The organism is Frankia sp. CgMI4, assembly GCF_001756285.1.
In the GTDB taxonomy this organism is placed as follows: domain Bacteria; phylum Actinomycetota; class Actinomycetes; order Frankiales; family Frankiaceae; genus Frankia; species Frankia casuarinae.
In genome coordinates this window covers 1-57671 of sequence record NZ_MAQZ01000003.1, presented here as the reverse complement: position 1 = coordinate 57671, position 57671 = coordinate 1, and the positions used below count along the sequence as shown (strand labels likewise).

The window sequence follows — 57671 nt, the reverse complement described above, 5'->3', positions numbered from 1 at the left end:
GAATCGGGATCACAGCTACCTCCGACGGGATCGGCTGACGTGGCGTGTCACGCCGGCCGGCGGCGAGGCGTAGCCGGCCGCGTGCGTAGCCGATGGCCGTGGACCCGGTGCCGACCAGCACGGCCCCGGCTCGCGGCCAGGTGCCCAGGCTGTGGCGGTCACGAGCCAGTGCTCGGGGCAGCGTCCGCCTCAGGTACTGCCGTTCGGTGGCGAGCGCCGCGTCCGCCCCGGCCCGGTCGGCTACCGCGGCCTTGGACAGGCCTTCGGCATGGCAGCGTGCCAGGAAGTACCGCAGGGAGGCCCGGTCGCCGGTTACCTGGTGCCAGACCCGTGCCCGTGGCTCGTAGCGGACGACAGCGTCCGGGAGGATCGCCTGAAGGCGGATACCGAACTCGGTTTCCTCGCAGCCCAGCGGTGTGGTGCCGACCCGCCCAAGCCCCTCGGTGAACCCGCCGACGCGATCGAACACGGCCCGCCGGAACGACATCCCCGCTCCGATCGGGTTACGGACCGCAGCCGTGTCGGTCGGCAGCCCGACGTAGCTGCATCCGACCACCCAGTCGAACTCGGGGGGGAACCAGCGGGGTCGGCGGTGCGGCCACACCGGCATGGCGGCACCGCCGACCCCGGCGACCCGGGGGTCGGTGTAGTGGGCGGCCAACTGGGCCAGCCAGTCCGGCTCGGCGTGGGCGTCGTCGTCCAGGAAGGCGACCACGTCGCCGGTGGCGGCCCCGACGCCGCAGTTGCGGGCACCGGACAGGCCACGGCGGCCGGTGTTGGGGATCACGGTGGCACCGGGGTACGCAGCCTCGGCCCACCGGCGCAACCGGTCATTGTGGTCGATGACGAGGATCAGCTGGTCGGCCTTCCTGGTCTGTTCGGCGATGCTGGTCACCGCGCGCTGCAGATCGTGCCGGCGCCGTTCGGTATAGGCACAGATGACCACCGAGAGCCGCGGGCCGGCCGGGGGGGTCATCACGCGTATTCCGTCGCGCCGGTTGTCCTGCGCCGGCCATGGGGAAGGTCGCCCGGACGTCGCTGGCTGACGATGGTCGATACCGGTTGACCGGGACTGCTGAGCAGCATGCCGTCCCACCTGGCGCGGTTTCGTGACCGGGCGGTAAGGTTTTCCGACCATTCGACGAGGATGGTCCGCAGGACGCGCATACCATCCMGGCCCGCATTCAGGTTGCTCGCGCCGTGAAGGCGCTTGTGCTCAAAGCTGCCGACCTCGGTGACCCGCAGGCAGGCCTTGGTCGCACGGAGGGTGATCAAGGTTTCGATCTCGAAGCCGTCGCCATGCCGCCGAATGCCGTCGGTTTCTCCCGGCATCAGCCCGAGCATCGGCAGACAATCTCGCCGGAATGCGTTGTAGCCGTAGCACAGGTCGGTGAACCGGCGGTGGAAGAGCAGGTTGACCAGATGACAGAAGAAGAGATTTCCAAGAGTACGCAGCAGGGTAATGTCGTTGCTGCCGCCACGGTGGGCGAATCGGGTTCCCTTGACGAAGTCGGCGCCCTGGACGAGGGCCGCGACGAAGGAGGGTATCTCGGCCGGGTCGGCCGAGCCGTCGGCGTCGAGCGTGACCACGATGYCCCCCGATGYCACGGCAAAGCCGCAGGCCATGGCGTTGCCCTTGCCGTATCGGGYCTGGCGGACGACGACCACGTCGGGGCGTAGCTCGCGGGCCAGTCGGACGGTGTCATCGGTGGAGTTCCCGTCCACCAGGATTATTTCGGCGTCCACCGGAAGTCGGCCGAATACTTCCCGCAGATTCCGCGCCTCGTTGAGCGCCGGAATCACCACACTTACCGATGGCGAATCACCCGAACCAGACAAGGACGCCCCCCTGGACAGACCTGGATAGTCGGTGGACCACGGTGGAATTTCGTCCTGCCGAGCTTCCGACCACGCGCTCGTCACGCGCCGTGACTCTAGATAATGGATGTTGATAGCTCTGGAAACCCGGGATGCTGGCGTGTCGCCGACGGGGGTCGGGATATTTCCTCATCGCCGGCGGCGGATGGCACGCAACCGGCGGCTCAACCGTTTCCCCGGCCGGTCGGGGCATGGCCAGCGGATGCGTTCACCGGGACACGGTCGCGGCAGCGATACACGTTCAGACGAGGTGTCCAGACGGGGTTCTGGACGCGCGACCACTGAGGTGCGTACGTTCGCCACGACCGKCGGGTCGCTGGGGCTGCTCACCGACTGGCTCACCTTCGCTGGCTACGGAAGAAGGATCGTTCCAGGTCCAATCCAGCAGCAACTATGAACACCCACTGCCATCCGATGGAGCGGAGAACAACCAATATGGCCAAGGCCGGGGACACCGCACGACGAAGGCCCGAGGTGTCTGACTCGACCGGGGGGCGGGACGAGGACCCCGCGGTGCTCTCGTCGGTGGCGGCCACGCCCCGGGACACGACCGTCCCGGCTATTCCGCGACAACGGCAACCAGAGCCGCCGGCAGYCGGGCCGCCGGAGTGGAAGGTCAGGCTGACCGCCAGAATCTTCATCATCGATGCCACGGCAATCACGGTCGCGCTTACCTGTTCCTATCTCCTCCGGTTCGGCATGAATGCGAACCCAACCGTCCACGGGGCGTCATATCTTTCCGTCGCGATAGGTATCGGACTGGGCTGGATCGCCATGCTCGGCGCCGCCGACACCTATCAGACGAAATATCTGGGCATCGGAACCGAGGAATACCGGCGGATCAGCGTCGCGACATTCCGACTGTGGGGCACGACGGCGATCCTCTCCTACGTCCTGCGCGCAGAAGTCGCTCGCGGGTTCTGTCTGGTGGTCCTGCCGCTGGGGCTACTGCTGCTGATTACCGGTCGGATGCTCGCCCGCCGACGGCTGGTGGCGGCTCGGCAGGCCGGCCGTGCCCGCCACCGGGTCGTCGTCGTCGGCGACCGTAGCACGGTGGCCGAACTCGTCAGCGAGCTCCGATATGAACCCGCAGCCGGATTCGAGATCGTCGGCGCATGTCTACCCCGGCAGGACGACTACTCGGCCGATTATTCTCCCTTTCCCGTCCTCGGCGCCCTGCCGGCGCTGCGGTCCACCGTCGCCCGCGCCATGGCCGACACGGTGGTGGTCGCCTCGTCCGTGGCGGTCAACATCGAAGCCGCCAAGCGGATCGCCTGGGACCTCGAGGGGACCGGTGTCGATCTTGTCATCGCGTCGAGCATGGCCGGAATCGCCGGGCCGCGGGTATCCCTGCGGCCGATCGCCGGTCTCCCCCTGCTACACGTGGAGAGCCCGGTCTATACCGGTTGGCGAAAGGTGGCCAAAGACATCTTCGACCGGGTCCTTGCCGCCGTGGCCCTCGTTACCCTGTCCCCGCTGCTGCTTCTCGTCGCGTTGACCATCCAGGTTGACAGCACCGGACCGGCATGGTTTCGCCAGACCCGGGTGGGTAAGGACGGCCGCGAGTTCCAGATCCTCAAGTTCCGGACGATGTACGTGGATGCCGAACGGCGCCGGGCAGCGCTGGAGGAGCGCAACGAGGCCGACGGACCACTTTTCAAAATTCGCGACGACCCCCGCGTCACTCGGGTCGGACGAACGCTACGGCACCTGTCGATCGACGAGCTGCCGCAACTCGTCAACCTCCTCCGCGGCGAGATGTCGCTGGTGGGGCCGCGGCCGCCGCTGCCGGCAGAGGTCGCTCAATATCACGACTCCGTCCACCGTCGATTCAAGGTCAAGCCCGGCCTGACCGGACTGTGGCAGGTGAATGGGCGTTCAGAACTGCCCTGGCGGGACGGGGTGCGACTCGACCTCTACTACGTAGAGAATTGGTCGATCATGCTCGACCTCGCCATCATCGCCCGGACTGTTAGCGCCGTGCTGCGGCGGTCCGGCGCATTCTAGGCTGGCGGAAGGGGCGGATAGCCGGCCCGCCAGTCGGCCCGCCGGGTCCATACGACGCGCCAGCCGCCGCTCCCGGTGCCGGCCGGCCGGCCGATTACCGTGGCGAGGGCCGCCCGCAGCGCCACCCCGAGGACCARCATCGCCAGACACACCGTCCGGCGCCACCCGGTCCAATGGGTCCGCGCCAATGTCACCTTGCCCGTCATCACCAGCACGTGCTTGTCCGCCCATCCGGCGGAGGACGCACCGCCATGGTGAACCACGACCGCGGCGGGTGTGATCACGGGATCCAGGCCGGCCCGGCGGGCCCGGATCGACAGGTCGACGTCCTCGCCGTACATGAAGAAACGGGAGTCGAAGCCACCKAGCTGCTCGAACAGCGCGCGTGGGATGAGCAGCAGGCAGCCCGTCACCACCCCCACGGTCCGAACCGTGTCGCGAGGCCACGGTCCCATCGATTCGGGATCGAACAGGGCCGAACGCCGGAAGGCGGTGGACAGTCCGAGGCCGAAGCACACATGGCTCCAGACGGTCGGAACAGCCCAGCACGACCTGGGGTCGACGGTGTGGTCTGGACCGAGGGTGCGACCGCCGTAGATGCCGTGCCTAGGGTTGGCCCGCGCAAAGTCCAGCAGGTTCGCGACCGCGCCGGGGAGCACCACCGTGTCGGGGTTGAGGAGGAGCAGGTACTCCCCCTTCGCCTGGGAAGCCGCGAGGTTGACCGCCCGACCGAAGCCGAGGTTCGTCCTCTGCTCGATCAGKTTCACGCTGGGAAACCGATCACGGATGATCGAGACGGAGTCGTCCGTGGAGGCGTTATCCAGGACGATCATCTCGGTCGCGAGGCCGTCGGACGTGGCCGCACAGGACTCCAGGCATGCCGCCGTCATCGCGCCGGTGTTGTACGAGACGATCAGGATCGAGACGTCGACGCCCATTTCCCTCTCCAGACCCAGGTAATCTGTGACCCAGGTAATCTGTGTCGGCAGTGGTGGTCCGGCCATCGGCCGTAACGCGAATCGTGCCGGCTGGCCCCGGCCGCCAGTTCCTGYCTCACCCTAGACGACGGGTTGTCGTTCGGTTGGTTATCCGACCGCAGGCCGGCGGGCGTTTCTGGCGTATTCCGGATCCTCGCAACGTGGGCCAGTATTCCCACCCGGTCTCCTGGTCTGCTCCTCGGGGTCAGCAGCTTCGCTGCCAGATCAGCGCCTTGGCGAGGGCGCCCCACTCGTAGGCGATCGCATAAGGCCATTCCCGGAGGCGACGCGGACCGACCACAGTGACCCGCAGATCACCGTGGAAGCAGCGGCTGATGCGGATGCGGGCGCGGGTGTCCTGCGCGCGGCCGGTGACGAAGAGGATCCTGGTCCAGCCATGTCGGGCGGCGAGCTCAGCGGCTGCCCGCGCCTCGCCCCGCGTAGTCACCGGGTGCGGAGAAAAGCAGATCACCTCCGCCTTCGGTGCCTCGTGGGCCGAGCACCCCCGCGTCCCTGGGGTGGACATCACGAGGACGGGAGCGTAACCGGTACGGGCCAACTCGATCGCCTTGCCGGTTCTGTCCCCCGGACCCGCCAACATGACGATGGCGTCCGCCTGGACGGGCACGTCGGCGGCGGKGAATACGAACAGCCGAAGGGTAAGCGCGGTGAAACCTGCCAGGAACACCGCGAACAGCATCACGATGAGCCGGCGTCGCCCCGCTCGTCCCCGCCGGTGGCGCGCAGCCCGGCCCGCCCCCGGCGGGGGACCGGATGACCCCCGCTCACCGGCCGGCGGTGACGACGCAGCGGAAACCACACCGTCATTCAAACATGCCTGTGTCCGACCACGACCGAGGAAACCGTCGGTGCCCGAGGACCCCGGCCGGTCCCGAACGCCCATCTGTCGGTATTTCTCCTGACCACGGATTCTCCGTTTTCCGGGCTGGGCTAGAGCTCTCTCAACAAAGTCGCGAACCGGCGGGCCTGAGCTTCCGTGTTCAGGCGATGCTCGACGTCCAGGCGGGCGGCCGCACCGAGCGCGGCCGCCCGGTCCGGGTCGAGCACCAGATGCACGACCGCTTCAGCGAGCGCATCGGTGTCGTAGGGCGGAACGAGAATCCCGGTACGGCCGTGATCGACGTAGTCCCGGATGCCGGGGGTATCGGTCACCACGACGGGACGACCACTGGCCATCGCCTCCAGCACGACGGTTACGCCGCTCACGTGAAGATTGGGCCGGAGGCAGACGACCACCATCGACGCGGCCCTGTACAGATCGCTCACCTCGGGAAGAGTAAGACGGTTCCGACGCCGGCCGAGCCACGGTGGCACGGCCACGTTTCGGGCTGTCACCAGCTCGAGTCTCAGCTCCGCCAGCCTCAGCTCCGCCAGCCTGCTCCACCCCTGGGACAGGCCGCGGATCAACGTTTCGAAGTCGCGGTGCCGATCATTTCCGACACTCACCACGAGCCCTTTCTTCGGAGGGTTGACAGAGGTCCGGAAAAATGTGGAGTCGACCCCGAACAGGACGTGCGAGAAACGTCCTTCAGGAATGCCCAGCTGCGTTCGGAGCGGCGGAATCTGGGCGGTGGAAAGCGTAAATATCCGGCTGGACCTTCGCAGGGCACAACGGGCGATCTTCAGCGAGCCGGGCCGTCGACCGGCGACATCGGCCAGCCAGATCACRCCGGTCACGACGGGGGGATGGTTTCGCGTTCCCGCCATCAGCGCCGCCGGGACCCCGACCCGCTCGTCCCAGCACAAGACGACGTCCGAGCCACCGACCGTTCGGCGGGAGGCCGCGGTCTCCACCCACTCATAGCCGCCRAAAATACGCGGACCACGAACGAAGAACGCGTCCCGGGATACCCGCAAGCTAACCGGAGAGACTTTCACTGAATAGCGCGCCAACCGATCGAACCCATACGGAAGAGCGTCCGGAACCTCGCCGCGACCGTGACGCTCGCGCCACTTGTTCGCGTCAAGGCCGCCGCTGTAGTGAAGCGCAAGATTACATTCGACCATTAGTCCACCTAAGTTCTGGTAGTTCACGAGAGTTCTCATCGCCAGCGCCGGGCGTCACCACGGGAAGTGTCGTCGGGTCCCCACGCACGCGCCCGGTCCGGTCACGATGGTCTACCGTGTGTGCCGCCCGCCTACCTGAATACGACTGCGTCGCGCGGGCCGGCGCCGGCCTGGGGTGATCAGACCGTGGATTTTGTCATGCAACAGTCAGATCGCGCCGACCGGGTGAGCGGAAAAACCCCCGCCACCCCGGCGCACTATAAGCATGCGCGCGCAAGCGTCGTCATTCCGGCCTATAACGAGGCGGCCGTGATCGGCCGCTGCCTTGACCGGCTCGCCGACGGCGCCGCCCCCGAGGACCTGGAGATCGTCGTGGTCGCCAACGGCTGCTCCGACGAGACCGCCCGTCGGGTCCGCGACCGAGGTGTCCGCTGCGTGGAGACCGCGAAGGCCGGCAAGGCGGCCGCGCTGAACCTTGGCGACGCCGAGGTCACCACCTTCCCGCGATTCTATGTGGACGCCGACCTGGAGGTGTCCGGCGCCGACCTGCTACAGGTGGCCGACGTGCTGCGGACCGGCCCGGCACTGGCCGCATCACCGCACCTGACAATCCGTCTTGCCGGCACGAGCCGTGTAGTACGCGACTACTACCGCATCTGGCTGCGGCTGCCCTATGTGCGCAACGGCCGAATCGGTGGGGTCATCGGAGTGAGCGAGCAGGGCCGGGCCTGTTTCGATCGTTTCCCGGACGCAATCGCGGATGACTTCTTCCTCTATCACCGGTTCGCACCGGATGAGCGATCCACGGTCGACGGCACCTGTTTCGTCGTACATCCGGCCCGGACCGCACGCGACCTCGTTCGACAAAAGAGCCGGGTTTTCGCCGGCAACGCCCAACTGCGCGCCCTCGGGCTGGCGCCCGCGGGCGGTTCCACGAAGGATGGTCGTGGCATCGTCGGCGGGTCCGTGGACTGGCTCAGGGTGGTCCGCGCCGAGCCCCGCCTGCTCGGCGCGGCGCCGGCGTACCTCGCGGTCTCCACCGTGGCGAAGGTGCTCGCCCGCCGGAAGGTGCGTCGCGGGGACCTCGGCACGTGGGAGCGTGACGGCAGCAGCCGCGGAGGCAGCCCGGCACCGTCAACGTCGACGTCGTGTCCCTGACCTTACTTCGGGTCCGGCCACACATCGGGTCCGGCCACACAGGTCATCGGGTCTGGCCACACAGGACCACCGGCCGGCCGTTGTCCGCCCAGACATTCCCGGCACTGAAGAAAGTGCTCCTACCGGCATCGTCGTTGCCCAGCCGGCAGACATTCCAGCGGAAGCCGCGGCCGAAACGGTTGTCCGTCACGCGGAGATTCTTGGCGGCGACCACGAGCGTCGTTCCGCCGGCGTTCAACCAATTGTGGTCGACGACCACGTCACGGTTGCCTCCGTTCGCCCACTCCAGAAAGACGACGGCTGTCTGGGTCTTGTCGTACGGGGAGAGGTCGATGTTGTTGCACACCACACTCAGTTTCCGGACGCCGCGGACCTGGATGCCGTCGGTGTGGGCCCCTTTCGGCGGCCTTCGGTCGTGGACGTAGTTATGGCGGATGATGACGCCGGAAACCGGTTCGAGCGTGGACGAGATGTGGAAGCCGTCGTCGCCACCGGAAAGATTGYTGTACTGGATGACGTGACMGGTGCCACCGCTGATCGCAATCCCACTTGTCGCCACGTGATCGATCAGCACGTGGCTTCCGCGCACGCGGATGCCATCGTGGACGATCGAGTTTCTTATCGTCACGTTGTCGGCGTAGATGTCGATGAGTCCGGAGAACTCCTTGTTCTCCAGTACCTGTCCGGGAGTGGCCAGTTTCCCGGCGGGCATCGGCTGGAACCGGGATCCGGGCGCGGGGCCGGTGTTCGAGGCGTCCGGCTTGCGGTCGCATCCTCGGGCCGCGGCCTGGTCGTCCCCTGGTAGGCCGCGGGTCGCGGCAGCGCCATCCGGTGAAACCCCGGCCGGGACAGTGGCGGGGGCCGGTGCGCCCGCCGTCCGCGCGGGCCCGCCTCTCGAGCGAAGGGCGACCAGCAGCCCACCGCCCGCCACCAGCACCGCAAGCATCGCCACGGATCCAATCAGGACATACCGGCGTCGATTGGTCAACTCAGCGCGAGCCATCGAATCCTTCCAGGGATATCCCACTGAGCCGGAGGCCGCGCCATACCGGCTCTTTTCGCGGGTCCGCAGACCCGAGCGAGGACCGCCAGCCGGTCTACGCCTGCACCGCCAGAAGACGGGATTCGGCCGGCGCGGCCGGGCCAAGGACGAAGTCCAGGAAGGCGACGTGCCGAGCGGACCAGCTGTTGTCCGCGACGAAATCCAGCCGGTCAGCCTCCGTGACGGCCGGCCAGATCAGGACCTCGTTCATCGCCGCCACCGGATCGTCCCCCGGGCGCAGCAGCCGGACCCGCCGCCCGATGCCCCGAACCGGGGCGAGGTCCGTGGCGAGGACGGGACGCCCGGCCGCCAGATATTCGTAGATCTTGATGGGGTCCATGGCCTCGGTCAACGGAGTGCTCCGGTGGGTGAGCAGGCACACGTCGGCCGCGGCGATCAGACCGGTCACGGCCGGCCGGGGCAGATGCCCAGGCAACCGCACCGACCGCAGCAACCGCAGCGACCGGACGGAGGCCTCGTCCGGGATGGGGCCGGCCAGAATCACGGTGCCRGCCGACGCCAGGCGGCGAATCATGTCCAGATCGAGGCGAGTGTCGACGGTGCCCGCATACACGCACCACGGCCGCGGGAGGCGCCGGAGCCAGTCCGGCGGGGACGGCGGGCGCAGCCACTCGGCCGGATCGACACCGTTGTGCACGACCAGCCCGGCACCGGTGGGATGGAGGCGTTCCAGCAGCGGCCTGGACACCGCGATGACCGGCAGCCGCCGGCGCCGGATCTCCTCGTAGGCATGCCGGAAGGCCGGATGCCACCGCCGTAGYGGTGGGTAGGTCGCCCAGTCGTCCCGGGCGTAGTACATGACCGAGCCGGCCCAGGACATGTCGGCAAAGCCCGCCAGCGGCGGATACATGGTGATCACGACGGGTCGTTTACAGCCGGCTCGGGCCGCGGCCCGGCCGAGCCTCCTGTCATACCGCCGATAGGCCGCCCGCAGCGACGGCAGCGTCACCGGGTCCTTGCGGCGCCACCGCTGCGGCGACACCAGATGCCCCTCAACGCCACCGGACGGTGGCAGGACGGTGCTCCGGCCGCCCCGCAGCACCGTACCGAGATGGCTCCGGAACGGCTCGGCCACCACCACGCGCCGGACCCGGGGCGATCGCAGCAGGGTTAGCAGGAGACGATCGGGAGGACGCATGTACGCCCTGATCGCCATGTCCTGGAGCGTCTCGATCGGCAGGGCCAGCACCACGTCCCGCTGATCCGCCGTGGGGGCGTCTTTCATAAGAGTGAACTCCTTCACCGTTGAGCCATCGGGTTCACCCGTGAGCCGTCGGGCCCAGCGCGCCGTCTCTGCGCGACGACGCCGAAGCAGGCTGCCCCGAGCCGGCGCTCGCGCGCCGGACGCACTGCAGTAGGTCCGCCAACGCGGGTGGACGTTGCCTCCACGTGATCACGACGTAGGTCGCGGCACCAGCCAGCACGCTCGCCAACAGGCACACCGGGCGGGCGAGCCGGAACCCGTGGGTGAGCCACTGGACGGCGGCCATCACGGCGACGGTCCCCGCGGTCGCCACGACGTGCGGCCAGACCGCGGTGACCAGCTCGCGCGGCTTCGCGTCCACCAGGCTGAAGGGAATCGCGAAGCCGGGCGGCAGCAGGAGGACGATCACGATGGCGTACGCCGCCGCGACCCCGTTGATTCCCCACGGCAGGCCGGCGAAGTAGCTGCCGAGCATCAGCAGGCCGGAGAAGATTCCCCAGCGCAGCAGCAGGTCGGTTCTTCCCTTCACGTTGTAGAGGACTCCGACGCTGAAACTCACCGACTGGATGCCGCCGATCGGGGCGAGCAGCCAGATGAGCGGCACCAGCCGTTCCCAGCGCGCGCCGAGCACGACCAGGACGACGTCGCGCGCGACGACAGTGAGTCCAGCCATGACCGGAAAACAGACCAGAGCGGCGACCGCGCATGACCGGAAATAGACCCGGCGGATCGCGGAGTGATCGTTCTGGAGCCGGGAAAGACCGGCGAACATGACTTCCTGAAACGCCGTGGAAACAGTGCTCACCGGATACATGAGCACCCGCTGCGCCAGGCCATAGTAGCCCAACTGCTGGGCTCCGAGGAAATGCCCGACAATCACCTTGTCGCCGTGCAGCAGAAAGAAGTTGAAGACGCTGAACCCGCTCAGGTTRGCGCTGAAACGCAGCACGGACCTGACCTCGGCGGGGCTGAACGAGGCCCTGGGACGCCACGGCGACTGCAGCCACGCGACGAGGGTGGTGACCCCGAATCCGACCAGATAGCCGATGACCAGTGACCACACCTGGTAGCCCAGCAGAGCGAGCACGATCGAGCAGGCCGCGTTGGCCGCCGTCCCGRTGATGTTCGCCGCGGCGACGGCACCGAACTTCATCTCCCGGCGGAGCAGCCACTGTTGCAGGTCACCGAGGCTGGCGAGCAGCAGGCCGAGGCCCAGGACCTGGAGCACGGGCGTCAGCGCCGAGTCGCCGTACAGGCTGGCCAGGCCGGGCGCCAGCAACGCCAGCAGGCCCGAGATGACCAGACCAAGCCCGATATTGAGGAAAAAGACGCTGCTGAGCAGCCGCTCGCTGATCTTGTCTCGTTGGACGACCGCCATGCCGGTCCCGAAACCCCGCAGAATTTCGAGGAACATCACGATGACCAGCGCCATCGTCATGAGACCGAACGCCCGCGGTTCGAGCAGGTGCGCCAGGACGACCTGGACCAGCAGGCGGGTGACCTGCACGACAACCTGGTTCACCGACATCCACCGGGCGCCGCTGGCCATCGAACCGCGCGGCGCCCGACGGGGCGGCGACGGTTCCGCCACGGTCTCCCTCGCCCCCGACGGGGCGGCCGACCGGGTCACGGCCGGCTGGGTCACGGCCGGCTGGGTCACGGCCGGCTGGGTCACCGCTGCCCCCCGGGGGCCAGGACCGCCGGTGCGGCGGTCATCCGCCAGAGTGCTCCGGCGCAGCCGATGAGCAGGAACAGCAGGCCGGCGAGCAACGCGAAGCTCAGGGCGTCGAAGGTGAGGAAACTGGCGACCCCGGCGAGGATCGAGGCCGTCAACGCCTGGCCGAGCTCCCGGTCACGCTGTTCCCGGGCCCACCGCCGCGCCCCACGGGCCACCGAGAGACCGACGGCGACCCAGACCAGCAGCACGGTTGTCCCGACGACTCCGGTCTCCAGCACCGAGCCGAGTAGCTGATTGTCAAGGTAGAAGTACTGGTGGGGGGTGAACGTGCCCAGCCCACGGCCGAGGAGCGGCCTTTGCGTGAACAACTTCCAGACCGGGGCATAGTCCTCGGTGCGGCCGGTCACGCTGGGGTCCGCGTCGGCCCGCAGGAACAGCGAGACGGTCGCCTCGATCAGACCGGGAAACACCGTGTGCAGGACGAGGACGGACCCGGCCAGCGCCAGCAGGCCGTTGAGGCGGYGGCGAACCGGCCAGATCGCCGTCAGGGTCAGGATCGCCACGGCGAGGCTCACGGCGGTGCTTCGCGAGACGCTCATCGGCAGGACGGCCCCGATGACGGCGACCTGGGCCCAGGCACCGACCCGCGCCCACCCGCGGGCGGCAATGGCGTAGTGCAGGGCCAACGGCAACACCACGGCCAGGACAACCCCKAACTCGATCGGATGCACGGCCGTCGCGGCGACCCGCTCGAAGCCGGACCGGACGTCAATGCGATCGACGTCCGGACTGRGCGACAGTCCCGGGGGGACCAGGACGGCGCTGTAGTTACGACCGGTCAGAAACTCGATCCCGCCGATGGCGGCCATGAAGGTGGCGCCCAGCACCACCCGGCGCAGCAGGCTGTCCAGCCGGGTCCGGCACCGGATCGCATCGGCGGCCAACAGCGTCACCCCGGCCTGTGCCACCACCGTCACGAGACTGCGATGAGCGGAGCTGACCTCTGTCGCCTCCACCACGCGGGTGAACATCATCRCGAAACTGAGCGTGAGAACCCATACGAGYACCAGCGTCGCGGCCCGCACCGGCTGGAACACCGGGTCGAAGCGGGCACGTCGTGCGGCCTGGTGAACCAGCCAGCCGGCAAGACAGCAGAGGCCGACGGGCACGGTCAGCTTCCCCAGCGGGGGGAGCCGGTAGGTCGCCGGCACGGCAAAGAGAACGAAGACCATCGATGTCAGCAGCGTCACCGCGTCCCGCCGACTCGCCAGCAGGGGTACCGCCACGGCCGGGACGGCCAGCACCACGGCCGGCCCGACCGGCCCGAGCACCATCGCCGCCGCTACGGTGGCGGATCCGAACGCGACCGCGGCGAGCACCGGCCCGGCGACGCCGGGTGCCTGGCCGGTACCGAACGGCCCGACCCCCGGCGCCGCCCGGCCGACGAGAGAGCCGGCGGTCATCCGGCCACCAGCCCGCTGATCACCGGTTCGCCTCTCACCGATTCGCCTCGAACCGCCAGGCGACCCGTCGAGTGCCCGCCATGGAATCTTCGGGCAGTGCGTGCCGTCCGCGCCGACCCCGGCCGCGGCTGGCGCCTGCCCGGGCGGCACCGTAATGCTCCGCCCGTGACCGTGACCGGGCCCGGCGCCCGACCTCGGCGTCGACGGCAAGCGCCAGCCCCAGCGCCGCCGCTACGCCGAGGAACGCGACGGTGCCAAGCAGCTTGAGGCTGCGGGCGGGCCGCACGCTCATCAGCGGCGGCTCGGACAGCGGCGCTATCCGGTAACGCTGGTCCGGCGGCACAGCAGACTGCAGGCCGTTCGACTTCGCGGTGATCACACGTACCACCTGATCCAGGGTGCGAGTGGCCTCGGTGGGATCGGCGGCCGTGGCCGTTATGTCGAGGAATACCGTCTCCGGTTGCACCGAGATCTCGTAGTCACCATGGAATCCAGCCGAACGGATCTCCTCCCGTACCTGGCGAGAGTCCATGATCTTCGACTCCGTGAGAGCCAGCGACTTGAGCGAATCGCCGAAGTAGGAAAGCGGGTTGACGGGCTGCAGGATAAACCCGGAACCGGAGGAGGATGCGGCGAGCTTCTGYTCCACCGACGGGCCGACCACGAGGACCATGGCCTTCGTCTGGTAGACGGGCTTGGCGACAGACATCGTGATCCCGATTGCGGCCGCCGTGGCGAGCAGGATCGGAAGCATGACATACCATCGGCGGAACGCCGTTCTGGAGACCGTCACGATGTCCATGTCGGACTCCCCCGGTAAGCCGACGACGCCGACGGCGAGGCCTGGTCCGCACCATGACCGGAAGGTTCTGTCATTCGGGGCTCCAAGGATTCATGCACCTGAACCGATCCCATCATCAGCCTGGACCGATTCAATGTAGTCGCCCTGCGCCGCGCCGATATGCAGGCCGACCCGCGTGTCGCCGCGCTACCTGGACCGCTGGGAGGGGAACTTCGCGGCGATTCGTGTCCCGATTCGGGTCCCGATTCGGGTCCCGAATGCCGCGCGTACCTCGCCACCCATGTGCCGAGCATGGGGCAATGCCCACTGCCGCCCCAGAACCGCCAGGCAGCGAGCCCGCTCGGCCCGGTCGAGCCGGTCGTGGGACAGGATCACGTGAACCATCCTGATGGTCTTCTCCACCATCGGCAGCGACGGCGCCCGCCGGTGCGGGTCAAACCACAGAGCGCGTTCCGCGGCATCTGGGTTGGCATTCATAGAAGTATTCTCGTGGAAACGCCTGAGAAACAGGCGTTCGGGCACCTCGACAAACTGRCCGCCCAGGGCGAGCTGCGCCAGGAGAACCACGTCTGAACCGACGTACTTTCCGATGAGATCCGTCTTCAGGAGCGCTTCTGCCCGTATGACGCCGAATACCGGATGGTATTCCGTACGGGTCGACAGGAAGTGTCGCAGACGCTCGTGCGGCGTCGGCTCACACAGGTTCATCCCATCCTCGAAGCCACCGGTCACCGTATCGTTCAGGTCGATGAGCGCCGTTTTGGGGTAGGCCAGGACGGCGGCGGACGACGCGGCAGTCAGGGCCTCGACGCACCGGCTGACGAACGCGGGGGCGCAGAGGTCGTCATGGGCGGCCCACTTGAAGTAGGTTCCCGCGGCGAGGTGGACGATCCGGTTGTAGTTCCAGGCCGCGCCGCGGTTCACCGGACTCCGGTGGTACTCGATCCGCGGATCCCGGCGGACGAATTCCCGGCAGATCTGCTCGGTTCGGTCGGTGCTGCCGTTGTCGGCGACGACGATCTGAAGATTCGGGTAGTCCTGCACGACGATCGACTCCAGCGCCCGAGCCAGGAAGTTCTCCCCGTTGAAGACGGGTAGTCCCACCGTCACGAGCGGCCGGGCGTCCGGGTGGGGTGACGGGACACCGGGCCCCACAACACCACGGTCCACAACATCACACCCCACAACATCACGCCCCACGACACCACGCCCCGCCTGGCGATCAGGTCCCTTGGGTCGGGCCTCGTCCTGGGTGCCGCTGTCGATAGGTATGGCCATTCTCCATCGTCCCTCCGTCCGACCGGAGCCGAACCTCTGCTGACGAGATTGTCAGCTGCTAAGTGGCACGACCTCCGCGGGCACACCCAGTTCCGCCAACCGGCCGCGCACCTCGTCCAGATACAGCGGATTCGGAAGAAAAACGCGCCCCACCCGCTCCACCGACAGGTCCTCGGGTGCCAACACCGGATGCCCGGTGCCGGGCACGAACAGGCCCCTCTTCCGCGGGTTGAGGTCGACGACTCCCCGCACGGCGGAACCGACGTCCAACACGTTGAGGAATGCCACCCCCTTGGACCCCGCGCCCCAGACCAGCGCACGCGGCGCGTCCCAGGCGGAATCGGCGTCCGTCGCCAGGTCGGCGAGATGCGCGGACCAGCGCCCGACAACCTCCCGGTAGACGTCACCGAACTTTCTGGCCTGGACCACGAAGCGGTCCGTCGCCACCACGTCCTCGCCGGCGGCCGGTCCGATCCGACCGGACGGACGGGTCGTCGGCGCCGTCTTGGCCTCGATCCAGAGGAACTGGTCACCGTAGGATGTTCCGGCGTCGGTGATGGTGAACCCGGCCGCGCTCACCACCCGCCGAAGTCCAGCCGGCGAGAAGTACGACACGTGCGGGTAGATGAAGTCCCACACCCCCGCCTCGCCGAGGACGAAGCCGCCGTTGGGCACCTCGAGATACAGCGACGCGTCCCGGCCGCCCAGCGCATTGCGGATATCGGTCAGAAAGCCCAGTGGATCGGACACGTGCTCGAGGACGTGCCGGCAGACGACAAGATCCGCCGGGAGATGGGAATAGCGCGAACCGTACAGGTCGACCACAAAGGTCACCGCGGCGTCGTCGGCACGTTCGGGGCCGATGTAGGTCGGGTCGTACCCGGTTCCGGCACACAGTCCCCGGGCACACAACAGGCGCAGGAAGTCCCCCTTGCCCGACCCGATCTCGACAACCTCCCGCCCCACCAGGTTATGCCGGACGATCAGACGGTCCGCCAACGCCTCGGCGTACGCCCGGAAGGCGGGCGAGAAGTGCAGCGAGTTGTCATACTCGCCGCCGTACTCGACGAGGYCGGCCTCGAACGCGACATTGACCACGGTGCCGCACTCGGCACACAGCGACAGCTCCAGAGCACGGCGCTGCGCGGTCATGGCGGCTTCCCGCGACGGCCACAGCACGCCGGTCATCACCGGCGAACGCTCAACACGTACCAGGTCTTCGAGCGCGGTGCCCTGGCATGCCGGACAGACATTGGTCACCGGACAGACGTTGCTCACCAGACAGACATTGCTCACTCAGACGGCCCTCAGCTCGGTGTCGACGCCCAGCCGGGTCAACTCCCCCGCGATCTCGTCACGATAGATCGGATTCATGATGATCAGAAGATCCGGCCTATCTTCCCGCAGCCACTCGGACGGGACGATACGGTGGCCGCTGCCCGCCATGAACATGCCGTGTTTGTGCGGGTTGATGTCGACGGCRTAGCGGACCAGGTCGGCGGCCGGGCCGAGGGTCGCCAGAAACGACACACCTTTGGAGCCCGAACCCCAGATCGCCGCCTTTTCGCCGCGCTGGTGCCCGCGCCACAGCATCTCGCTCCACCGGTTCAGCGTCGTGGCCACCTCACGCTGGAAGTGCCGTACCCCGACGCGCAGGGTGGCCAGGTCGTCCTCGATCGGCAGCGGGTCACCGGCCGCCGGAACGGTGGACGGCCGCGCCTCGATCAGCAGGTACTGATCGTCATAGTCGAGGGAGACGTCGAGCACCTCGAACCCGGTAGCTCGGAACAACCTCGCCAGCGAACCGGCGCTGAAATAGGAGCAGTGCTCGTAGTACACATCCCAGAACGCCGCCTCCTGCAGCACCCGCAGGACGTCCGGCAGCTCAAAGAGGACCGGGATATCGGTCCGGTCACCGAGCGCGGCCCGGATCATCCGCATGAAGTCGCCGACCGGCGCGATGTGCTCCAGGGTGTGCCGGCACACGACGGCATCGGCGGTCAGGTGCGCATACCGCTCGGAGTAGAGGTCCGTGATCCAGGTCAGCCGGCCGGCAACCGGGCTGGTGATGCGCTCGGGCCGGACACCCGGGTCGATCMCGATGCCGGCGCCGGCACCCTGCTCCACCAGGTGGACGAGAAACTCACCCTTGCCGCACCCGATCTCCAGGACCGTCTTCCCGTACAGATCGTACTTGTCGGTCCAGCGCTTGGCGAGGTCCCGCGCGAACTCCTGAAATCGGGTGGAGAATGCCTGCGTCTCCTCGTACCGGGCGGAGTACTGATTCTTGGTCGGATCGAAGGCCGTGTTCATGATGAAGCCGCAGCGCTCGCAGAAGGCGATCCGCAGATCACCCTTCGGGAACGCCCGGGCCTCGTCCTCGTCGGCCAGCAGCAGACAACTGTGCGACGGGACGTCGTCCTTTGTATAGACGGAGGTGAGACGGGAACCGCCGCAGGCGGGGCAGGCGGTGGACTGGTCAGTCATGGAACGACCCTCGGTGTCGGAACGGGAAGGATGAACCGGCAGCCCCGCCGCGGGTACGTCGCCGCAGGTATGTCGAGCCGCGGCAGCGGCGGCCGAGCACGCTCATGGCACCCGCATCGGTGCGGCCGACCGCAGGGTGACGTCGAGCAGACCGTCCGCCATGAGTTGCTGGATGCGCTGGATCCGCTGGAAGCGGGAGCCGATCAGCTCCTCCTTGGTCAGCCCGGCGGCGACGTAGGCCAGGTAGAGCTCCTCGACCCCCTTGCGGACGGTCCACACCGGCCGGAATCCCGGTATCTCCTCGGCGATACGGTCGCAGTCCACCCGGTAGTTCCGCTTGTCCGGCCCGGCCGTGTCYGCGAAGACCACCCGGCCGCCCGGCACGACCTCCTCGACGATCGCGGCCACGTCGCRTATCCGATAGTTCTCCGCCGACCGGCCGACATTGTAGGCCTTGAGGTGGATCTTCTCGCGGGGCGCCTCGCACACGGCGAGCATCGCCCGGGCGATGTCCTCGATGTGTACCAGCGGCCGCCACGGCGTCCCGTCGCTCTTGAGGTAAACCTCGCCGGTCGTCACCGCGTAGCCGGTGAGATTGTTCACCACAAGATCACCACGCAGTCGGGGTGAGACGCCGTACGCCGTGGCGTTACGCAGGAAGACCGGGCTGAAATCGTCATCGGCAAGCTCGGCGAGCTCTCGTTCGGCGATCACTTTTGACTCGCCGTAGGGAGTCACCGGATGAAACTCGGCCGACTCGTCGATGGGCGCGTCTCCGTGCGCACCATAGAGGCTGCACGAGGACGAGAAGACGAAACGCGGTACGCCCGCGGCCTTGGCGGCACGCCCAACCAGCAACGTCCCCCGGGCGTTGATGTCATAGGTCACGGCTGGGTTCAGATCACCCAGCGGATCATTGGATATGCCCGCCAGATGGACCACCGCGTCGTAACCCTCCAGCTGGGACGGCCGGACGTYCCGAATATCAAGTTTCAACGCCGGCACGAAGTCCGGATCGGGTCCGAGGGTACACCCGGAGAACAGTCCGCTGTCCAGACCCACCACATCGTGTCCGGCAGCCCGGAAGAGCGGGATGAGACGGGTTCCTATATATCCGTCGTGTCCGGTGACCAGAATACGCATCGAGCTCAGTCCCATACCTTCCAGGGCGCACAGCCACCATCCCWCAGTGACTGCAGGAGTTTGCGGTCGCGTACCGTGTCCATGCACTGCCAGAAGCCGCCATGCCGATACGCCATGAGCTGACCGTCCTTGGCGAGCCTCTCAAGGGGCTCCTTCTCGAACTGGGTGTCGTCGCCGGCAATGTAGTCGAAGACCTGCGGTTCCAGGACGAAGAAGGCACCGTTGATCCAGCCCTCACCGGCCTGTGGTTTCTCCGAGAACTCCACAATCTGGTCCCCGGCCAGCTCGAGGTGACCGAACCGGGCGGGTGGCCGCACGGCGGTCAGCGTGGCGATCCTGCCATGCGAGCGGTGGAAGTCGCGCAACGCGTTGAGATCGATGTCCGCTACGCCGTCCCCCCAGGTCAACATGAACGTCCCCGCGTCACCGAGCCAGGGCGCGAGTCGCCTGATACGACCGCCGGTGGCGGTATTCTGACCGGTGTCGACCAGATTTACCCGCCAATCCTCCGAGGTACCCCCGTGCCGCTCCACAGCGCTCTGCCGAAGCGACACCGTGAGATCGCTGGTCAGCGCCGCGTAGTCCACCAGCCAGCGTTTGATATATTCGCCTTTATACCCCAGGGCGATCGTAAAATCGGTGAACTGGAAGTGAGCGTAGTACTTCATGATGTGCCAGATGATCGGCCGGTTGCCGATCTCGATCATCGGTTTGGGTTTGATGACCGTCTCCTCCGCCAACCGGCTGCCCAGACCGCCGGCAAGAATACCGACCTTCATCGTTCCGCTCGTTCCCGGGAGCCGGTCGCGTGAACCGGCGCTGCCGAGCCRCTCACGCGGGTCAAGCCGCCCTGACGAGGGACCGGGATACTGGGGTGGCCGGCCTGGCGACCACGTAGCCGGTCGTGGACCCCGACGTAGCGGGGCTCCGAATACCGCCAGGACAGTTCGTTCACAATGCGCTCCCGACCCCGGGCGCCAAGGGTCCGGCGTCGGTCCGGGTCCGTCAGCAGTTCGGCGAGGGTCCGGGCGAAGTCCGCCACCGTGTCGGAGGGTACATAGACGGCGGCGTCCTCGGCGCTCACCCGGGTCTCGGTCAGGTCATAGGCCACCACCGGCAGCGCATAGGCCATGTATTCGAGCGTCTTGGACATGGTGGACACCTCGTTCAGCGGGCTCCGCGGGTCCGGCGACAATCCGACCGTGGCGGTGGACAGGTAGTCCCGGATCATCTGGTCGTCRGCCCGCCCGGTGAACTCGACCCAGTCGTCGAGACCGAGCCGGCTCGACTGTTTCCGCAGATCGTCCAGACAGTCACCAAATCCCAGCAGGGCGAAGGCGCAGTCGGTGCGCCCGAGAACGTGGACATAGTGATGTATGGCATCGAGGAGTCGGTCGACACCGTCCTGCGGGCCCATTATTCCCAGATAACAGGCAAGGTGCTGCCGGCCGCGCCGCAATTCGGGCCGCTCCGCGGCGGGCTTCATCAGTTCGGGGTCCGGTCCGTTTCGGACGACGGTCACCCGTTCCGACGGCAGCCGCCCCCTGGTCAGGGCCAGCCGCCGGTAAGATTCGTTGGTCACGATCACGTGGTCAGCGACCCGCTGATTCATCCGTTCAAGCAGCAGYAACGCGCGGAGCAACAGCCCCCCGTCCTTACCGAACCGTGAGCGATAGAGTTCCGGACAGAGATCATGATGGTCGAAGACGAACTTCTTGCCGAATGGCTTGTAGAACAGCGCGAGCGCCCAGTACGTGTCCGGCGGGTTACATGCCTGGATCACGTCGAATCCGTGCCGGCGGGCCACGGCGACGGACAGGACAGCGGTTCGCACCCAGCAGTAGCCGAACTCGAAGACGTAACTGAGCACACCCTGGGTCCGGGGTGCGCCACGATACGTCCAGATGCTGACACCGTCAACGATCTGGTGACGCCRCTGCCCCGGGCCCCGTGGGCATATTACGGCAACCTGGTAGCCCTGGTTGCGAAGCGCCTGGYATTCCTGCCACGTCCGATGGTCGATCAGAATCGGCAGGTTCTGAACTACGATCAGAACCCGTCCTGCGTCGCCGATGTCGGGAGATTCGGTCGAGTCGGTGTCAGGCGCMGACGTGAGAGTATTCGCGCCCGTAGCCAACGAGATAGTCCCGTCGCGTGTCTGTCCCACATTTTTCTCCCGAAGATGAACGACCCCGTTGCCCGCGGACGGTGGACCTATCCTTTCCTTTCCGTCATGGCGAGGCTAGCGGTCGGCCTGGGCGTCACCGGCGATTGAAAAACTTGCGTGTCGCGTCTTGGGACCGGGCTCGGCCGATTCTCGACGCAGGAACGACAGAACTGACCGTTGGGGGCGGCTTATTCCAGCCATGCTGTTTGACGGCGGCAGCCATGGCCGCCATGGATGCCGTGTTCGCGTCTTTAACGCCCGGGRCACTCTCGCGCTTTTTGACGCAAAGCCGCTCCTGGCGGCGGACCACCCGGTGACTTGTCGTGCGTTCCTCGGCTTTCTGGTCAGCTTACCGAATCAGACGATCATCGGATCAGACGGTCCCGGATCAGACGGTTGACGATGCGCGGCCGGCGAGCAGTCCCAGCGACCCGGCCGCCTCCGTCAGGCCGGCTCGGGCGTCGGGGTGGGCGACGTGGTCGATGAGTCGGGCGGTCTGTTCGTGCTGGCCGCGCCCCCACACGGCCGCGGTCCCGTTCTCGGACACGACGTAGCTGTGCTGGAAACTGGTGACCGGGCTGGTGAGCCGCGGCAGCACACAGGAATCCCCCGACCGGGCATGCCGGCTCGGCAGGGCGATGATCGCCTTGCCGTCGGCCGCGTGCAGCGCGCCGACGACGAAGTCGGACTGCCCACCGAAGCCGGAGTAGATGCGGTTGCGGATCCAGGACGCGTTCGCCTGCGCATACAGATCCACCTGCAGCGCGGTGTTGATCGAGGTCATCCGCGGCTGCCGGGCGATGACCCCCGGGTCGTTCACGATTTCGGTGCGCACCAGCAGCAGCCGCGGATTGCGGTGCGCCCACGAGTAGAGCTCGGCCGACCCGAACAGGAACGAGGTCCGCAGCGGTGTCCCGGCGGCCAGCGCGCCGGAGGCTTCGAGCGCGAGCATGCCATCGGAGAAGGTCTCGGTCCACACGCGCAGATCCCGCCGGTCGACGAGGGCCGACAGCGTGGCGTTCGGGACACCGCCGATGCCGAGCTGCAGGGTCGCCCCGTCCTCGACGAGCGCGGCGACCCGCTCGCCGATCTGCCCGCGGACGTCGTCGACGGGCGTGACCGCGGGGCTGGCGAGCGGCTGCTCCACCTCCACGGCGAGGTCGACGTCATCGATGCTCAGTTCACCGTCGCCGAAGGTGTAGGGCATCGCCGGGTTGAGCTGGGCGACCACCAGTCCCCCGTGCGMGCGGGCCGCCTCGACCGCGGCCGGCAGGATGTTGACTTCGGTGYCGAGCGAGACCTTCCCCCCGTCGGGCACGCTGGCGTGCAACACGACGACGTCGGGCCGGTGGGTGGTCGCGAGCAGGCGAGGCACGAGGCTGAGCCGGTTGGGCAGGTAGTCGAGGCCGGGCACGTTGCGCATCGCCGGGCCGACGAACGCGGTCTCCGGCGTCACGCCGCCGCGTTCCGGCACGCCACCCTGAGCGTTGATCATAAAGAGGCGGTATTCACTCACCACCGCGTCGATCACACGCAACGCGACGAGCGGGGTGGCGAAGTTCCCCGCCGCCACGACCCGCGGCGTGGCCGACCGCCATCGGCCAGGACCGGCTACCCCCGTACCGGCTCCGGCTCCACGAGGACCGGCTCCACCGCCCACACCGGAACCCGCGGCGAGATGGGTCTCGATGCGGCGACCGAACTCCGCCTCGCTGACGATATCCATACCCGCATGGTGGCGTACCGGTGCGCGGCCAGCGAAGAATGGTCATCGCCTCATCCCGCGGATCATGCCGGCCCAGGCCCGGTCGGTTATCGTCTTGAGAACATGGAGTCCGAACGGGACCTCGCCTCCGCGGACGAAGGGACCTCCGATCTGGCCGGCACCGCGCCGTCTCCGGGACCGCCGGGAGAGCTGATCTTTCCCGCGGTCGCTCGGCTCGAGCTCGACGAGCTTCTCGCCCAGCTGGTGGACCGGGCCCAGGACGTTCTGGCCACTCAAAGCCGGCTGCACGGCCTGCTGCGGRCCAACCGGATGGTCACCGCCGACCTCAGTCTCGACGTGGTGCTACGGCGCATCGTCGAGTCCGCGTGCGAGCTGGTTGACGCCCGCTACGGCGCGCTCGGGGTAATCTCCCGCGACGGTCGGCTCGAACAGTTCGTGCACGTCGGGATGGACCCGGGACTCGTCGAGACGATAGGGCGGCTGCCCCGGGGAGACGGCGTGCTGGGCCTGCTCATCGCGGAACCGCGGCCGGTGCGCCTCGACGACATCGCCGACCACCTCCAGGCGGTCGGTTTCCCCCCGGGCCATCCACCGATGCGGGCCTTCCTCGGGGTGCCGATCCGGGTCCGCAACGAGGTCTTCGGCAATCTCTACCTCACTGAGAAACGCGGCGGTCGGGTGTTCACCGCGGAGGACGAGGAGCTGGCGCTCGCGCTGGCCGCGAACGCCGGTGTGGCGATCGACAACGCCCGGCTGTTCGGGGAGGCCCAGCATCGCCAGCAGTGGTCGCAGGCATCCGCCGACATCACCCGGCATCTGCTCGCAGACGGCGACGACCCGCTGGAGCTGATCGTCCAGCGGGCCCGCGACGTCGCCCGCGCGGACACGACGGCGCTGGCCCTCGGGTCGGAGACGGCGACCGAGCTGTCCTTCGACGTCGCCGCCGGGCAGGACGCGGACCTGCTGCGGGGCCGACGGGTACCGATAGAGAGCTCGCTGGCCGGCCGCGCGGTATGCGACCATGCGCCGCTGGTCGTCGCCGACGTCCGTGAACTGGCCGAATCCGAGGTCCACGACCTCGACATCGGGCCAACGATGATCGTTCCGCTGATCACGTCACATGTCACGTCCGGGGCGCTGATCCTCGCCCGGCGCCGGGGCGGTGACCTGTTCACAGACGCGGACCTGGAGCTGGCGGCCGCGTTCGCCGCGCACGTCGCGCTCGCGCTGGAACTCGCCCGCTCCCGGGCCGCACGCGGCCGGCTGTCCCTGCTGGAGGACCGCGACCGGATCGCCCGCGACCTGCACGACCACGTGATGCAACGCCTGTTCGCGGTGGCGATGGGCCTGCAGGGCCTCGCGGCCAGCGAGGAGCGGCCCACCCGGGCGGAACGGATGAACACCTACGTGGAGGATCTCGACGAGACGGTACGGGAGATCCRCCACACCATCTTCGAGCTGCGGGGCCGGGCGGCACCGGCGACGGGCAGCGGCCTGCGGGCGCAGATCCTGGGCGTCATCGACGACATGACCGGCGCGTTCGGCTTCACCCCGCGGGTCCGGCTGGACGGACCGGTGGACACGATGATCGGCTCTACCGTCGGCGACCATCTGATCGCGGTCGTGCGCGAGGCGCTGTCCAACGCCGCCCGGCATGCCAAGGCGAGCAGTGTCGAGGTGACCGTGACCGCCGCGAGCGGCGCCGTCACCGTCGACGTGGTGGACGACGGGGTCGGCATCGGCCCTACCACCCGCCGCAGCGGGCTGGCGAACATGCGGGCCCGGGCGCGGGATCTCGGCGGGACCTTCGAACTCGGCCCGGGCCCCGACGGCGGCACCCAGCTGCGCTGGTCGGTGCCGACTAGCTGACCCGTCCGCGGATCCCGCCGGCCGACGGATCCGCGACCAGCTGGCCGCCCAGATACGTCCGCACCCGCCCGCGGCCCTGTTCGAGCCGAATCCGCCCTCGTGCCTCGGCCGTCATCCACTCGCCTCCCGTTCTCGCGTTCGGACCAGTCCCTCCCAGGGACCGGTTCCTCCTGGACCAACCGGCGCGGCGCCCCACGCCTTCCCGTTGCCGGGACGGTGAATCCCGGCAATACCGGAAGGCGGAGGATGCCCAACATTAAGCGCGCCGATGAACGGGCCATACGCCACCTGTGGGTGCCCGGCCCGGCCGGTGCCCGGGCCGGGCACCGTGTCACCCCCCCCCGTGTCACCCCCCCGTGTCACCGGGGACCACGCGGGCACGTGACAACCAGGAAGAACTCATCCGAGGAGAACTCGTCGGACGGAGGCCGAGATGACCACCACAAGAACCTGGACCGTGCAGATCTCCCTGACGGAGCAGCACGGCCGTACCCAGGCGGATGCGGCCCTGCACGGCAGCGCCCGCGACGATCTACATGGGACGGGGCAGGCCCRGCTGCACCCCGGGGAGTCCGACGTTCCCGAGATCGGGGACGAGGTGGCCGCCGCGCGCGCGTTGTCGGAGCTGGCACACCGCCTGTTCGACGCGGCCGCCGAAAACATCCAGGCGGCGATGGCGGGACCCGACCGGACTATGTGATCGTCGTCCGCCGCCGGTGAAGCCGGTGAAGCCGCCGCCGCTCACCCGGATATGGCCAAACTCGGCTGAACCCCTCATCAGGGAGCATGAAACCATTCGTGTTACTTTCCGTGCCATGCCGGACCCTGCTCGCCGGACCGCTCGAGGAGAGGCGGGAAGTGACCGCACCGCACCCGCAGAACGACGCCGCCGACCACGCGCGGGTGCTTCCACCCCGGCTCGACCCGCGGGGATCGGGGTCCGGCCGGTCGGGATCCGGGTCGGCACGCGGCGGACGGTCGGCTAGGCGTCGCGGGTTGCGGGTCTTCCTGGCCTGCGTGTCCTGCCTCGTGTTCGTGGCCACGGTGGGGGGCTGGGCCGCGTACTTCTATGTCGACGGCAAGGTCAACCGGGTCGACCTCGGCCTCGGTTCGGGCGGCGACTCCGGCGGGGTGGGGACCGCGAACTACCTGCTGGTCGGGACCGACAGCCGCGCCGGTACCAACGGTAAGTACGGAGACGCGCCGGGCCAGCGCTCCGACACGACGATCCTCGCGCACCTGACGAAGGATGGGACCACCACCATGGTCTCCTTCCCCCGCGACATGTATGTGCTGATCCCCGAGTACACCGACGGGGCCGGCAAACGYCACAAGGCCTGGCACGACAAGTTCAACGCCGCGATCTCCGTAGGCGGCCCGTCGCTGTTGGTGCAGACGGTGCAGAGCCTGACCGGCCTGCAGGTCGACCACTACATCTCGATGGACCTGGAGGGTTTCAAGGAGATCACCGATGCCATCGGCGGTGTCCAGGTCTGCATCAAGCCGTCGGACGCGAAACCGAGCCGCTACCAGGACGACCGCGGGCGGTGGCGGATGAGCACGAACACCAACGACCCGATGAGCGGATTCGTCGGTGGGCCCGGGACGATCCAGCTCGGCGGCGACCAGGCCCTGGCCTTCGTTCGCCAACGCCACGGCCTGCCGGACGGCGACTTCGACCGCATCCGCCGGCAGCAGCAGTTCATCGGCTCGATGTTCCACAAGATCATGGCAGACGACACCCTGACGAACCCGATCAAGGCCCAGAAGCTGGTATCGGCGGCAGCGAGCGCGCTCACCCTCGACAACCACACCAGCATCGCCGACCTGCGCAGCCTCGGCACCCGAGTCCGCGGGCTGGCCACCGGGGGCCTCCAGATGCAGACCGTGCCCGTCCACGCGCCGACCCGTGCCGAGGGGGCGATCGACGACAACGGCAACATCCGCCTGCACGGAGTCCCGGCCTCCGTGCAGCTCTACCGGCCGGACGACCTGCAGCGCATCGTCGCGCCGATGGGTGGCAAGGCCGAGGGCGCGAGTTCTACCACCGACGCCGGGAGCGGGGGGACCGGTCCGGCGCTCGCTCCCGGCGCCGCCGCCGCGCCCTCCCAGGTCCGGGTCGCCGTCTACAACGGCTCGTCGCGGGCCGGACTCGCCTCCAAGGTCACCGAGCAGCTGACTGCCAAGGGCTTCCACGCCCGCAACGCCGGCAACGCCTCGGTCCTCACCCACGAGACCTCCCGGGTGCTCTACGCCCCCGGGCAGGAGGCCGAGGCGAACACCGTCGCCGCGGCGGTGCCCGGCTCGGTCCTGCTCGCCGATGCGAGCATCACCGGTGTCCAGCTCGTCCTGGGCTCCGGCTTCACCGCGGTGGTGACGCCGAGTGTGACGGCCGGTGGGACCGCGCCTGCGCCCGCACCGGCGGCGGCCGGACCCGCCGCCGGACCGGCGCCGCCGGGAGCGCCCTCGCCGGGCCCGCCCACCTGCACCTACTGATCCTCCTGGTCCCACCGGCCCGGTCCCAATCCGCGCCAACCGGTGGGCAGCGCGGAGCTGGCGGCCCACGGGAGCGCTGTCCGCCCGCGCGGCTTGCACTACTCTTCCGGGGTGTGCACGTCTTCCGGGGTGTGCACGGATGGCCGCCTCCCCTGGTCGCCGGTCGGGGGACGGCCGGCTCGTTCCCCCAGCTCCACCCCGCACAGCCAAGGCCGCGCCTCCGGCCGATGTCCCTCCCGGAGAGGAACTCACGTGCAGATCACGGATTCAGTCGCCGTGGTGACCGGCGGGGCTTCCGGCCTCGGCCTTGCCACCGCCACCCGGCTCATCGACGCTGGTGCCAGCGTGGTCCTCCTCGACCTCCCGTCCTCGAACGGCGCGGCGGTCGCGGAGAAGTTCGGCAGTTCGGTGCGATTCAGCCCCGGCGACGTCACCTCCGAGCAGGACGTGACGGCAGCCCTGGACGTGGCTGCCGAGCTGGGCCCGCTGCGCATCGCCGTCAACTGCGCCGGCATCAGCAACGCCGCCAAGACGCTGAGCAAGGAAGGGCCGTTCCCACTGGCCATCTTCGAGCGGGTCGTCAAGGTCAACCTGATCGGCTCGTTCAACGTCATCCGACTCGCGGCCGAGCGGATCAGCAGGACCGAGGAGATCGACGGCGAGCGTGGCGTCATCATCAACACCGCGTCCGTGGCGGCGTTCGAGGGCCAGATCGGGCAGGCCGCCTACTCGGCGTCCAAGGGCGGCATCGTCGGCATGACGCTGCCGATCGCCCGCGACCTCGCCAGTCTGAAGATCCGCGTGGTGACCATCGCCCCCGGCCTGTTCGACACCCCGCTGCTCGCCTCGCTGCCGGAGCCGGCTCGCGTCTCTCTCGGCCAGCAGGTCCCGCACCCCTCGCGCCTGGGCTCCCCCGACGAGTACGGCCTGCTCGCGACCCAGATCATCGCGAACCCCATGCTCAACGGCGAGACCATCCGCCTCGACGGTGCCATCCGGATGGCACCCCGCTGAACGGGTTCACAGCGCCGCGAGCTGCTCGGCGAGGCGCGCGATCGAGGTCTCGGCGGGCCGGGCCCGCCGCCGGGTCAGCGCGTCCATGCTGGCTGGTGAGGCCCCCTGGAAGCAGGCTCCGGCGGGTTCGGTCCGGACCGCTCGCGGGTAGACAGACACCCATGCGGCCTGGCCAAGGCGAGATCCCCGGGCGGATCTCCCGGGGTGCTGAGGGTGCTGCGGTACTGAGGTGCTGAGGGTGCTGCGCTGGTTCGCCCCGATCGCCCCGATCACCCCGATGCTCATACTCGCCCTGGTGGTCGGACTGCAACTGAGCAACCAGAAATGGAACGTGATCGGACTCGCGATTCTGAGCCCCATGCTCGCGGCCACGTTCGCCGGACCCCGGCTGACCGCAGGCTACGGGGTGGCGGCGGTCCTGGCGGGCATCCTGCTGGGTCTGCACGATGACCTGTTCGGCCGGAGCGGCGGTGGCCCGACGGCCCAGGTGGTCCGGCTGGTCGGGGTCACGGCCGGCGGAGTGATGGCCGTCCTGGTCAGCCGATACAACATCCGACGCGAGACGAAGCTGCAGAACGTCACTCGGGTGGCCGAGGTGGCGCAGCAGACGATCCTCAGTCCCGTCCCGTCGTCGTCCGGCGGGCTGCGGTTCGCCGTCCGCTACGAGAGTGCCACCGTGGAGGCCATGATCGGTGGGGATCTGTACGAGGTCGTCGACAGCCCGTGGGGAACCCGCCTGCTCATTGGTGACGTACGGGGCAAGGGGCTCGACGCCGTGCGGATCGCGAGCCGGGTGCTCAGCTGCTTCCGGCTGATGAGTCGACGCACGGGCGGCCTGCGCGATCTGCTGGCGAACCTCGACGCGGAGGTCGCCGATGCCAGCTGCCTGGACGACTTCGTCACCGCGGTCGTCGGGCAGGTCGACGGCAGCCGTCTGACGCTGGCGAACGCGGGACATCCCGATCCCGTTCTCGTTCGTGCCGGGCAGGCGGATCTGCTCACTGTCTCGTCCAGGCTGCCACCGCTCGGGCTGATCACGGACGGGAGCAACGTGACGGACACCGTGCTGCGGGCGGGGGATCGCCTGCTGTTCTATACCGACGGCATCACCGAGGCACGCGCCCCCACGACCGGCGCCTTCTTCCCCCTGCTGCCCGCGGCCGAGGCCGCGTTCGCCCACACGTCACTCGACGAGGCGCTGACCGATCTCGCCGACCGGGTCCGGGACTGGACGCGATCGACGCTGAACGACGATGTGGCGCTCCTGGCGGTCGAGGTTCCCGGACCGACCCGGCACGCCGGCCCAACCCGACGATCGGATGATCACTGAGAGCTGTCGGCGACCCCCTTGGCCAGCCGGTCCGCCCGCTCGATCCGTTCGTCGATCTCGTCACGGAAGGCCACCAGCCGGCTGATTTTCTCGTCAATCTCGACGCGGAGCCTCCGGTAGGCCGACGTGCCCTCGGTCAGCAGCCGGATGCGGTCCGCGTCGTCGGACGCCGCGTGGTACTCCTGCCGGACCTGGGCGAGACGATCCTCGTAGGCGAGGATCGTGCGGATCTCGTCCAGGTTGAAGCCGAGCAGCGTCTGCAGCTCGCGGATGCGCCGCACCCGGGCGAGGTCGGAATCCGCGTACAGCCGGTTCCCGCCCAGGGTGCGCCCGGACGGGGTGAGCAGCCCCACCTCCTGGTAATACCGCAGGGCCCRCACCGAGACGCCCAGTTCCTGCGCGGCCTGACCGATCCCGCGCAGGTCACGAGCCGCATCCTTGACCGCGCTCTTGGCCGCGCTCTTGACCGGGCTCTTGGCCGCGTCGCCGTCCCGCACCAGGCAATTGTTCCGCACGGCGCCATCGGCCCGCACGGCGCCATCGGCCCGCACGGCGCCATCGGCGGCTCTGATCATCGACGTCAGGGCCTTTCTCACGCTCGGCCTAGCCCGCGGCCTATCGCTCGGCGGCCAGGGGGCTGCTCGAAAGAGCGCTCCCGGCACCGTCCTCCATCGCCGCGATGTCGCCCGCGCCGGCCAGCCCCTCGGCCGTCTCTTCGAGCAGCGGACGGCGCACGTGCGGCCGCTGCTTCCCGCGCAGCCAGGAGAAGCCCGCGGCGACCAGGCAGGCGACGGCGGCGAAGGCGAAGGCGAGGCGCAGACCGTCACCGAACGGCCCGGAGATGAGGTTCGGGAAGAAGGTGTGCCCGGTGAGGAAGTCGGCCTTCGCCGGGTCGAGCTGCGACAGGGTGTCCGGGCCGAGCAGTCGCTCGGTGGGGTTGTACCCGAGGAACGCGGCGAACAGGCTGCCGATCGGCGGCAGGTTCGCCAGCTCGTGCGCCTTCGCCGGGGAGACGCCCTGCCCGACAAGCCCGGAGTACATGGCGTCCGGAAGGCTGGCGGCCAGCCCGAGCGCGATGATGGTGAAGAAAACACCGATGGACAGCACGCTGGCCGAGTTCTGGAACGTGTTGAGCATGYCGGCACCGGCACCGCGCTGGTTGGGCGGCAGGGTGTTCATCACGCTGCTGGTGTTCGGCCCCGCGAACAGGCCCATGGACAGGCCCATCAGCAACAGGATCAGCRCGAACCACGGATAGTCGAAGTCGATGGGAATGGCGTCGAACAGCAGGAACGCCACCGCCGTGATCACCAGTCCCAGGGTGGCGAACGGACGCGCACCGTAGCGGTCCGCGAACCGGCCGGCCAGCGGCCCCGCCACCAGGAATCCGACGGTCACCGGAATCAGGTAGATGCCGGCCCACAGCGGGGTCTTCTCGAAGCTGTAGCCATGCAGCGGCAACCAGATCCCCTGCAACCAGATAATCAACATGAACTGCAGACCACCACGGGCGAGCGCGCCGAGCAGAGCCGCGATGCTGCCCATGGTGAAGGTCCGGCTCCGGAACAGGTCCAGGCGGAACATCGGGTCGGCGGAGCGCAGCTCGATGACGACGAAGCCGATCAGCACCGCGAGACCACCGAACAGGCAGCTCAGCACGAACGGCTTGGTCCAGCCCATCGTGTGACCGCCATAGGGCTGCAGCCCGTAGACGATGCCGGTCAGGATCGCGATGAGGCCGACCGCGAACGTGATGTTGCCGGCCCAGTCGATCCGGGCCTGGGTGCGCGCCCCGTTGTCGCGCAGCTTCAGGTAGGCCCAGACCGTCCCGAAGATGCCGAACGGCACCGAGACAAGAAAGACCAGATGCCATTCGACCGGCGCCAGCAGACCGCCGATCAACAGCCCCAGAAATGATCCGACGATCGCCGCGACGCCRTTGACCCCCAGGGCGAGCCCGCGTTCGTCCTCCGGGAAGGCGTCAGTGATGATCGCGCTGGAGTTGGCGAAGAGGAAGGCACCGCCCACGCCCTGCAGCACCCGCATGATGATGATCCACCAGGCGGCTGCCGTGCCATGCATCCAGGTGACGGCGAGCAGGATCGAGAACAGMGTGAAGATCGCGAAGCCGAGGTTGTACATCCGCACCCGGCCGAACATGTCGCCGACCCGCCCCAGACTCACCACGAGCACCGAGGTGACCAGCAGGAATCCCATCAGGATCCAGAGGAAGTACGAGGTGTTCTCCGGTGCGAGCGGGTCTATCTCGATTCCCCGGAAGATATCCGGAAGGGCGATGAGAAGAATCGAACTGTTGATCGTCACCATCAGGATGCCAATGGTCGCGTTCGACAGCGCGATCCACTTGTAGTTGTCCGGACCGGGCCGGGCCAGGACCTCGTCGGCCTCAAGCGACAGGGTGCCGGCGGCGGTGTCGGAAGTCGTCACCGCACGAAGGTAGCGCCTCTATCTAACGTCAGCGGTAGATGTGACATGGTTCATAGCGGCCGGAGGCCGATATACGCCGTTGTGGGCGTCGGCTTCGCGACCGGGGATTGCCAGCCGGCCGACCGGGCGCCCCCGTCCCCGGACCAGGTAAGGGTCCGGGGCACGAACGCCGACGAATGAGGAGACGACGATGCTGCTCGCCGAGGAACTTCTCCTGCTCGCGCTCGCGGGCCCGGCCCGTCTACTCGAGGTGGTGGCACCCGAGCGCGCGTCCCGCGGGCACGCGAAGGAGCGGATCCGGACGGCGACCGACCTGACGCCGGTCGCCCCGATCGTCAAGAAGGTCATCGCGGAAGCGGAGGCAGTGGTCATAGCCGCGGCAACCAGCGTGAGCCTGGGCGTGGCGGCGTCGAGCTGACCGTGTCGCCGTTACCGTTACGAGCCGATGGTAGGTGGTGTTCACCAGTCACCCGCTACGCAGCCGGTGGTCGAGCGCGGTGTGCCGCTGGCCGTGACCGGCGGCCCGCACCGCCTGGCCGATCGCCCGGCGGGATCCCACCAGCACGACCAGCTTCTTCGCCCGGGTGACGGCCGTGTAGAGCAGATTGCGTTGCAGCATCATCCAGGCGCTGGTGGTGAGCGGGATGACGACCGCGGGGTACTCACTGCCCTGGGAGCGGTGGATCGTCACCGCGTAGGCGTGGGTCAGCTCGTCGAGCTCCCCGAAGTCGTAGTCGATGTCCTCGTCCTCGTCGGTCCGGATGGTGAGCGTCTGGTTCTCCACATCCAGCGCGGTGACCACGCCGAGAGTGCCGTTGAAGACCCCGCTCGCGCCCTTGTCGTAGTTGTTGCGCACCTGCGTAACCTTGTCGCCGACCCGGAACGTCCGGCTGCCAAAGCGCCGCTCGGCCACGTTCGGGCGGGACGGCGTCAGGGCCTCCTGCAGCAGGGTGTTCAGCGCGCCGGCCCCCGCCGGGCCGCGGTGCATCGGGGTCAGTACCTGCACGTCCCGGCGCGGATCAAGCCCGAACTTCGCCGGAATCCGCCGGGCGACCACCTCCGCGGTGATTTTCGCCGCCTCCTCCGCCTCCTCGGCGGCGAACAAGAAGAAGTCGGGCAGTCCCCGGACCAGCGGATAGTCACCACGGTTGATGCGGTGCGCGTTGGTCACCACCCCGGACTCGGTCGCCGCTCGGAAGACCTGGGTGAGCCGGACATGCGGGATCGGCGTCCCCTCGGCGAGCAGGTCGCGTAGCACCTGGCCGGCACCGACCGACGGCAGCTGGTCGACGTCGCCGACCAGCAGCAGATGCGCGCCGGGCGGAACCGCCTTGGCAAGCTTGTTCGCCAGTAGCAGGTCGACCATCGACGCCTCGTCAACGACGATCAGGTCGGCGTCGAGCGGGCGGTCCCGGTCGAAGGCGGCGTCACCGCCCGGCCGCAGCTCCAGCAGCCGGTGCACCGTCGATGCCTCGTGCCCGGTCAGCTCGGTCAGCCGCTTCGCGGCCCGGCCGGTCGGCGCGGCGAGGATCACCTTCGCCTGCCGGGCCAGTGCGAGCGTCACGATGGAGCGGACGGTGAAACTCTTGCCGCAGCCCGGTCCGCCCGTCAGCACGGCGACCCTGGACGTCAGGGCAAGCTGCACCGCATCGCGCTGGGCCGGCGCGAGCTCGACCCCGGTCCGCTCCCGCAGCCAGCCCAACGCCCGGTCCCAGTCCACCGAGGCGAAGGCGGCCAACCGGTCCGCGCCGGTATTCAGCAGGCGGCGCAACTGGCCGGCAACGGATATCTCGGCCCGGTGGAACGGCACCAGGTAGATCGCGGCCGTCGGCGTCGCCGGATCCTCGCTTGGAACCTCCTCCCGGACGACCCCGTCCTCGGCRACCAGCTCCCCCAGGCACTCGATGACGTCACCGGTGTCGACCTGGAGAATCTGCACGGCGTCGCTGATGAGCCGGGGCTCGGGCAGAAAGCAGTGGCCACCGCCGTCGGTGGCCTCGGACAGCGTGAACAGCAGGCCAGCCTTGATCCGCTGCGGACTGTCATGCGGAATCCCCACCGCCTTCGCGATGGTGTCCGCGGTGCGGAACCCGATGCCCCAGACGTCCGTGGCCAGCCGGTAGGGCTCATTGCGCACCACACCGATCGACGCGTCCCCGTACTGTTTGTAGATCCGCACCGCCAGCGAGGTGGACACACCCACCCCCTGAAGAAAGACCATCACCTCCTTGATGGCCTTCTGTTCCTCCCACGCCTCGGCGATCGCCCTRGTACGCTTCGGGCCGAGCTTCGGCACCTCGATGAGTCGTTCCGGCTCCTTTTCGATGACGTCCAGCGCCGCGACCCCGAAATGCTCGACGATGCGTTCGGCCAGGCGCGGACCGATGCCCTTGATAAGGCCCGAGCCGAGATAGCGCTGYACGCCCTGGACGGTCGCCGGCAGCACGGTCGTGTAATCCTCGACCTGGAACTGGCGGCCGTACTGCGGGTGCGAACCCCATCGCCCCCGCATCCGTAGCGACTCCCCCGGCTGCGCGCCGAGCAACGCCCCGACGACGGTCACCAGGTCACCGCCGCGCCCGGTGTCAACCCGCGCGACCGTGTAGCCGGTCTCCTCGTTGGCATAGGTGATCCGTTCCAGCACCGCATCGAGGACCGCGCCGCGGAAGGGTTCGCGTCCRATCATGGTAGCCGCCGGGACGCCGGGACGATGAGAATCACCGCTTCCTCGGGGTGGGACAAGACGATCTCCAGCTTCGGATGGGGTAGCAGGGTAACGGACCGAGCGGGGCAACGAGCAGAGCAGCCGGGCGGGCGGTGTCCGCCCCGGACCGTGTGCCCATCCTGCCCTTCGGTCGATCGCCACCGTTCCCCGGCGCGGTCCGGGGCGTCCCCTTCCGTGACCAGTACCGCGAAGTAGGTCCGCCGGCATCCCTTTCAGACACCCTCGCTAGCTCAAGGGGCGCCGCTGTTCCTCTTCAAGTGCCCGACGCAGCCGGGTGACCACGGCGTCCACGCCGGCGGAGGTGCGGAATATGACAACGGCTGWCCCGGCTTCAGCAGGTGTTTCGAGATGCTCGAGCGCCACCTCCATCGCACGGTTGAACTCCTCGCCGGGGGAGGTGGTCTCGCCTCGGAGCCAGCGTCGGAGCACATGGTTGTGGGCGGTGACGATGGCCGCGGACACCAACTCGGCACGCAGGGCGCCGTCGGGCGCGTTGCCCATCCAGTCGCGCAGGAACCTGGCGAACAGGCGCTGATACTGCCGGATGCCGGCCACCTCGCGGGCGCGCAGTGTAGGGACGGTGCTGGTCAGGCGGTAGCGGGCGCGGGCGAGCTCGCCCTCGGCGAGGTAGTGCTGCAGCACTATGCGGGCGGCCTCCGCGAGAGCGAGCCCGCGGGTCTCTGGAGCGGCGGTCGCAAGCCGGGCTTCGATGTGGCCGAGCAGCACGTCGTGCTCGGGAAAGATCACGTCCTCCTTGGACCGGTAGATCCGGAAGAACGTCGTCCGACCGACGCCCGCGCGTTGCGCGATGTCGTCGACCGTCGTGCCCTCGAAGCCACGCTCCTCGAAGAGCTCGAACGCCGCCGCGACGAGCCTGTCCTTGGCCAAGCGGGCCGGCTGCTGCTCCACGGCACCGAAATTACTTGGTGGTACGTAGTTCCACAACTATGATACTGCGTACCAACACCGTGGAGGAGGAGCCAGGTGAACGCCATCAACAAGGTCGGTATCGTCGGCTGTGGCCTGATGGGTGCCGGGATCGCCGAGGTCTGCGCCCGTGCCGGCAAGGACGTGGTCGTCGTGGAGATGACCACGCCCGCCGTGACCGCGGGACGGCAGCGCCTGGAGACATCACTGTCCCGCGCGGAGAGCCGCGGCAAGGTGGCCAGCGCCGCGGAAGTACTCGAACGCATCCAGGTCGTCGAGGACATCGAGGCCCTGGCCGACCGCGGCCTCGTGGTGGAGGCGATCGTCGAGGACGAGACCGCCAAGTCCACGCTGTTCAAGCGACTCGACGAGGTCGTCAAGGACCCGGACGCGGTGCTGGCCTCCAACACCTCCTCCATTCCGATCATGAAGCTCGCCGTGGCCACCGAACGGCCCACCCATGTCCTGGGTATCCACTTCTTCAACCCGGTCCCGGTGCTGTCCCTGGTCGAACTGGTGCCGAGCCTGCTGACCGACCCGGAGACGACCGAGCGGGCGCGGGCGTTCGTGCAGGACGATCTGGGCAAGCACGCCATCGACTGCCAGGACCGGGCGGGCTTCGTGGTCAACGCCCTGCTGATCCCGTTCGTGCTCTCGGCGATCCGGATGCTGGAGTCCGGGTTCGCCACGGCCGAGGACATCGACCAGGGACTGGTCCGTGGTGCCGCCCACCCGCAAGGACCGCTGGCGCTGGCTGACCTGATCGGGCTGGACACCACCAAGGCAGTGGCCGAGTCGCTGTACGAGGAGTTCAAGGAACCCCTCTATGCGCCGCCGCCGCTRCTGGCCCGCATGGTCGACGCCGGCCTGCTGGGTCGCAAGACCGGCCGCGGCTTCTACACCTACTGAGCGCCCTACACCTACTGAGCGCCTTAGTAACTCTTCTGCACCTACTGAGCGCCCTGGCAAGCGACCTAGTGAGCGAGGAACCCATGACCGCCACCGACTTCGACCTGTACCGACTCAGCGACGAGCACCTCGAGTTGCGCGACGCCGTGCGCACCCTGGCCTACGACAAGATCGCGCCGTACGCCGCCGACGTCGACGCCCACAGCCGGTTCCCGCAGGAGGCCTACGACGCGCTGGTGGCCTCCGACTTCCACGCGCCCCACGTCCCTGTCGAATACGACGGCGTCGGCGCCGACGCGCTCGCCACCTGCATCGTCATCGAGGAGGTCGCCCGCGTCTGCGCGTCCTCCTCGCTGATCCCCGCCGTGAACAAGCTCGGCAGCCTCCCGCTCATCCTCGGCGGCACCGACGACCTGAAACAGCGATACCTCCCACCGCTGGCCCGCGGCGAGGCCGCCTTCTCCTACGGCCTCTCCGAACGTGAGGCCGGCTCCGACACCGCTGCGATGAAGACCCGCGCCGTCCGCGACGGCGACCACTGGGTGCTCTCCGGGCAGAAGTCCTGGATCACCAACGCGGGGATCTCCGAGTACTACACCGTGCTCGCCGTCACCGACCCCGACGGCCGACGCGGCGCCAACATCAGCGCTTTCATCGTGGAGAGCTCCGACCCGGGCTTCTCCGTCGGCAGCCCGGAGAAGAAGCTGGGCATCAAGGGCTCTCCGACCCGCGAGCTGCTCTTCGACGACTGCCGAATTCCCGAGGATCGTCTCATCGGCGAGCTCGGTCACGGCCTCCGGCTGGCGCTGCGTACTCTCGACCACACTCGGGTGACCATCGGTGCACAAGCCATCGGCATCGCCCAGGGCGCACTCGACCTCGCCCTGAACTACGTCAAGGAGCGCAAGCAGTTCGGCAAGCGCATCGCGGACTTCCAGGGGATCCAGTTCATGCTTGCCGACATGGCCATGGCGCTGGAGGCCGCGCGCCAGATGGTGTATGTCGCCGCCGCCAAGTCCGAGCGGGGGGACGCCGACCTCACGTTCTTCGGCGCCGCCGCCAAGTGTCTGGCGTCGGACACCGCCATGCAGGTGACCACCGACGCCGTACAGCTACTCGGCGGCTACGGCTACACCCAGGACTTCCCCGCCGAACGGCTCATGCGGGACGCCAAGATCACCCAGATCTACGAAGGTACCAACCAGATCCAGCGCATCGTCATGGCCCGCCAGCTCCTCGCCGGCTAACTCCGCTGGCCCTACCTGGAGGGAGTTAGCAGGCTTATGGGAGTCACCGGGTCGGCTGTAGGGCAGGCTCGGTGCCGGTAGCCACCGGCGGGGTCGTGGCCGTGAGCGCAGAACCGGCCCCGCCAGGTCACCCCCGCCGAGCAGGTGCGGTCCTACGAGTTACTCACCGAGCAGTGGCTGCGCCGGACGTGAGTCGGCCGGGTTCGCACCTGTCCAGGCCTTTCTCGGCCTCCCAGGTCACCCCGGCCTTTCCCGGCCTCCCCCGGCCTCCCCCAGCCTTCTTCGATCTTCTTCGGCCCTTCTTCGACGTCGAACAGAACCAGAATTCGACTATCGGCCTGACCTCGGCGGTGGCCGCCGCCGTCCCGGTGCCGGCCACCGCCGGAAGGTGACGGCCCGCCCCGGTGTTGTAGGTGATCGCGGTCGGCGTTGACGCCTGCCGCGGACATCGCGGACATCGCGGAGGTCTCGACGCGGTGGGACAGCCGCGGCGGGACGGCCAGGGAAACGGCGAAGGGAACGGTGGTTGTGGTGCCGAAGGCTTACGTCTACAACGACCACGGCGGTCCGGAGGTGGAGGCGTTCGCTGACCTCCCGATCCCGGTGGCCGGGCCGGGTCAGCTCACGATCGCGGTACGCGCCGCCGGGGTCAACCCCGTGGACTGGAAGCTGCGGGGCGGCCTGCGGCTGCCGGCCGCCCCGCCGGCCGTGTTTCCGGTCGTGCTCGGAGTGGAGGCCTCCGGCGTGGTGACGCAGGTGGGCCCGGACGTCAACGGATTCGCCGTCGGCGACGAGGTGTTCGGCAGCGCGCCGGGCGGTGGCTACGCCGAGTACACGGTGCTGACCRCCAGGGAGAGCGCGCGCAAGCCGGCCGCGGTGTCCTTCGTGGCCGCGGCGACGCTTCCGGTCGCGGCGGCGACCGCCTACGACGGCGTGCACCAGCTGGCCCTGCCGCCCGGCGCCACCCTGCTGATCATYGGTGTGGGTGGCGGCGTGGGAGTGGCCGCCGCGCAGATCGCCCGGCATGCGGGCCTGACGGTCGTCGGCACCGCGAGCGCCGGCAAGAAGGACTTCGTCGAGGCCCTCGGCGTGGCGCACGTCGAGCCGGGCCCCGATGTCGCGGACCGGGTGCGGGCCGCCGCGTCCCGGGGGGTCGACGGAATCTACGATCTCGTCGGGGGCGAGACGCTGGACGACGTCGTCGAGGTCCTCGCGGACCGGTCGAAGCTCGTCACGGCCTTGTCTGGGGCGAGCGACCGGTACGGCGGGACGACGGTCCAGCGGGCCCGGGACAGCCGCGTGCTCGACGCGGTCGCCCAGCTGGTCGTGGACGACGCGCTGGACCCGCTCGTGACCGCGACCTTCCCGCTGGACCAGGCCCCGGCGGCGCTGCGCGCGGTGGAGAACGGCCACGCCCGCGGCAAGATCGTGATCAAGGTCGCCGCGTGACCGAGCTTGCCGTTCCCCGACAGCACGCCCCCGGGCGGCACGCCCCCGGGCGGCCGGGACCCGACCGGCCGGAGCCCGGGCGGCACGCGACCGGCCAGCATGTGCTGAACAACCCCGTCCGTTCCTCCCTCCTGGGTCCGCACGCGCATTTCGCCGAGCGGGTCGGTGACGTGCTGCGCTACCCGGTCGGCGTGTCACCGTTCGTCGCCCTGCCGGACGTGCCCGACGAGAGCACCTGGCGCAACGTCGCGGCGCTGCTCGGYCCGGGCGCGATCGCGCCGTTCACCGGCATCGACGCTTCCCCGCCGCCCGGCTGGGGGGATGCGATCTTCGACGGCGCGCAGCTCGTAGACGAGGGGGTCGACGCGCTCCCGGACGAGGAGGCCGTGCGGCTGGGGACCGCGGACGTGCCGGAGATGCTCGCGCTGGCCGAACGCACCAAACCCGGGCCGTTCCTGCCTCGCACGATCGAGCTCGGCACGTACCTCGGCATCCGGCGGGACGGCACGCTGGTGGCGATGGCCGGGGAACGGCTGCACCCGCCCGGCTGGACCGAGATCAGCGCCGTCTGCACGGACGCGGACCACCGGGGCCAGGGCCTCGCGACCCGGCTCGTCCGCGCGGTCGCCGCGGGCATCCGGGCCCGCGGGGAGACACCGTTCCTGCACGCCGCGGCGACCAACACGAACGCGATCCGGCTCTACGAGTCGCTCGGGTTCCGGCTGCGGCGTGAGGTGACGTTCCGCGCCGCGCGGATACCGGACATCGAGCCGGCCGCGTGACCACCGCCCGGCCGCGTAACCACCGTCCCGGCCGGCCGGCGAACGCCTTCCCCGCGGACCGGTGCGGACCACCGGCAGGCCATCCCCCGGTCGGACGACCCGCGCCGGCGCGACGACCGGCCCTGCCCGCGGTCGCCCCGTCCGACTACCGTCCAGAAGTGGAGGTACGTCGACTACCCAGAACGAGGGGGRTGACGCGATGACCCCGCCGAACGCGGGCGCGCCGGCGCTCGTCACCGTGGCTTCACCGACCGATCGGACCGAGCTGGCCATGCCCACGACGCAGACACCGACCCAGACCAGCGGGACCAGCATCAGGGTGGCGTTCGCCTTCGACCATGCCGGTGGCGGGGTGCTGTCCCCCGCAACCTGCCTGTGGCTGCTCGGGAACGAGCAGCTCGGCCGGGTGGCGTTCCGGGCGGATGGGGAGGTCCTCGTGCTGCCGGTGAACTACGTGATGGWCGGGGAGGCGGTGGCCTTCCGGACGGCCGTGGGCTCGAAGCTGACCGCCGCGATCGAGGAGGACGCGGTTGGTTTCGAGGTCGACGGGCGCGATCCGGCGTCCCGCAGCGGCTGGAGCGTCCTGATCAATGGGAAGGCCGTGTCCGTCACCGACCCGGGCACGCTGGCCAGGCTTGAGCAGACGGGACTCAAGCCCTGGGCGGACCGCATCGAGCATCCGCACTGGGTACGGATCCTGCCCGAGTCGATGACCGGCCGGGCCGTCATCCACTCCTGACCCGCCGGCTCGAGCGGAAACCCGCGTTTCAGCGCATCACGAGACCATCGTCGATCACCACCGACTGCCTGGTAGCGTCACCGCGCGCCGCCCGGTCGCCCACGGCGACCGAGCCGACACCATCGCCCACGTCGACCACGGTGCCGCCTAGCTCGTGTCCCAGGACGAGGGGGATCGACAGGCCGGTCAGCGGATGCGGCTCGGCGTGGAAGAGGATGGGGCCGGCGTAGTGCTCGTGCAGGTCGCTGCCACAGATCCCGTTGTGGGCGACGCGAAGTTTGACGTGCCCCGGCCGGCACCCCGGTTCGGGGACCTCCTSGACCTTGACGTCCTCGCGATCTCGGTACACGGCTGCGCGCATGATCGAGGGGGCGGCGGGCCGACGCGGGCCGGCGGGCTCGGGTCGGGTCGGGTAGCTCCGACCGGGTGGCTCCAGCCGGATGTGGCTCCGATCGGGTAACTCCGACCGGGTGGTTCCGACCGGGTGGCTCCGACCGGGTGTGACCGCGGCCGCCATGGCCAGCCTGGCCTATTCCTACCGTCCACCCGCGCAGATTCCCGTGCATCCGCGCACATCATCCGCCGCCGTCCCATCTATTAACCCAGCCGGCTCATCGGATAACTCCCGAGGCCGTTTCCGCTGCCCACCATCAACCCGCTGACGTGCGGGTTTCCGCCGACCTCCAGGAATCTCCTTCGCACCCCCTCAAACCGAGGGGGACCTTGGTGCGGCGACGTGACATGACGCACCCGAAGGAGCCCCTTTCGGGGTAGCATTCAAGACTACCCTCGAACCTTCCGACTGGGGGGAGCAGTATGTTCTCACCCATGGGAGCGACACCATTGACGACCGGCCGGGGCAAGGAGATAACCTTTTCGATGTAGCCGGCAGCGGCCATCCGACGAAGACGGACGGCCAGCCTGGAGCGGAGCCGACGTGGCGGTGTGTCCACTTCACCCGCGATCGGATCATGGAAGGCATCGCACAAAGGTGGTGTACGGCTGATCCCGGGACCGACCACCCCTTCATGAATACACCGGTACGCGCCTGATTGGCCGGGGGCGCCCAGCCGGAGGTAGCCGGGTTATCGACGTGGATAGGGAGAGGAGCATAATGGGCCCAGTGGCATCGGATTCGATCCCGATGCAGGTGCGCCTGCACCGGACGATGACCCCCRCCGGCTTTGACCACGCACCGGGACCATTCGTCGCCGATGGACAGCCGCCCGACTCTCGCACGCAGCGGGAGCGGGTCCGTTTGGCCCAGATCGAGCTACTGGAGCTGAGCGCCCAGATGACGGCCCCCCATCTCCGGCGGCAGATCCTGCACATCTACTCCCTGCTGCGCAACGAACCGGTCGTCACGCCCGGCCCGCCGAAGCCGCCGCCCTTCCGCCTCACCCTGCGGGAGATGGAGGTGCTGACCCTCGTGGCCACCGGCTGCTCCAACGTCGAGGCGGCGGAGCACCTCACGATCCGCGCCGAGACCGTGAAGACCTACATGCGCAGCATCATGCGCAAGATGGGGGTCCGTAACCGTACGGCAGCCGTGCACGCCGCCCGGCAGAGCGGCCTGCTGGACTGAACCCGACCCGTGGACCGAGGCGGCCCGTGGACCCCGGCGGCGCCGGGGCCCGCGGCTCATCCGCCTACGGACACCCCAACGCCGCCGTCAGGTCGGCGGCGTTGAGCTGGCGCAGCACGGAGCAGCAGGCGTACGCCCCGCTGCGGACCACGTGGTCGACGGCGGCCGGCGAGCTGACCGAGGACATCCTGGCGCTCAAGACGGCGGTGCACGACTCCAACGGCTCGTTCCAGCAGACCGAGCAGGCCATCACCAGGACGTTCACGGTCTGAGGCACGGGGCCCCACCCCGCGCGCCCGGCCAGCCGGCCACTATCGCCGGGCAGACGATGCGCGAGGGTGGCGGCATGGACCCGGCCGGACGGCTCACCAGCCGAGGAGATCATCCGGCTGGTCGCGGAGGTAGCGGGCCATCGCGTCCTCGTGCTCGCGGCACAGCATGGCGGCGGTGTCGGCATCGCCRTCCCGCACCGCCTCCGCGATCCACCGACACTGCTCCCAGGCCAGGGCGACGCTGTCGGGGTCGAGCAGGAACGGCCGCGAGGTCGGATACCGCGACAGCGAACCGAGCACGTCCTCGAAGAGCTGAAGGGTGGGGCTGYGGGCGATCTCGGCGAGCAGCACGCCCCACTGCGCCCGGGCCYGGGCGTGGTCGCGGGCGTCCCCACCGGCGTCGGCGTCAACGAAGGTCAGCAGCCGACCCCGCTCGGCCGGATCCGGATTGAGCGCGGCGAGCCGGGCGCACTCTGTGGTGATGAGGGCGTGGGTCGCGCTGAGGTCGGCGAACGAGGCCCGACGGGTGCGCAGGAAGACCGACGCCATGTGGGCGACCCCGGCCGCGTCCGGCCGCTGTCCGTACAGACCGCCGTGATGACCCCGGCGGACGGTGAGGATCCCCTCGGCCTGCAACAGCCGCACCGCCTGACGCAGCGACGGCCGGYTGACGCCGAGCCGGGCCAGCAGCTCGTTCTCCTGGCCAAGGTACAGGTCGCCGTCCTGCCGGCTGAGAATCTCCTCCCGCAGGACATGGGCGACCGCCGTCGCTGTGCTCACCGCGGCCACCCGTTTCATGCGTCCCTCCTCCCGAGCGTCCCTCCTCCCGAACGTGACGCCTCCCGAGACATGACGCGAACAACATCATACTTTCAGGTACCTGTGAGTTTCAGGTACCGAAGGCAACACCGTCGGCGAGATCGACGCCGACAGCGGGACGAGCGGGAGCGAACGCCGGCGTACAGGGCGCCACGAGGCCCAAGGGGCGGAGTACGGGGCGGACCTGCGGGGTGACGCACGATGTGCGGACCCGCCGGAAGCGGTGCTGCGCGGCCGGGCCCGATCGTATGATTGTTCAATGAATGAGATGCCTATCTCATATTATGAGACACCCAGCTGGGATCCCGGGACCTACGACGGGGAGCGCCGCCGGCTCGTCCCCTCCTTCGACCTGCTGTACGGATCGGTCGGCGACCTGGTGGCACGCCAGGGTGGCGCCCGACCGGCGGTGCTCGACCTCGGCGCGGGCACCGGTCTGCTGGCCGCCGCGGTCGTCGCGGCCGTCCCCGACGTCCGGTTGCACCTGTTCGACCGCGCCGCGCCGATGCTGGCCAAGGCCCAGGCGCGGCTGTCCGGCGGCCCGGTCGAGGCCGTCACCGTCGCGGACCTCGCATCCGCCCTGCCTCCCGGCCCGTTCAACGCGGTCGTCTCGGCGCTGGCCATCCACCACCTCGACGACCCCGGCAAGCGCGACCTGTTCCGCCGGGTGCGCGACGTCCTGCGGCCGGGTGGGCTGTTCGTCAACCTCGAGCAGGTCAACGGCCCAACCGCCGCCCTGACCCGGCAGTACGAGGACATGCACGAACGGCAGGCCCGGGCGGCGGGTTCGGACGACGCCGAGTGGGAGGCCGCGTTGCGGCGGATGTCCTTCGATCGGTGCGCGCCGCTCGCCGACCAGCTCGACTGGCTGGCCGACGCCGGATTCGCGCCGGTCGACTGYGTCGTCAAGCACGGCAGGTTCGCGGTCTATGCCGGCTGGCGCCCCTGAATCCGTCCACGGCCCACCCCGTCGCCCGGCGGGGCACCAGCCGGTGAGCCTCACATCAGCTGCCGGGCGACGTCCGTCCGCACACCTGCCAGGGCGGTGTAGGCCGTGCCGCCCGGACATTCGGTGGCCATCCAGTCGCGGTGCCCGCTGACGGCCGGGACGGTACGACGCCTGCCACTCACCGGATTGACGTAGTGGACGGTGCCGAGCGGGTCGAGATGATGCGCTCCGGTCAACGCGAGCAGCACCAGGACGAGCGTGCGACGGGCGGCGGCGGTGGGGATGCGCGTCCGCAGGTCACCGAGCAGCGCGACGCCGACGTTGCCGGCGTTGAAGTCCGCCACATGCGCGCCCGTCACCACGTAGCCGTCCTCCCGGTGGCCGGGAACGCTGTCCGTTCCCGACCACCGGCCCTCGTAGAGCGTGCCCGCCTCGTCGATGAGGAGGTGGTACCCGATGTCCGACCATCCCCGCTCGACCGTGTGGAAGTGGTAGATCGCCCGCACGGTGGCGGCGGGGTTCGGATCGTCGTTGGGCGTCACCGTGTGATGAACCGTGACCACCTGGCCCGGGTGGTACGTCGGTTTCCAACCGCTGCCGGACGAGGGGGACAGCCGTAGCGACTCGTCCGCGCCCCACGCGGCCCGGGGCAGGTAGCGCAGGTCAAGCGTCGCCGGCAGCCGGACGGGGGCGACCGGCGCGGCGGGGACCGCCGACACCCCGGACGCGGTCGCGACCCGGGGCGGCGGCGACGACCTGGGCGCGGCGAAGAGCCCCGGCGACCAGGCGGCGCGGGAAGCCGAAGGCGCGGAAAGGGCGGCGCGGGAAGCCGAGATCGCGGAAAGGGCGGCATAGGCGGACACAATGGGGGCCGTCAACCGCTGCAACGGCCCCGACGTCGTGTTCAGGGCGGTGGACGTCACGGACGTCGCGCCGGGTGGCAACCACAGTTCGTAGCCGGTCGCGCGGTGCGCGGCGACCAGCACGGCGGCGCTCCTCCCCCCGGCCGGCGAATCGTCCCGCTCCGCCGGACAGCCGACCGCCAGCGGCCGCCATGCGTCGAACCCACCCCCCGGCTGGCGCAGCCGGATCTCGGCGCCCCGAGAAACGGCACCGCCGGCATCGGCGGTCCCGGCGGTCCCCGTGCCGGCACCCCCGGAACCGGCCCTGCCATCCGCCGCGCGATCGTTCCCGTCACGTGTCCATCGGACCGCCACGTAACCGATGTCGAAATCCGACGTCGCGGGCCCCGCTCCCCTCGTCACGGCGGCCAGGGTCCGGGGCACGAGCACGACACGCGTCCCCGGCGCCGAGAGGGCCCGCGCTTCCGCACCGGGTCGGGCCCCCGCGTCCGCTGGCCCGGCCGGGCCAGCGGACGCGCTGCTCGGCGCGGCGGCGAGCAGCGCCTCCGCCCCTCCACCCAGACCGGCACCGGCGAGACCGAGAATTCCGCGCCGGGACAGACCGGGCTCACGGCGACGCCGACGAAACGGGTCAGCGGCATGGGACATGAGGCGTCCTTCGGGTCGTCATGGTCGAGACATTGGCACGCTACGGTAGCCGATGCCTCACTCTTTGCATCAAGGCGCCAAGAGATCCACCACGGGCCACGAGCTACCCGGCGGCAACGGGGACGGGAATACGTCCCGGCATCGAGGGAAGGTCCATAAGCATCCGCTCGGGAGGACCTGAGCATCCGTTCGGGAGGAGGAGTGCCATGGTCGGGAAGAAGCCGCGGACCGACAAGACCGACAAGAAGGCGCAGGCCGACGAGATGCGGGACGACGTTCCGTCCACCATCACCCGCTCCGACGATCAGGCCATCCGCACCTGGAAGAAGACCCACGACTCGGCGGTGGAAACCTACGGTGAGGGTGCGCGTGCCCACCGTGCGGCCTTTGCCGCGCTCAAGCACACCCACGAGAAGGTGGGGGACCGTTGGYGGCCGAAGAGTCGGCCCGGTCCCTCCGACGATCAGGCCGCCAAGCCGACGCCCGCCTCCCGGCACAGCGGGCCGACCGCCGAGGGCGTGGAYGCGAACGCCTCGCTGACACACCTGCGCGCRCTCGCCCGTGAGCTCGACATCCCCGGCCGCTCGACGATGTCGAGGGACGATCTCGTCGATGCGATCAAGAAGGCCAACCGCAGGCGGACCGCGCAAGCCCGCGGCGGCGGGTAGGAGTCGTCAGCTCCCGAGGCTACCGGCCAAGGCCGAGATTGGCGTTTACTACCTAATGCGTACTACCTATGCGCTTTCGACGCGGATGTCGTCGAGTGCGAAACCCCGGATACCCATCATGGCCGGTAAGGGCCCACCGTCCGCGCGCCGCCGCGGGCGCAGGTAGTAGTGCCAGGTCGGGGCCGGCCCGACCGGCGGCCGGGCCCCTCGGGTAGGTTCTCCCCGCCCCCGCCGATAAATGATCTTCGTCGTCATGCGGTTGCCGGGGTCGGAGTGTCCCCCGGGGTCGGGGGGTCCCCCGGGCCCCGGGTCCCCCGCGTGCGAGGCCRCTTCGTCGCCGCCCTCCCGCAGGCTGAACCGCGCGTGCAGACGGCGCAGCGGCTCGGGAGCCCACCAGTTGTAGTCGCCCGCCAGGGCCATGAACGCCGGGACGAGGATCGCTCGAACGAGGGTCACGTCGAGCACGATCGACACGGTCAGCCCGATACCCACCAATTTGATCATGCTGATGTCCGACGCGGACAGCGCAACCATGACCACGATGAGAGCGAGCGCCACACTCGTGATCAGTGGACCGGTCGTCCCCAGCCCACGGGCGACGGAATCGCGGTTGTCTCCCGTCCGCAGGTACTCCTCGCGGATGCGGGCGAGCAGGAAGATCTCGTAGTCCATGCTGAGCCCGAACGCGATGAAGAACATCAGGACCGGGCTGGTCATCTCCAGCGTGCCCGACACCTGGAAGTCGCCGACCAGACCGGTCAGGTGTCCGTCCTGAAAGACGAACGCCAGCAGCCCGACGGTKGCAGCGAGGTTCAGCGTGTTGAGGAACATCGCCTTCAGCGGAAGGAGCACGCTGCCGGTGAACAGGAACAGCAGGATGAAGGTCGCCGTCATCACGACGGCGAAGGCCGGCGGCAGACTCCGCTTGATGGAATGCGAGGTGTCGAGGAAGTGCGGCGCGAGTCCGCCGATGAGGACGCCGAACGGCGCCGGTGCCGCCCGCAGCCTCCGCACCAGGTCCTTCGCCGACTCGGACAGCGGAGACCTGTCGGTCTGCCACACCGACAGCCAGGCGCCGCGGTGCGTTCCGACGTACCTCATCGCAGTCTTCGGCACCACACCGACCCGCTCGCCCCGCAGGAAGCTGCCGGTGACGGTGTCGATGCGGGCAACGCCCGGCAGCGCGGACAGGCGGGTCGCGTAGTCGGTCAGCTTCTCGGCGCTCCCCGGGTCCCGCGCGTCCACTCCGKGCACCACGATCGGAATCTGGCAGGACAGGCAGACGACGAAGTCCTCCCGCATCGCGTCGTTGACGACGTGAGCCTCCGCGGTCGCCGGCAGGACCGTGTCGTCGGCCAGCGCGAGGTCGAGGTGGCGCAGCGGGGCGGCACACAGCACCAACACGAAGATCGCGACCCCACCGAAGAACACCGGGTGGCGCATGACCCGCCGCGCCAGCGCCGACCAGCCGCGGCCAGCCGCCGAGGCCCCCACGCGGTGGCCACCGGACCGCCGGCGACCCGAGGGGCGTGACCCCGAGCGTCTCAGGGAGCGTCTCAGGCGCGACAACGCCAGCCGGACGTTGCCGCGCTCGATGCGGTCACCGAGCACCATCAGCGCCGCGGGCAGCACGAGCAGTGCGGCCACCTCCGATGCGACGACGAYGATGATGCCGGCGAAGGCGAACGAACGCAGGTAATAGATCGGGAAGACCAGCGCGGCCGTCAGGGACAGCGCCACCGTCACCCCGGAGAAGAACACCGTGYGCCCGGCGGTCTCCAGCGTCCGGCGCAGCGCCGCCGCCGGGAGCAGCCCGCGGTCCCGTTCGTCCCGAAAACGTCGCAAGATGAACAGGCTGTAATCGACCGCGAGACCGAATCCGAGGGCAGTCGTCAGGTTCACCGAGAAGACCGACACGTCGGTGAGCGTGGCCRCCAGCCGCAGCAGCGCGAGACTCGACACCACCGACACCACGCCGACCAGGACCGGAAGCAGGGCGGCCAGGACCGTGCCGAAGGCGTAGAGCAGCACGAGGAACACCAGCGGAGCGGAGATCTGCTCACCGTGCGCCAGGTCGACACGGCTGCGCTCGGTCACATCACGCATGACCGCGGGCGCCCCGCCGAACCGGACCTGGACCCCCGGACCATCGTGGGCGTACCGGTCGTGCAGGGCGTTCAGGCGGTGCTGGATGCGGTCCTCGGAACCGGTGAGCCGGAACACGATCAGGGCCGACCGGCCGTCCTTCGCACGCAGCAGCGGGCTCGCCTCGTTGGGCCCGCCCGGCCAGTACGACAGCACCGAGGTCACCCCCGGCTCCGCGGCGATCCGCCCGGTGAGCTCCCGGCCCAGGCGGGCGGCGATCGGCCCGTCGATACCCGGGGCCGACGTCAGCATGATGGCGACGTCGGGGGGCGCGTCCGGGAACTCCTCGTCGAGCAGCCRCTCAGCCCGCGTCGACGGATCGCCCGGTGCGTAGAAACCACCGGTGGCGAGCTGGTCGTAGATTCCGGCATTCCACGGCAGCAGCACGACCACCAGCAGGCAGGCGGCGGCGAGTACCCTTCCCCGGTACACGACGGCCGCGTCAGCCACCATCGTGAACAGCGAACGGGGTGGTGCGCCGGTGGAGCCCGCCGACGCGGGGCCGCGGTCGGCCCAGCCCTCGTCCCGTCCGTGCGACCCCTCGTCCCGTCCGTGCGACCCCTCGTCCCGTCCGTGCGACAACGCGGCATACGTCACCCGATCGGGTCGGGATTCGCGCTGCTGCGCCGGATCAGCGAACGACGGCATGACGCTCCTTCGAGGATCTCCCGTGCCGATGGATCTCGTAACGGCCGGACGGTGGCCGCCAGCGACCACACGTCCGGGCATGGAGCACCGCATGGAGCACTGCGAGGAAGTCCCGAGCTTCCGCCTCGAAAGTAGACCCGCCTGGGGTCCCGGTTCCGAACTACCCTCGCCCGGAGGCAGAAGTGTAGCGGGAACCCGGCCACGATCGATATTCGGCCGCCGAAAGCAGGGCAACTGGAAGAATCTTCGAGGATAGGCTGCCGCCGCGGCGTAGGAGGAGTGGGCGGGAATGCCGGGAACAATCCCAAAGGTAGTAGGGCAATGCCTCAGGTCCAGCCTGAGCCTCGGCTCGCCGGCCGGGCGGCCCCGCCACTCCTGCCCGMACAACGTGAAAACGCCGCTATGGCACCGATGGCAGGCCACATCGACCCGCGGTCGAGATCCTCGTACACCGGCGCCGGGAATATACGGCGGGGTCGAATGGCCGTGACTGCCAGACCGGCAGCCACGGCCACACCCCCGGCAGGGGTCCGGTGCGGACCCCTGAGATCAGGGCAGCATTCCCATCTGGCGCGCGGCGTGTACCGCGGCCGTCCGGTTACGGACACCGAGCTTGCGCATGATGCTGCGCAGGTACGCCTTCACCGTCTCGGGCGAGACCGTCAGCCGGCGGGCCGTCTCGACGTTGGACAATCCCAACGAGACCTGGGCAAGCACCTCCAACTCGCGCGGGGTCAGCGTCAGCCGTCCGACCGTCTTCGTTTCCTCGGCGAGCAGCCCGCGCAGCAGCTCGGACACCCCGCCGATGCGACCACGCAGAAACGGATCGGCGACATGCTCGGTGACCTCCTGAAGCTCCCGATAGGCCAGCCGCAGGCTCTCCCGGGGCAGACCCGGCATCCGCGGAAACGGGACGGCCCCCGGCACCCCGCCCTGGATCGGCACCTGCACCCGCCCCTCGACCGGCACCCCGCCCTGAACGGGCACCCGCCCCTCGACCGGCACCCGCCCCTCGACCGGCACCCCGCCCTGAACGGGCACCCGCCCCTCGACCGGCACCCCGCCCTGAACGGGCACCCGCCCCTCGACCGGCACCCGCCCCTCGACCGGCACCCGCCCCTGGACCGGTACCCGCCCCTGGACCGGTACCGACGGCACTCTCGACCGCGGCCCCCCACTGACGAGACCGAGTTCGCGCTCCATCAACCGGGCCACCGCCATGRCCGCGTGAATAGCCGACTCATCGAATGACAGATCCGGTTCGACAGCGGCGTACAGTACCGCGGCCACCGCGCCGTCCTCGCACACCGGCACCGCCATGATCGCACCGAGACCGGTGTCGTCGATCTCCGCGGMGGTGGATCGCAGCGCTCTTCGCGCGGCAGCTCRATCGTTGATGACGACCGGCCGGCAATGCTTGACGACCTGACCACCGATGCCCATCCCGGACGGGATCTCGACACCGATCAGCCCGGCCGGCCCCGGCCCGTCCACGTTGGTGATGGTCAGGGTGCGGGAATGGAGTGCGACCATTCCCCCGAAAGTAATGTGTGCACCCGATGAGGCCCGCAGGCGCACGAGCGCCCGAGGCAGAACAGTTTGCATACGGCTAGGAATAGCCAGTGTAAGAGTCATGAGCATCCCCTTCCCCAACCTGCCCAGACGTCGCGAATCCTAGCACCGGCTTTACAATAAGCACAAACAAATACCGACGAAACGGACTTTACATATCTGCATGAGAGTCGGGGGCCGCGGGCGCGTAGTGGACTCCGTGGCTTCATCGCCACCACCCACCAGGTTCCGGCAACGTACCAGGAAAGTGTCAGGAATGTATCGGGGAGYGCACGGCGAGCAGGTCCGTTCGGGCCATGACACGCAGCCGGGCTAACCCGGCGAGGAGCTGAAGTTCGGCGACCGAACGGGGAGAGCTGTCGAGCAGCGCCGGTGACATGACCAGCGCCGCCGCCACCTGGGCCCGGGAGATCGCGACGTTGAGYCGGTTGCGGGAGAGCAGGAAGTCCAGCCCCCGCGGCGCCTGGGCCGAGCTGGACGTGGTGAGCGAGGTGATGACGACGGCTGCCTCCTGGCCCTGGAAACGGTCCACCGTCCCGACCCGCACCCCGGGCAGGCCCGCCTTGCCCAGCGCGTGCTCGACCGCCCGCACCTGCCGGTTGTAGGGGGCGACGACGAGCAGGTCACTGCCGAGGAGCGGGCGCGGGGGCCCGCCGTCGACGAGGGTACGACCGAGCAGGTGGCGAACGATGTCACGGATCACGGCCACCTCCTCGTCCGACCGGGTGCCGTTGTCGTGATGCTCGACGTCGTGCAGGTACAGCCCGGCCGGCACACCCGCCACGGCGCGCGTCCCGGCCACCGGATGYGCGTGCAGCAGCCCCCGGTACGCCAGCGCCGACACCGGCGCGCACACGGCCGGGTGCAGCCGGCGGGTCCGGTCGAGGAAGTAGCCGAACTCGGGCGGGATCACCTCGGCGTCGCCGAGCAGATGCGACAGCGCCGATGCGTCCGCGCCGTCCGGATGGATGCCGGCCACCACCTGCGGCAGTTGCTGCGGATCGCCGAGGAGCACGAGGTTGCGGGCCGCGCCAGCCACCGCGAGGGTGTCCGCGAGCGCGAACTGCCCCGCCTCGTCGATGATCAGAACGTCGAAGGGGTCACCACGCAGCACCGGGTTCGCGAACGCCCAGGCGGTGTCCCCGACCAGGTGGCCCTCGGGGTGCTCCCGGCGCCACGCCGCGAGTGCCCGCAGATCCCGCGGACCATCCCAGGGCGGGAACATGCCCGAAGCCGCCGAAGCCGGCCTCGCCCCGGACCGCTGTTTCTTCGCGGCGGGCACCGCGGGGCGCCAGGCGGGCACGGCGTCCGCGGCCCGGGCGTCCGCGGCCCGGGCGTCCGCGGCCCGGGTATCCGCGGGCTTCGGGTCCGCCGGCGGCTGGCCGGTCGCGGCGAGCATCGCGTTCTCGATCGCCTTGTGACTGGTCGAGCAGACCCCGACCGTGCGCCCCTGCTCGACGAGATGGCGGATGAGCCTGCCGGCGAGGTAGGTCTTGCCCGCCCCCGGCGGCCCCTGCACGGCCAGGTAGGAGCCGTCGAGCATGCTCACCGCGGCGAGCACGGCGGCGATCTGGTCTCCGTCGTGCTCGCCGGGCGCCGGCAGGTCGTCCCGGCCGACCAGCCGCGGGGGGCGACGTCGCAGCAGGTCCAACGCGGGGTCCGCGGGCAGGTCCGGCAGGGCGTCGGCGGTCCGGCGGGCGAGGCCGCGGATCGCCGCCGGCTTGGGTTCCGGACGCACCGGCGATCCGGGCAGCACGGCGAGGGGCGGCCTGCGGGCCACGCCGTCGGGGGCGACGCTCTCCCGCAGCAGCAGCGTGTGCGGCTCGGCTCGCTCGACGACCGCGTCGGTGGTGGCGCCCTCGGCCCCGGGCGGTCCCGGGTAGAGCAGCCGCACCGCCTCGCCGCGGTCGAAGGGATGCGGACGGTCCGGATCGACGCGGGCCTGCAGCAGTCGACGACTCCGCCGCCGTCGCCCGGCCGGTTCGACCCAGTCCTCGACAACGGTCCAGCTCACCGGGACCGCGCAGTCGTCGGCCGATTCCAGCGTGGCGCGATCGGCGGTCAGCGCCGCGAAGTACGACCACCAGGCGGGCTTGTTCTCACGCCGGTGGTATCCGACGGCCGCGGCGAGCAGGGCGCGCGCCCGCTCGTCTCCCGTCCAGTCGGCCGGATCGTCGGGAAGGCCCGCGACGAGGGTGTCGACGAGCGCGTCGTCGGCGGCGTCGACGAGCGCGTCGTCGGCGGCGTCGGCAGCGGTGTCAACGGCGGCAGCGGTGTCGATCCGCGGCGTGCCGCCGTCGGCCCCCCGCAGGCCCAGTAGCCAGCGGTGCAGTCGGTGGGTCGACACGCAGTCGATCCGGTTGTAGTCGGCGATCTGAGCGAGGACGCGGTCGGCCGCGGCGAGCTCCCCGGCGGCGCGGTGTGCCAGGAAGCTCTCGTACGCCACGATGCTGTCGGTGGCGTTCTTCACCTCGGCCTGTCGGGCACCGGGCAGGAACAGCGGTTCGAGGTATTTGATCGAGTAGGACGGCTGGGAGATCCGCAGGCTGCGCCGGACCACGGCGTAGAGATCCACCAGCCGGTGCCCGGCGAGCAGATCGTCTACCTGCCGTTCCCGCGTGCCGTGTCGCGCGGCCAGCCGGCGCAACGCGTTCGGCTCGTAGGGCGCGTAATGGTAGATGTGCGCGCCGGGGTGCGCGCGCAACCGCTCCGTCGCCCAGTCGACGAAACGCTCGAACGCCTGCCGCTCCCCCGCCCGATCGTGTGCCCAGAACGCCCGGAAGAGCTCGCCGTCCGCGAGGGTGACCGCGCCGAACAGGTACTCCAGACCGGCGGCGTCCAGCGCGTACGGATCGCCCTCCATATCGAAGTAGATGTCACCGGGATCGGGCACCGGAAGGGCCGCGAGACCCTCCGGGCCGGTCATCCGGACGGTCACCGTCCCGACCGGGTCGTCCGCGGTACGCGTCGCATCCTGCCCGGCCTGCAGTTCCGCCTGAAGACGCAGTCCCGCGAACGTCGCCGGGGACATCGTCGCGGGCCGCTGGTCGTCGCGGGCCGCGGCGAGCTCCTCCACCGCGGTGATGCCGGCCGCGCGCAGCACCTGTCGCTGGTCGCCGCGCAGCCCGGCGACCAGCGACAGGTCGCGGGCCTCCGCCCGGCCGCGCGCGCAGTGCGCGCTGAACGCGCAGGTGGCGCAGGCCGACCGGGGCTCGGCCCAGGACGGTTCGGGAACCGCGGGGGCAGCCGCCAGCCGATCGGCGAGACGGCTGCGCGCGTGCCCGACCATCGGCACGACATCGTCGACCCGGAACGTGCGCACGACCCCGACCCCGACCCCGACCCCGAGCGCGGGCTCTGGCTCTGGCTCTGGCTCTGGAGCGGTGGCCCGCTGCGCGGGATGCAGCAGATGCATGAACCGCGGAACGGGTACGCCCACCGACGGTAAGGCCGCCGCGTAGGCGGCGAGCTGCAGCACGGCTCCCGGACTGGCGTGCCGGGCGAGCTTGGCGTCGTAGGGCTCGTAACGGCCCGCGACCGCGGGCCCGGTCGATGCGCCGGCGACCGGGTCGAGATGCGCCGCGATGAGGAAGTCGGGGCGCCCCTGGAACGCGCCGTCGAACAGCGCCCCCTGGTAGACGACGGGAACCCCGGCGGCCAACGCCTGGCGGGTCCGCTCGTGGGCCTGGGCCAGGGCGGCGAGCGTGGGGGCGGGCCGCTCGATCGCCACGACCCCGTCCGCGCCAAAACACCGGCGCAGATGCTCCAGCCAGCGTCGTTCGTGCGCCTCGCCGTGCCGCACGGCAGTGGTGTCCGCGGGGGTCAGGCGCACCCGGTCGATCCGGCGCGGCCCGTTCTCCGACGTCTCCCCGGTCACCAGCCCGGCGGCGAGCGCGTGCGCAAGCCCGACGCGATGCCCACACTCGACGACGTCGACAAGATCACTGGCGGAAACCACCCAGCGGTCCTCGAACCTGTGCACGACACCATCCCCATCTGGGCCATCCCGTTTCCATCCGGGCCATCCCGTTCGGTCCCGTGCCAATCCTCTCCCGATCCGGGTTCACGGTCCGGACCAACCCGGCCGGGCGTGCCCCGAAGGACTGAAGGTGGCCGGTGAGGGCGGCGACACCAGCCGGGCGTTGGGTACGCGCCCTGTCCGTCGCGCGGGACACCGAGGTGACGACGGCCATCGGCTGGGGCGTGCGGTCGGCCGCCGGGCCCGTGCCCGGCTCTACACGTGGACCCGTAACCACGAGCAGGCGAGAACTGCCCGGCACACCGCACGGTCGCGAGCGGTGAGCCACGCATGTACCAGCGTGGACGGAGCGGGACACAGTGCTCGTCCAGCGACAGCACAATCTTCAACCGATCGATTGTTAAGATCATAAGGATCGGGAATCCTGGGACTCCGCCTCCTCACGGACCAGAGCCCATGCAACCTAACCAAGGATGACATCACGATTGYGAACCGTACATGATTGCTACGCAAAAGCTTCAAATGCCCCAAAATTCCCAGCAAGCTAGCTGAGATCAAGATCGATAAAAGGGCTTGGCACCCAGTTAGGGAGATYTACGTCACACGCCCCCAGGCGACGCGCGACGCGCATCGACACCAATCCGGGAGTAGCGTACGTAAACATGATGGTTGACGATATGCCTCGGGAGCTCACTTCGGATCTTCATGATCTCACCGACCGGAGAAAAAGGATCAAGAAGATGACCGGAGCGCGGTCGGTGGTCGGTTCGTTGGGGTCGACGAATGAAAAGATCATCTTTGGCACCCCCAGGGGTCCGATCCCTTCCCCGCCCCGAACGCTGATCGACGGCGCCACCCTCCGGTATGTCACCGTCGGTCACGAGCAGGGTGCCGGGCCCGCAGCCGCGGGCGCCGTGATGGTCACCGGACAGCCGCTAGCTCCCAACGAAGATTTCATCTGTGCGGCTCGATGGAGCGCTACGCATACCACTCCAATGGTTAAAAGTYGAACTCTTCGACATCACAAACCGGGAAGGTAATCACGTGACACCCAGCTGGTTCTCGACCGATACTCCTGTACGTCTCGGAGTTGGCGTGTATGACGGCCCGTCCGCACGGCTGGCCGACAAGCACAACCCCGACTTCGTCTGGGTGAGCAGTTTCTGTGTGTCCGCCGCGCTGGGGGGCCTTCCCGATCTCGGGCTAATAGATTCCTCCGAGATGGCCAGTGTGGTACGGACCGTGGCGARGACGACGCGTCATCCGGTGGTTGTGGACATGGAATCCGGGTACGGAGGCCCGCGCAAGGTAGACCTGGCGGCGCGGACAATCTCCCAGGCCGGCGCGAGCGCGGTGTGCATCGAGGACAACACGCTGGACAAGTGGTCGATCCTGTACCCCGGTGAGCGGGACCTGGCCAGCGTGGAAGAACAGGAGAAATGCCTCCGCGCCACGCGCCGCGGGCTGGAGCCCAGCTGTTTCTTGATCGCCCGAACCGAAGCGTTGGTGGYCGGGCACGGCGTGGCCGAGGCCTTGAACCGCGCGAACCGCTAWGTGGATGCCGGCGCGGACGCGGTGTTTGTGCAAGCCACGCGACCCGACGGGGGCGAGGAACTTCTGGAATTCGGCCGGGGATGGGATCGGCGCACGCCGGTGTTCGTCGCACCAACCTGCTATCCAGCGCTCGGTGCCGAGGAGTACGCCAGGTCCGGTATCACACACTGGATCTTCGCGAACCAGCCCCTCCGATCTGTTGGGCGATGGAAGACACCGCCCAACAGATCGGAGAAGCTAGGACCGGCCCCGCTCCACAACTGGACGATCAGATCGCATCGGTGTCAGAGATCGGAGACCTCGTGAATGCGTACCCTCCCAGCCGCGATGATTCTCGCCGTGCTCGCCGCCGTTTTGAGCCTGACCGGCGCGGTCCTGGTCCACAAGGGGTGATCGTGCCGGATGTTGCCAACTGGGTTTTCCTYGAAGTCCTCAGGGGGGCCGAGGCGGTGCTGCGGGGGGCCGGACTGGACCTGTTGCTTTACAACCTCGGGGACGACTCGGGCCTCTTCGATGCGCTGTCACTGTGTGAGCGAGTCGATGCGGCGCTCGTCCTGTGTCCACCTCTCACTCCGGTCACTCCGACGGAGATCGAAATCCTGGGCTTCCTTCTTAAAGAACCAGTTGTTCTGGTCGGCGCGAGCGTGCCCGGTTTCCCCAGCGTGCGGGTCGATGACGTCGGCGGTGCCCGTACGGCGGTGCAGCACCTGATCAATCTGGGTCATCGGCGGATCGGGCTGATCTCGGGTGAGGCGRCCGGGGACGGATCAGATAATCGCGAGACGGCGCTTTCCACCGCTTCCGCGGATCGGCGGCGCGGGTATCGCGAGGCTCTCGCGGCTGCCGGTATCGAATGTGACCCGGGGTTGGAGGCGGTCGGGGGTTTTACCTGGCTGGGAGGCGAGCGGGCCATGGCTGAGCTGCTCTCGGTCGAGTCGCCGCCCACGGCGGTGTTCGTCGCGGACGACGAGATGG

General features: G+C 69.2%; 47 protein-coding genes (1 of these 47 running past the window's edge). 19 read left to right on the top strand and 28 right to left on the bottom strand.

All coding sequences use genetic code 11. From position 1 onward, the window contains the following. Both Manayef4_RS24665 and Manayef4_RS01325 read right to left on the bottom strand, forming a co-directional pair. Positions 1-976: the 5' portion of a glycosyltransferase gene (locus tag Manayef4_RS24665; protein ID WP_070130366.1), read on the bottom strand. The gene continues 821 nt to the left of window position 1, outside the view; the window shows 976 of its 1797 coding nt (coding positions 1-976); it begins with the start codon at positions 974-976; its stop codon lies off the left edge, out of view. Beyond that, positions 976-1839, bottom strand: a complete 864-nt coding sequence (locus Manayef4_RS01325) for a glycosyltransferase family 2 protein (protein ID WP_070130429.1) — start codon at positions 1837-1839, stop codon at positions 976-978. The genes Manayef4_RS24665 and Manayef4_RS01325 overlap by 1 nt, the downstream gene beginning before the upstream one ends. Positions 1840-2352: 513 nt before the next feature. On the opposite strand from Manayef4_RS01325, the gene Manayef4_RS01320 reads away from it, so the two are divergent. Then, positions 2353-3885, top strand: a complete 1533-nt coding sequence (locus Manayef4_RS01320) for a sugar transferase (RefSeq protein ID WP_254665403.1) — start codon at positions 2353-2355, stop codon at positions 3883-3885. Here Manayef4_RS01320 and Manayef4_RS01315 read toward each other — a convergent pair. The 3 genes from Manayef4_RS01315 to Manayef4_RS01305 all read right to left on the bottom strand — a co-directional run bounded on the left by Manayef4_RS01315 (position 3882) and on the right by Manayef4_RS01305 (position 6917). Beyond that, positions 3882-4823 carry a glycosyltransferase family 2 protein gene (locus tag Manayef4_RS01315; protein ID WP_070130364.1) on the bottom strand — a complete coding sequence of 314 codons (942 nt, stop codon included), beginning with the start codon at positions 4821-4823 and terminating at the stop codon, positions 3882-3884. The genes Manayef4_RS01320 and Manayef4_RS01315 overlap by 4 nt on opposite strands. Positions 4824-5067: 244 nt before the next feature. Continuing rightward, positions 5068-5550 carry a YdcF family protein gene (locus Manayef4_RS01310; RefSeq protein WP_139139950.1) on the bottom strand — a complete coding sequence of 161 codons (483 nt, stop codon included), beginning with the start codon at positions 5548-5550 and terminating at the stop codon, positions 5068-5070. Positions 5551-5813: 263 nt separating this feature from the next. After that, positions 5814-6917 (bottom strand): glycosyltransferase family 4 protein, encoded by a 1104-nt coding sequence (locus tag Manayef4_RS01305; protein ID WP_167534310.1) that lies wholly within the window; start codon positions 6915-6917, stop codon positions 5814-5816. Between the two features lie 171 nt (positions 6918-7088). Between Manayef4_RS01305 and Manayef4_RS01300 the strand changes: the two genes are divergently transcribed. Next, a complete protein-coding gene (locus tag Manayef4_RS01300; protein ID WP_023840916.1) occupies positions 7089-8048 on the top strand; it encodes a glycosyltransferase in 960 nt (319 codons plus the stop codon). 43 nt (positions 8049-8091) lie between these two features. Here the strand turns inward: Manayef4_RS01300 and Manayef4_RS01295 are convergent, their stop codons facing one another. From Manayef4_RS01295 to Manayef4_RS01240, 12 genes are all read right to left on the bottom strand, one after another. Continuing rightward, positions 8092-8994 carry a right-handed parallel beta-helix repeat-containing protein gene (locus Manayef4_RS01295; protein WP_254665410.1) on the bottom strand — a complete coding sequence of 301 codons (903 nt, stop codon included), beginning with the start codon at positions 8992-8994 and terminating at the stop codon, positions 8092-8094. A gap of 151 nt (positions 8995-9145) precedes the next feature. After that, positions 9146-10336 carry a glycosyltransferase gene (locus tag Manayef4_RS01290; protein ID WP_011436010.1) on the bottom strand — a complete coding sequence of 397 codons (1191 nt, stop codon included), beginning with the start codon at positions 10334-10336 and terminating at the stop codon, positions 9146-9148. Positions 10337-10370: 34 nt separating this feature from the next. Then, entirely contained in the window at positions 10371-11864 is a 1494-nt protein-coding gene (locus tag Manayef4_RS01285) for a lipopolysaccharide biosynthesis protein (RefSeq protein ID WP_070130427.1), read from the bottom strand. 122 nt (positions 11865-11986) lie between these two features. Beyond that, positions 11987-13456: an O-antigen ligase family protein gene (locus Manayef4_RS01280; protein WP_070130362.1), complete on the bottom strand. Its 1470-nt coding sequence runs from the start codon at positions 13454-13456 to the stop codon at positions 11987-11989. A gap of 34 nt (positions 13457-13490) precedes the next feature. Further along, a complete protein-coding gene (locus Manayef4_RS01275) occupies positions 13491-14258 on the bottom strand; it encodes a Wzz/FepE/Etk N-terminal domain-containing protein (RefSeq protein ID WP_011436007.1) in 768 nt (255 codons plus the stop codon). Between the two features lie 186 nt (positions 14259-14444). Beyond that, positions 14445-15413: a glycosyltransferase family A protein gene (locus Manayef4_RS01270; protein ID WP_232234918.1), complete on the bottom strand. Its 969-nt coding sequence runs from the start codon at positions 15411-15413 to the stop codon at positions 14445-14447. A gap of 174 nt (positions 15414-15587) precedes the next feature. Continuing rightward, positions 15588-16832, bottom strand: a complete 1245-nt coding sequence (locus Manayef4_RS01265) for a class I SAM-dependent methyltransferase (protein WP_070130361.1) — start codon at positions 16830-16832, stop codon at positions 15588-15590. After that, positions 16833-18023, bottom strand: coding sequence for a class I SAM-dependent methyltransferase (locus Manayef4_RS01260; protein WP_070130360.1), 1191 nt, complete (start codon positions 18021-18023; stop codon positions 16833-16835). It abuts the gene before it with no gap. A gap of 102 nt (positions 18024-18125) precedes the next feature. Continuing rightward, entirely contained in the window at positions 18126-19166 is a 1041-nt protein-coding gene (locus Manayef4_RS01255; RefSeq protein ID WP_070130426.1) for an NAD(P)-dependent oxidoreductase, read from the bottom strand. A gap of 5 nt (positions 19167-19171) precedes the next feature. Beyond that, the gene (gene rfbF, locus Manayef4_RS01250; protein ID WP_070130359.1) at positions 19172-19945 is read right to left on the bottom strand and encodes a glucose-1-phosphate cytidylyltransferase; all 774 of its coding nucleotides are present in this window, start codon (positions 19943-19945) and stop codon (positions 19172-19174) included. Then, complete coding sequence (locus Manayef4_RS01245; RefSeq protein ID WP_070130358.1) at positions 19942-21333, bottom strand: glycosyltransferase family 4 protein; 1392 nt, start codon at positions 21331-21333, stop codon at positions 19942-19944. Before Manayef4_RS01245 ends, rfbF begins: the two co-directional genes overlap by 4 nt. Before the next feature lie 388 nt (positions 21334-21721). Beyond that, the gene (locus Manayef4_RS01240) at positions 21722-23059 is read right to left on the bottom strand and encodes an acetyl-CoA hydrolase/transferase C-terminal domain-containing protein (protein WP_070130357.1); all 1338 of its coding nucleotides are present in this window, start codon (positions 23057-23059) and stop codon (positions 21722-21724) included. Positions 23060-23161: 102 nt separating this feature from the next. Between Manayef4_RS01240 and Manayef4_RS01235 the strand changes: the two genes are divergently transcribed. From Manayef4_RS01235 to Manayef4_RS01220, 4 genes are all read left to right on the top strand, one after another. Next, positions 23162-24928 (top strand): GAF domain-containing protein, encoded by a 1767-nt coding sequence (locus Manayef4_RS01235; protein WP_070130356.1) that lies wholly within the window; start codon positions 23162-23164, stop codon positions 24926-24928. Between the two features lie 433 nt (positions 24929-25361). Next, the gene (locus tag Manayef4_RS01230) at positions 25362-25628 is read left to right on the top strand and encodes a DUF1876 domain-containing protein (RefSeq protein ID WP_070130355.1); all 267 of its coding nucleotides are present in this window, start codon (positions 25362-25364) and stop codon (positions 25626-25628) included. Between the two features lie 158 nt (positions 25629-25786). After that, a complete protein-coding gene (locus Manayef4_RS01225) occupies positions 25787-27424 on the top strand; it encodes an LCP family protein (protein ID WP_011435997.1) in 1638 nt (545 codons plus the stop codon). 252 nt (positions 27425-27676) lie between these two features. Further along, positions 27677-28438 (top strand): 3-hydroxyacyl-CoA dehydrogenase, encoded by a 762-nt coding sequence (locus Manayef4_RS01220; protein ID WP_011435996.1) that lies wholly within the window; start codon positions 27677-27679, stop codon positions 28436-28438. 6 nt (positions 28439-28444) lie between these two features. On the opposite strand, the gene Manayef4_RS24660 is transcribed toward Manayef4_RS01220, so the two are convergent. After that, positions 28445-28597: a hypothetical protein gene (locus Manayef4_RS24660; protein WP_023840923.1), complete on the bottom strand. Its 153-nt coding sequence runs from the start codon at positions 28595-28597 to the stop codon at positions 28445-28447. A 70-nt stretch (positions 28598-28667) separates the two neighbouring features. Between Manayef4_RS24660 and Manayef4_RS01215 the strand changes: the two genes are divergently transcribed. Beyond that, entirely contained in the window at positions 28668-29768 is a 1101-nt protein-coding gene (locus Manayef4_RS01215; protein WP_232234921.1) for a PP2C family protein-serine/threonine phosphatase, read from the top strand. Here the strand turns inward: Manayef4_RS01215 and Manayef4_RS01210 are convergent. Continuing rightward, positions 29762-30319: a MerR family transcriptional regulator gene (locus Manayef4_RS01210; RefSeq protein ID WP_254665402.1), complete on the bottom strand. Its 558-nt coding sequence runs from the start codon at positions 30317-30319 to the stop codon at positions 29762-29764. The genes Manayef4_RS01215 and Manayef4_RS01210 overlap by 7 nt on opposite strands. A gap of 64 nt (positions 30320-30383) precedes the next feature. Next, positions 30384-32216, bottom strand: coding sequence for an MFS transporter (locus tag Manayef4_RS01205; RefSeq protein ID WP_070130353.1), 1833 nt, complete (start codon positions 32214-32216; stop codon positions 30384-30386). A 190-nt stretch (positions 32217-32406) separates the two neighbouring features. Here Manayef4_RS01205 and Manayef4_RS01200 point away from each other — a divergent pair, with 190 nt between their 5' ends. Continuing rightward, positions 32407-32634 (top strand): hypothetical protein, encoded by a 228-nt coding sequence (locus tag Manayef4_RS01200; protein ID WP_011435992.1) that lies wholly within the window; start codon positions 32407-32409, stop codon positions 32632-32634. A 48-nt stretch (positions 32635-32682) separates the two neighbouring features. Here the strand turns inward: Manayef4_RS01200 and Manayef4_RS01195 are convergent, their stop codons facing one another. Together Manayef4_RS01195 and Manayef4_RS01190 are read right to left on the bottom strand one after the other, a co-directional pair. After that, complete coding sequence (locus tag Manayef4_RS01195) at positions 32683-34902, bottom strand: ATP-dependent RecD-like DNA helicase (protein WP_011435991.1); 2220 nt, start codon at positions 34900-34902, stop codon at positions 32683-32685. Positions 34903-35166: 264 nt separating this feature from the next. Continuing rightward, positions 35167-35850 carry a TetR family transcriptional regulator gene (locus tag Manayef4_RS01190; RefSeq protein ID WP_070130352.1) on the bottom strand — a complete coding sequence of 228 codons (684 nt, stop codon included), beginning with the start codon at positions 35848-35850 and terminating at the stop codon, positions 35167-35169. Positions 35851-35934: 84 nt separating this feature from the next. On the opposite strand from Manayef4_RS01190, the gene Manayef4_RS01185 reads away from it, so the two are divergent. From Manayef4_RS01185 to Manayef4_RS01160, 5 genes are all read left to right on the top strand, one after another. Beyond that, positions 35935-36777, top strand: a complete 843-nt coding sequence (locus Manayef4_RS01185) for a 3-hydroxybutyryl-CoA dehydrogenase (protein WP_035909043.1) — start codon at positions 35935-35937, stop codon at positions 36775-36777. Between the two features lie 83 nt (positions 36778-36860). Next, positions 36861-38024, top strand: coding sequence for an acyl-CoA dehydrogenase family protein (locus Manayef4_RS01180; RefSeq protein WP_011435988.1), 1164 nt, complete (start codon positions 36861-36863; stop codon positions 38022-38024). A 531-nt stretch (positions 38025-38555) separates the two neighbouring features. Next, positions 38556-39473, top strand: coding sequence for an NADP-dependent oxidoreductase (locus Manayef4_RS01170; protein WP_070130425.1), 918 nt, complete (start codon positions 38556-38558; stop codon positions 39471-39473). A 101-nt stretch (positions 39474-39574) separates the two neighbouring features. Beyond that, entirely contained in the window at positions 39575-40255 is a 681-nt protein-coding gene (locus tag Manayef4_RS01165) for a GNAT family N-acetyltransferase (RefSeq protein WP_051868682.1), read from the top strand. 199 nt (positions 40256-40454) lie between these two features. After that, positions 40455-40994 carry a pyridoxamine 5'-phosphate oxidase family protein gene (locus tag Manayef4_RS01160; protein ID WP_070130351.1) on the top strand — a complete coding sequence of 180 codons (540 nt, stop codon included), beginning with the start codon at positions 40455-40457 and terminating at the stop codon, positions 40992-40994. A 28-nt stretch (positions 40995-41022) separates the two neighbouring features. On the opposite strand, the gene Manayef4_RS01155 is transcribed toward Manayef4_RS01160, so the two are convergent. Further along, complete coding sequence (locus Manayef4_RS01155) at positions 41023-41343, bottom strand: alcohol dehydrogenase catalytic domain-containing protein (RefSeq protein WP_217494079.1); 321 nt, start codon at positions 41341-41343, stop codon at positions 41023-41025. Positions 41344-42252: 909 nt separating this feature from the next. Here Manayef4_RS01155 and Manayef4_RS01150 point away from each other — a divergent pair. Both Manayef4_RS01150 and Manayef4_RS01145 read left to right on the top strand, forming a co-directional pair. Next, complete coding sequence (locus tag Manayef4_RS01150; protein WP_254665400.1) at positions 42253-42579, top strand: LuxR C-terminal-related transcriptional regulator; 327 nt, start codon at positions 42253-42255, stop codon at positions 42577-42579. A gap of 26 nt (positions 42580-42605) precedes the next feature. Further along, complete coding sequence (locus Manayef4_RS01145) at positions 42606-42851, top strand: hypothetical protein (protein WP_011435981.1); 246 nt, start codon at positions 42606-42608, stop codon at positions 42849-42851. 93 nt (positions 42852-42944) lie between these two features. Here the strand turns inward: Manayef4_RS01145 and Manayef4_RS01140 are convergent, their stop codons facing one another. Next, positions 42945-43649 carry an FCD domain-containing protein gene (locus tag Manayef4_RS01140; RefSeq protein WP_070130348.1) on the bottom strand — a complete coding sequence of 235 codons (705 nt, stop codon included), beginning with the start codon at positions 43647-43649 and terminating at the stop codon, positions 42945-42947. 289 nt (positions 43650-43938) lie between these two features. On the opposite strand from Manayef4_RS01140, the gene Manayef4_RS01135 reads away from it, so the two are divergent. Beyond that, the gene (locus tag Manayef4_RS01135; RefSeq protein WP_235186908.1) at positions 43939-44619 is read left to right on the top strand and encodes a class I SAM-dependent methyltransferase; all 681 of its coding nucleotides are present in this window, start codon (positions 43939-43941) and stop codon (positions 44617-44619) included. Positions 44620-44669: 50 nt separating this feature from the next. On the opposite strand, the gene Manayef4_RS01130 is transcribed toward Manayef4_RS01135, so the two are convergent. Next, positions 44670-46130 (bottom strand): N-acetylmuramoyl-L-alanine amidase, encoded by a 1461-nt coding sequence (locus Manayef4_RS01130; RefSeq protein WP_011435978.1) that lies wholly within the window; start codon positions 46128-46130, stop codon positions 44670-44672. A gap of 206 nt (positions 46131-46336) precedes the next feature. Between Manayef4_RS01130 and Manayef4_RS01125 the strand changes: the two genes are divergently transcribed. After that, positions 46337-46798 (top strand): ChaB family protein, encoded by a 462-nt coding sequence (locus tag Manayef4_RS01125; protein ID WP_083282224.1) that lies wholly within the window; start codon positions 46337-46339, stop codon positions 46796-46798. 66 nt (positions 46799-46864) lie between these two features. Here the strand turns inward: Manayef4_RS01125 and Manayef4_RS01120 are convergent, their stop codons facing one another. The 3 genes from Manayef4_RS01120 to Manayef4_RS01110 all read right to left on the bottom strand — a co-directional run bounded on the left by Manayef4_RS01120 (position 46865) and on the right by Manayef4_RS01110 (position 55145). Then, positions 46865-49591 (bottom strand): MMPL family transporter, encoded by a 2727-nt coding sequence (locus Manayef4_RS01120; RefSeq protein WP_254665399.1) that lies wholly within the window; start codon positions 49589-49591, stop codon positions 46865-46867. Between the two features lie 549 nt (positions 49592-50140). Then, complete coding sequence (locus Manayef4_RS01115; RefSeq protein WP_254665408.1) at positions 50141-51196, bottom strand: LuxR C-terminal-related transcriptional regulator; 1056 nt, start codon at positions 51194-51196, stop codon at positions 50141-50143. Positions 51197-51413: 217 nt separating this feature from the next. After that, positions 51414-55145 (bottom strand): TM0106 family RecB-like putative nuclease, encoded by a 3732-nt coding sequence (locus tag Manayef4_RS01110; protein WP_070130346.1) that lies wholly within the window; start codon positions 55143-55145, stop codon positions 51414-51416. A 957-nt stretch (positions 55146-56102) separates the two neighbouring features. Here Manayef4_RS01110 and Manayef4_RS01105 point away from each other — a divergent pair. Together Manayef4_RS01105 and Manayef4_RS01100 are read left to right on the top strand one after the other, a co-directional pair. Then, positions 56103-57002 carry an isocitrate lyase/PEP mutase family protein gene (locus tag Manayef4_RS01105; protein ID WP_175443288.1) on the top strand — a complete coding sequence of 300 codons (900 nt, stop codon included), beginning with the start codon at positions 56103-56105 and terminating at the stop codon, positions 57000-57002. An 89-nt stretch (positions 57003-57091) separates the two neighbouring features. After that, positions 57092-57671, top strand: a 580-nt coding sequence (locus tag Manayef4_RS01100) for a substrate-binding domain-containing protein (RefSeq protein ID WP_254665398.1), incomplete at its 3' end; no start/stop codon positions are given.

Coding starts and splice junctions, on each gene's coding strand:
- Manayef4_RS01300 (WP_023840916.1), top strand. CDS start 7,089: ATGCAACAGTCAGATCGCGCCGACCGGGTGAGCGGAAAAACCCCCGCC.
- Manayef4_RS01200 (WP_011435992.1), top strand. CDS start 32,407: ATGCTGCTCGCCGAGGAACTTCTCCTGCTCGCGCTCGCGGGCCCGGCC.
- Manayef4_RS01180 (WP_011435988.1), top strand. CDS start 36,861: ATGACCGCCACCGACTTCGACCTGTACCGACTCAGCGACGAGCACCTC.
- Manayef4_RS01130 (WP_011435978.1), bottom strand. CDS start 46,130: ATGTCCCATGCCGCTGACCCGTTTCGTCGGCGTCGCCGTGAGCCCGGT.